At 58.6% G+C, this 56,169-nt stretch carries 53 protein-coding genes and 1 pseudogene; 34 read left to right on the forward strand and 20 right to left on the reverse strand.

What is annotated here, in order from left to right; translation table 11 throughout:
- On the forward strand, positions 1–177 hold a 177-nt coding region (locus tag AB5Y76_RS13890; RefSeq protein WP_368177745.1), incomplete at its 5' end, for an integrase core domain-containing protein.
- Positions 178–240: 63 nt separating this feature from the next.
- Here the strand turns inward: AB5Y76_RS13890 and AB5Y76_RS13895 are convergent.
- The 3 genes from AB5Y76_RS13895 to AB5Y76_RS13905 form a co-directional block, all read right to left on the reverse strand.
- The gene (locus AB5Y76_RS13895; RefSeq protein WP_019446223.1) at positions 241–741 is read right to left on the reverse strand and encodes a YfbU family protein; all 501 of its coding nucleotides are present in this window, start codon (positions 739–741) and stop codon (positions 241–243) included.
- A gap of 163 nt (positions 742–904) precedes the next feature.
- Positions 905–1,369 carry a thioredoxin-dependent thiol peroxidase gene (gene bcp, locus AB5Y76_RS13900; protein ID WP_005358255.1) on the reverse strand — a complete coding sequence of 155 codons (465 nt, stop codon included), beginning with the start codon at positions 1,367–1,369 and terminating at the stop codon, positions 905–907.
- Positions 1,370–1,393: 24 nt separating this feature from the next.
- On the reverse strand, positions 1,394–1,927 hold the full coding sequence (locus tag AB5Y76_RS13905) for a glycine cleavage system protein R (RefSeq protein ID WP_005349229.1): 534 nt from the start codon (positions 1,925–1,927) through the stop codon (positions 1,394–1,396).
- 205 nt (positions 1,928–2,132) lie between these two features.
- On the opposite strand from AB5Y76_RS13905, the gene dapA reads away from it, so the two are divergent.
- From dapA to AB5Y76_RS13920, 3 genes are all read left to right on the forward strand, one after another.
- Positions 2,133–3,020 (forward strand): 4-hydroxy-tetrahydrodipicolinate synthase, encoded by an 888-nt coding sequence (dapA, locus tag AB5Y76_RS13910; RefSeq protein ID WP_139410839.1) that lies wholly within the window; start codon positions 2,133–2,135, stop codon positions 3,018–3,020.
- Positions 3,013–4,140: an outer membrane protein assembly factor BamC gene (gene bamC, locus AB5Y76_RS13915; RefSeq protein ID WP_368177744.1), complete on the forward strand. Its 1,128-nt coding sequence runs from the start codon at positions 3,013–3,015 to the stop codon at positions 4,138–4,140. Before dapA ends, bamC begins: the two co-directional genes overlap by 8 nt.
- Before the next feature lie 165 nt (positions 4,141–4,305).
- Positions 4,306–5,409: a phosphoribosylaminoimidazolesuccinocarboxamide synthase gene (locus AB5Y76_RS13920; protein ID WP_263718359.1), complete on the forward strand. Its 1,104-nt coding sequence runs from the start codon at positions 4,306–4,308 to the stop codon at positions 5,407–5,409.
- 128 nt (positions 5,410–5,537) lie between these two features.
- Here AB5Y76_RS13920 and AB5Y76_RS13925 read toward each other — a convergent pair whose 3' ends face one another.
- Positions 5,538–6,140 (reverse strand): short chain dehydrogenase, encoded by a 603-nt coding sequence (locus AB5Y76_RS13925; protein ID WP_201945853.1) that lies wholly within the window; start codon positions 6,138–6,140, stop codon positions 5,538–5,540.
- Between the two features lie 97 nt (positions 6,141–6,237).
- Here AB5Y76_RS13925 and AB5Y76_RS13930 point away from each other — a divergent pair, with 97 nt between their 5' ends.
- From AB5Y76_RS13930 to AB5Y76_RS13945, 4 genes are all read left to right on the forward strand, one after another.
- On the forward strand, positions 6,238–7,137 hold the full coding sequence (locus AB5Y76_RS13930; protein WP_263718412.1) for a LysR family transcriptional regulator: 900 nt from the start codon (positions 6,238–6,240) through the stop codon (positions 7,135–7,137).
- A 71-nt stretch (positions 7,138–7,208) separates the two neighbouring features.
- The gene (locus AB5Y76_RS13935; RefSeq protein WP_263718360.1) at positions 7,209–7,850 is read left to right on the forward strand and encodes a DUF2057 domain-containing protein; all 642 of its coding nucleotides are present in this window, start codon (positions 7,209–7,211) and stop codon (positions 7,848–7,850) included.
- Positions 7,851–7,923: 73 nt separating this feature from the next.
- A complete protein-coding gene (locus tag AB5Y76_RS13940) occupies positions 7,924–8,370 on the forward strand; it encodes an HIT domain-containing protein (RefSeq protein WP_263718361.1) in 447 nt (148 codons plus the stop codon).
- Between the two features lie 89 nt (positions 8,371–8,459).
- The gene (locus AB5Y76_RS13945) at positions 8,460–9,158 is read left to right on the forward strand and encodes a DUF3334 family protein (RefSeq protein ID WP_005339098.1); all 699 of its coding nucleotides are present in this window, start codon (positions 8,460–8,462) and stop codon (positions 9,156–9,158) included.
- Between the two features lie 67 nt (positions 9,159–9,225).
- On the opposite strand, the gene AB5Y76_RS13950 is transcribed toward AB5Y76_RS13945, so the two are convergent.
- Positions 9,226–10,224: a DUF2860 family protein gene (locus tag AB5Y76_RS13950; RefSeq protein ID WP_058059483.1), complete on the reverse strand. Its 999-nt coding sequence runs from the start codon at positions 10,222–10,224 to the stop codon at positions 9,226–9,228.
- 206 nt (positions 10,225–10,430) lie between these two features.
- Here AB5Y76_RS13950 and arcB point away from each other — a divergent pair, with 206 nt between their 5' ends.
- The 6 genes from arcB to AB5Y76_RS13980 all read left to right on the forward strand — a co-directional run bounded on the left by arcB (position 10,431) and on the right by AB5Y76_RS13980 (position 22,351).
- A complete protein-coding gene (gene arcB / locus AB5Y76_RS13955) occupies positions 10,431–12,743 on the forward strand; it encodes an aerobic respiration two-component sensor histidine kinase ArcB (protein ID WP_193861318.1) in 2,313 nt (770 codons plus the stop codon).
- Between the two features lie 51 nt (positions 12,744–12,794).
- Positions 12,795–14,159, forward strand: a complete 1,365-nt coding sequence (gene dgt, locus AB5Y76_RS13960) for a dGTPase (RefSeq protein ID WP_263718364.1) — start codon at positions 12,795–12,797, stop codon at positions 14,157–14,159.
- Positions 14,160–14,474: 315 nt separating this feature from the next.
- On the forward strand, positions 14,475–14,678 hold the full coding sequence (locus AB5Y76_RS13965; protein ID WP_005349248.1) for a hypothetical protein: 204 nt from the start codon (positions 14,475–14,477) through the stop codon (positions 14,676–14,678).
- Between the two features lie 223 nt (positions 14,679–14,901).
- A complete protein-coding gene (locus AB5Y76_RS13970) occupies positions 14,902–19,143 on the forward strand; it encodes a transporter substrate-binding domain-containing protein (RefSeq protein ID WP_263718365.1) in 4,242 nt (1,413 codons plus the stop codon).
- Complete coding sequence (locus tag AB5Y76_RS13975; protein WP_160882480.1) at positions 19,124–20,335, forward strand: EAL domain-containing protein; 1,212 nt, start codon at positions 19,124–19,126, stop codon at positions 20,333–20,335. Before AB5Y76_RS13970 ends, AB5Y76_RS13975 begins: the two co-directional genes overlap by 20 nt.
- A gap of 39 nt (positions 20,336–20,374) precedes the next feature.
- Positions 20,375–22,351, forward strand: a complete 1,977-nt coding sequence (locus tag AB5Y76_RS13980) for a methyl-accepting chemotaxis protein (RefSeq protein WP_263718367.1) — start codon at positions 20,375–20,377, stop codon at positions 22,349–22,351.
- 59 nt (positions 22,352–22,410) lie between these two features.
- Here the strand turns inward: AB5Y76_RS13980 and rfaH are convergent, their stop codons facing one another.
- From rfaH to metN, 4 genes are all read right to left on the reverse strand, one after another.
- Positions 22,411–22,911 carry a transcription/translation regulatory transformer protein RfaH gene (rfaH, locus tag AB5Y76_RS13985; protein ID WP_005339074.1) on the reverse strand — a complete coding sequence of 167 codons (501 nt, stop codon included), beginning with the start codon at positions 22,909–22,911 and terminating at the stop codon, positions 22,411–22,413.
- A gap of 96 nt (positions 22,912–23,007) precedes the next feature.
- Complete coding sequence (gene metQ, locus AB5Y76_RS13990; protein ID WP_263718368.1) at positions 23,008–23,808, reverse strand: methionine ABC transporter substrate-binding lipoprotein MetQ; 801 nt, start codon at positions 23,806–23,808, stop codon at positions 23,008–23,010.
- A gap of 25 nt (positions 23,809–23,833) precedes the next feature.
- Entirely contained in the window at positions 23,834–24,487 is a 654-nt protein-coding gene (locus tag AB5Y76_RS13995) for a methionine ABC transporter permease (RefSeq protein ID WP_005339070.1), read from the reverse strand.
- Positions 24,468–25,511, reverse strand: coding sequence for a methionine ABC transporter ATP-binding protein MetN (gene metN, locus AB5Y76_RS14000; RefSeq protein ID WP_005339067.1), 1,044 nt, complete (start codon positions 25,509–25,511; stop codon positions 24,468–24,470). Before metN ends, AB5Y76_RS13995 begins: the two co-directional genes overlap by 20 nt.
- A gap of 505 nt (positions 25,512–26,016) precedes the next feature.
- Between metN and AB5Y76_RS14005 the strand changes: the two genes are divergently transcribed.
- Complete coding sequence (locus tag AB5Y76_RS14005) at positions 26,017–26,472, forward strand: hypothetical protein (RefSeq protein WP_043822996.1); 456 nt, start codon at positions 26,017–26,019, stop codon at positions 26,470–26,472.
- Between the two features lie 104 nt (positions 26,473–26,576).
- Here the strand turns inward: AB5Y76_RS14005 and ppgK are convergent, their stop codons facing one another.
- A complete protein-coding gene (gene ppgK, locus AB5Y76_RS14010) occupies positions 26,577–27,317 on the reverse strand; it encodes a polyphosphate--glucose phosphotransferase (protein ID WP_005349265.1) in 741 nt (246 codons plus the stop codon).
- A 111-nt stretch (positions 27,318–27,428) separates the two neighbouring features.
- Complete coding sequence (gene queG, locus AB5Y76_RS14015) at positions 27,429–28,583, reverse strand: tRNA epoxyqueuosine(34) reductase QueG (protein WP_263718370.1); 1,155 nt, start codon at positions 28,581–28,583, stop codon at positions 27,429–27,431.
- A gap of 60 nt (positions 28,584–28,643) precedes the next feature.
- Between queG and AB5Y76_RS14020 the strand changes: the two genes are divergently transcribed.
- The 11 genes from AB5Y76_RS14020 (at position 28,644) to AB5Y76_RS14070 (ending at position 39,446) form a co-directional block, all read left to right on the forward strand.
- Positions 28,644–30,155 carry an NAD(P)H-hydrate dehydratase gene (locus tag AB5Y76_RS14020; protein WP_263718371.1) on the forward strand — a complete coding sequence of 504 codons (1,512 nt, stop codon included), beginning with the start codon at positions 28,644–28,646 and terminating at the stop codon, positions 30,153–30,155.
- Positions 30,156–30,165: 10 nt separating this feature from the next.
- Complete coding sequence (tsaE, locus tag AB5Y76_RS14025) at positions 30,166–30,639, forward strand: tRNA (adenosine(37)-N6)-threonylcarbamoyltransferase complex ATPase subunit type 1 TsaE (RefSeq protein WP_005358296.1); 474 nt, start codon at positions 30,166–30,168, stop codon at positions 30,637–30,639.
- 23 nt (positions 30,640–30,662) lie between these two features.
- The gene (locus AB5Y76_RS14030; RefSeq protein ID WP_005339053.1) at positions 30,663–32,351 is read left to right on the forward strand and encodes an N-acetylmuramoyl-L-alanine amidase; all 1,689 of its coding nucleotides are present in this window, start codon (positions 30,663–30,665) and stop codon (positions 32,349–32,351) included.
- A gap of 16 nt (positions 32,352–32,367) precedes the next feature.
- Complete coding sequence (locus tag AB5Y76_RS14035) at positions 32,368–32,547, forward strand: hypothetical protein (protein ID WP_139434900.1); 180 nt, start codon at positions 32,368–32,370, stop codon at positions 32,545–32,547.
- Between the two features lie 3 nt (positions 32,548–32,550).
- The gene (mutL, locus tag AB5Y76_RS14040) at positions 32,551–34,416 is read left to right on the forward strand and encodes a DNA mismatch repair endonuclease MutL (RefSeq protein WP_263718415.1); all 1,866 of its coding nucleotides are present in this window, start codon (positions 32,551–32,553) and stop codon (positions 34,414–34,416) included.
- A complete protein-coding gene (gene miaA / locus AB5Y76_RS14045) occupies positions 34,406–35,335 on the forward strand; it encodes a tRNA (adenosine(37)-N6)-dimethylallyltransferase MiaA (protein ID WP_227273082.1) in 930 nt (309 codons plus the stop codon). Before mutL ends, miaA begins: the two co-directional genes overlap by 11 nt.
- A 72-nt stretch (positions 35,336–35,407) precedes the next feature.
- Complete coding sequence (hfq, locus tag AB5Y76_RS14050) at positions 35,408–35,671, forward strand: RNA chaperone Hfq (RefSeq protein ID WP_005339045.1); 264 nt, start codon at positions 35,408–35,410, stop codon at positions 35,669–35,671.
- A gap of 63 nt (positions 35,672–35,734) precedes the next feature.
- Complete coding sequence (hflX, locus tag AB5Y76_RS14055) at positions 35,735–37,021, forward strand: ribosome rescue GTPase HflX (RefSeq protein WP_005339043.1); 1,287 nt, start codon at positions 35,735–35,737, stop codon at positions 37,019–37,021.
- A gap of 91 nt (positions 37,022–37,112) precedes the next feature.
- Positions 37,113–38,264, forward strand: a complete 1,152-nt coding sequence (hflK, locus tag AB5Y76_RS14060) for an FtsH protease activity modulator HflK (protein ID WP_236324240.1) — start codon at positions 37,113–37,115, stop codon at positions 38,262–38,264.
- Positions 38,265–38,267: 3 nt separating this feature from the next.
- Complete coding sequence (gene hflC, locus AB5Y76_RS14065; protein WP_005339038.1) at positions 38,268–39,152, forward strand: protease modulator HflC; 885 nt, start codon at positions 38,268–38,270, stop codon at positions 39,150–39,152.
- A 105-nt stretch (positions 39,153–39,257) separates the two neighbouring features.
- Entirely contained in the window at positions 39,258–39,446 is a 189-nt protein-coding gene (locus AB5Y76_RS14070; protein ID WP_005339036.1) for a DUF2065 family protein, read from the forward strand.
- Positions 39,447–39,527: 81 nt separating this feature from the next.
- On the opposite strand, the gene ispB is transcribed toward AB5Y76_RS14070, so the two are convergent.
- Entirely contained in the window at positions 39,528–40,499 is a 972-nt protein-coding gene (gene ispB / locus AB5Y76_RS14075; protein ID WP_019444890.1) for an octaprenyl diphosphate synthase, read from the reverse strand.
- A gap of 242 nt (positions 40,500–40,741) precedes the next feature.
- Here ispB and rplU point away from each other — a divergent pair, with 242 nt between their 5' ends.
- The 4 genes from rplU (at position 40,742) to AB5Y76_RS14095 (ending at position 44,468) form a co-directional block, all read left to right on the forward strand.
- Positions 40,742–41,053 (forward strand): 50S ribosomal protein L21, encoded by a 312-nt coding sequence (rplU, locus tag AB5Y76_RS14080; RefSeq protein WP_005304210.1) that lies wholly within the window; start codon positions 40,742–40,744, stop codon positions 41,051–41,053.
- Between the two features lie 17 nt (positions 41,054–41,070).
- On the forward strand, positions 41,071–41,328 hold the full coding sequence (gene rpmA, locus AB5Y76_RS14085) for a 50S ribosomal protein L27 (protein ID WP_005339028.1): 258 nt from the start codon (positions 41,071–41,073) through the stop codon (positions 41,326–41,328).
- 200 nt (positions 41,329–41,528) lie between these two features.
- Positions 41,529–42,731, forward strand: coding sequence for an Obg family GTPase CgtA (gene cgtA / locus AB5Y76_RS14090; protein WP_005339026.1), 1,203 nt, complete (start codon positions 41,529–41,531; stop codon positions 42,729–42,731).
- A gap of 366 nt (positions 42,732–43,097) precedes the next feature.
- Positions 43,098–44,468 carry a YjiH family protein gene (locus tag AB5Y76_RS14095; RefSeq protein WP_201952664.1) on the forward strand — a complete coding sequence of 457 codons (1,371 nt, stop codon included), beginning with the start codon at positions 43,098–43,100 and terminating at the stop codon, positions 44,466–44,468.
- An 84-nt stretch (positions 44,469–44,552) separates the two neighbouring features.
- On the opposite strand, the gene AB5Y76_RS14100 is transcribed toward AB5Y76_RS14095, so the two are convergent.
- Entirely contained in the window at positions 44,553–44,891 is a 339-nt protein-coding gene (locus tag AB5Y76_RS14100; protein WP_139732844.1) for a hypothetical protein, read from the reverse strand.
- Positions 44,892–45,196: 305 nt separating this feature from the next.
- Here AB5Y76_RS14100 and AB5Y76_RS14105 point away from each other — a divergent pair, with 305 nt between their 5' ends.
- The 3 genes from AB5Y76_RS14105 (at position 45,197) to AB5Y76_RS14115 (ending at position 47,260) form a co-directional block, all read left to right on the forward strand.
- Positions 45,197–46,186: a luciferase-like monooxygenase gene (locus tag AB5Y76_RS14105; RefSeq protein ID WP_021231936.1), complete on the forward strand. Its 990-nt coding sequence runs from the start codon at positions 45,197–45,199 to the stop codon at positions 46,184–46,186.
- Positions 46,187–46,189: 3 nt separating this feature from the next.
- The gene (locus AB5Y76_RS14110; RefSeq protein ID WP_201952661.1) at positions 46,190–46,636 is read left to right on the forward strand and encodes a VOC family protein; all 447 of its coding nucleotides are present in this window, start codon (positions 46,190–46,192) and stop codon (positions 46,634–46,636) included.
- Between the two features lie 123 nt (positions 46,637–46,759).
- Positions 46,760–47,260 carry a 2TM domain-containing protein gene (locus AB5Y76_RS14115; RefSeq protein WP_179903210.1) on the forward strand — a complete coding sequence of 167 codons (501 nt, stop codon included), beginning with the start codon at positions 46,760–46,762 and terminating at the stop codon, positions 47,258–47,260.
- 125 nt (positions 47,261–47,385) lie between these two features.
- Here AB5Y76_RS14115 and AB5Y76_RS14120 read toward each other — a convergent pair whose 3' ends face one another.
- Genes AB5Y76_RS14120 through lptD form a run of 6 tightly spaced genes read right to left on the reverse strand, consistent with a single transcriptional unit; the run spans position 47,386 to position 54,168 of the window.
- Positions 47,386–48,207, reverse strand: a complete 822-nt coding sequence (locus AB5Y76_RS14120; protein ID WP_263718396.1) for a symmetrical bis(5'-nucleosyl)-tetraphosphatase — start codon at positions 48,205–48,207, stop codon at positions 47,386–47,388.
- Positions 48,208–48,213: 6 nt separating this feature from the next.
- Positions 48,214–48,576, reverse strand: a complete 363-nt coding sequence (gene apaG / locus AB5Y76_RS14125; RefSeq protein ID WP_100654475.1) for a Co2+/Mg2+ efflux protein ApaG — start codon at positions 48,574–48,576, stop codon at positions 48,214–48,216.
- A 4-nt stretch (positions 48,577–48,580) separates the two neighbouring features.
- Positions 48,581–49,393 carry a 16S rRNA (adenine(1518)-N(6)/adenine(1519)-N(6))-dimethyltransferase RsmA gene (gene rsmA / locus AB5Y76_RS14130; protein ID WP_005339016.1) on the reverse strand — a complete coding sequence of 271 codons (813 nt, stop codon included), beginning with the start codon at positions 49,391–49,393 and terminating at the stop codon, positions 48,581–48,583.
- The gene (gene pdxA, locus AB5Y76_RS14135; RefSeq protein ID WP_201952654.1) at positions 49,383–50,378 is read right to left on the reverse strand and encodes a 4-hydroxythreonine-4-phosphate dehydrogenase PdxA; all 996 of its coding nucleotides are present in this window, start codon (positions 50,376–50,378) and stop codon (positions 49,383–49,385) included. The genes rsmA and pdxA overlap by 11 nt, the downstream gene beginning before the upstream one ends.
- Entirely contained in the window at positions 50,378–51,676 is a 1,299-nt protein-coding gene (surA, locus tag AB5Y76_RS14140; RefSeq protein ID WP_005349338.1) for a peptidylprolyl isomerase SurA, read from the reverse strand. Before surA ends, pdxA begins: the two co-directional genes overlap by 1 nt.
- Before the next feature lie 26 nt (positions 51,677–51,702).
- A complete protein-coding gene (gene lptD / locus AB5Y76_RS14145; RefSeq protein ID WP_263718404.1) occupies positions 51,703–54,168 on the reverse strand; it encodes an LPS assembly protein LptD in 2,466 nt (821 codons plus the stop codon).
- 719 nt (positions 54,169–54,887) lie between these two features.
- On the opposite strand from lptD, the gene AB5Y76_RS14150 reads away from it, so the two are divergent.
- On the forward strand, positions 54,888–55,097 hold the full coding sequence (locus AB5Y76_RS14150; protein ID WP_263718406.1) for a hypothetical protein: 210 nt from the start codon (positions 54,888–54,890) through the stop codon (positions 55,095–55,097).
- Positions 55,098–55,254: 157 nt separating this feature from the next.
- Here AB5Y76_RS14150 and AB5Y76_RS14155 read toward each other — a convergent pair.
- A pseudogene (locus AB5Y76_RS14155) lies at positions 55,255–56,169 on the reverse strand (IS3 family transposase); the annotation flags it as partial.

Raw genomic sequence — 56,169 nt, forward strand, 5'->3', positions numbered from 1 at the left:
AATGCGTTGGCGGAGCGGGTGAACGGGATTTTGAAAGGAGAGTTATTGTTGCAAAGCCCGCAGGATTTGACGCAAGCGCGGGAAATGGTGCGTGAGGCGGTGGATATTTACAACGCGGAGCGGCCGCATCATGCGTTGAAATACAGAACCCCCGATGCGGTACATAGGGGGTTCTGAGTGGAGCAAAGCTAGCCGAAAATGTGTAAACCTATTTCAGGACTAGACAGGTCGGTGTGCGGATCACGCTGCCAGTACCTTGCGGATCTCCTGGATGGAGAGCTTGTACTGACGAGGACACTGGCGCCATACAGTCAGCATCCGCTGGTACTTGTCGCGCATGGCGATGTCGCTGGAGAGCTCGTCGCACGGGCACTTGAGCTCGGGGAAGCGCTTGTCCACTTCCAGCAAGAAGCAGACATAGTCGGCCAGCTCCCGCTCCTGGCTGCGGCTGTAGCCGTTGAACTCCAGACGGCTGGCGTTGATCTCGCCCTGATCGGCCGCATCCAGATTACCCCATGAGATGGCCAGTGCGTGGTGCAGCTCCAGGGTGTCGATCACCTCCTGGCAGGTCGCCAGATCCAGATGGCCGAAGCTCTTCTCCAGCTCGAGGATCTGCAGGCAGTAGCCGCGCTCGATGATGGTGCTGGCGCGCTGGTAGACGTCCGCTTTCTCCGGATTGAGTTTCGCCAGAATTTCGTACTGGTTGCTCAGGATCAAACGCTCAGTGTTGCTCATGTTCATGGGATATCTCGCTGGAAGATGATTCTGGGGCCACGTTAACCCATATATAAAATGAATTTTTTGATCTGGGCGGGGGAGTTGGTGAGAAAAATCCGCTGGCAAGGGGTGGCTGAGCAGACGAAAAAGGCCTGCATGGCAGGCCTTTCAATAACGCAGGGGAGGGTTACCCCTTGAGGAAATCCAGTACCACCTGATGGTGATCGCTGGTTTTGAACTTGTCGAAGTGGTGGGCAATCTTGCCCTCTTCGTCGATCAGGAAGCTCTGGCGGTGAATACCGTCATACTCTTTGCCCATGAACTTCTTCGGGCCCCAGACGCCAAAGGCATCGGCGACGGCGTGGTCCTCATCGGCCAGCAGAGTGAAGTTGAGCTGGTCCCGCTCTTCGAACTTTTTCAGCCGTTTGGCCGGGTCCGGGCTGATGCCAAGCACCACCACATTGAGGGCGGCCAGCTCGGCGTTCACATCGCGCAGGCTGCAGGCCTGGGTGGTGCAGCCGGGGGTCATCGCCTTGGGGTAGAAATAGACCAGCACCTTCTTGCCGCGCAGGCCAGCGAGGCTGACCTGATTGCCATTCTGGTCGGGCAGGGAGAAATCGGGGGCGGGGCTGCCAGCTTGTAGTGGTTGCATGGGGTCTCCTCGGGTAAAACGCCCTCAGGCGTGTTTGCGATTGACGATAAACTCGAACGATTCGGCACCCAGTTGACGACAGAATTCGGCGAAGGCGGTTTGCGAACCTTCCACTTCACCCTCTCTGGCCAGATTGAGCTGAAAACTGATCTTCAGCAGGTTGAACGGCTGCTGCTCCAGGGTCATGGATTGCATCGCCTGAATGTTCCAGCCATGTTCGCTGAAGAACTGGGTGCACTGGCTTACGATGCCGGGCTCGTCGCGGATCAACAGGTCGGCACTGGCGCGGACGTCATACTGCAGGGACTGGTGGCGCTCGGTGCGTTTCATCATGGTGATGAGATCCCACTCCTGGCTACGCAGGGGCAGGCTGATTTCGAGTTGCATCATGCTGTTCCAGTCGCCCGAGAGCAGCATGATAAAGGTAAATTCATTGCCGAAGATGCCAAGGCGGCTGTCTACAATGTTGCAACCACAGCCACTGACGTGGCGGGTCACTTCATTGACGATGCCAGGCCTGTCCGTGCCGATGGCCGTTACGACCAGGTAGTGAGTCATAAATCTTCTCTCGTCCGTTATTTCGTTGCGAAAGCCGCGCTGGCAAGCCAACCCTCCGGCCCTGATGACCACTCCCTGAGGGACGCTGCCGACTTTCGTCCATTGCTTTTTGTTCCGGATTGTATCACGGCTTGCCCCCTCTCTCCCTTGTTTTTCAAAGGGGTCAGCTTTACCATTACGCCCCTGAAAATCGGGAGAAAAGTCCATGTTACGCGGTAGTATTGTTGCGCTCGTTACCCCCATGCTGGCTTCAGGTGAAGTCGATTGGGCCAGTCTGGCCAAGCTGGTTGACTATCATGTCAGCGCCGGGACCTGCGCCATTGTTGCGGTGGGTACCACAGGGGAATCGGTGACCCTGAGCGAGCAGGAGCATATCGCCGTCGTTGAAAAGACCGTTGAGTATGCCGCCGGACGCATTCCCGTCATCGCCGGTTGCGGCTCCAACAATACTGCCCATGCCATTGAATTGGCAAAGCGACTGGCCAAAACCGGCGTGGTGGCGGGTCTCTCGGTGACTCCTTACTACAACAAGCCCACTCAGGAAGGTCTCTATCGCCACTATTGTGCGATCGCCGAGGCTAGTGGTCTGCCCCAAATTCTTTATAATGTGCCCGGTCGCACCTGTTGCGATCTCAAACCGGAGACCGTGGCCCGTCTGGCCAAGGTTCCCGGCATTATCGGTTTGAAAGAGGCAACCGGCGATTTGAGCCGCACCCCGCTGCTGCGCGAGCTGTGCGGGCCGGAGTTTGCTCTCTACAGTGGCGACGATGCCACTGGTTGTGATTTTATGCTGCAAGGTGGCGATGGCGTGATTTCGGTCACCACCAATATTGCAGCGGCCCAGATGGCCGACATGTGTCGTGCTGCGCTGGCCGGTGATGCCGGGCAGGCGCATGACATCAACAATCTCTTGATGCCGTTGCACAAGACTCTGTTCTGCGAACCGAGTCCCACCCCGGTGAAATGGGCCTGTGCCCAACTGGGGTTGATTGCAACAGCCACCTTGCGCCTGCCGCTGGTTGACCTCACCCCCGAGGGCGAACAGCTGATGGCGCGAGCACTGACCACTGCGGAGTTGATGGCGAGTGTTTAAATCTAATGGAAAGGGAAATAGAGCCCGTCTGGTGCTGAGCGTTGCGACTGTGGCCGTCTTGGCCGGTTGCAGCACCCCCCAGGATCGCAAAATGGCCAACCGCGACTTCGGTTATGAAGATGCCCGCCTCGAGGGCCGCGCGTTCTTGATCCCCGCAGGATTGAGTGCCCCCACCTTCAACAGCCAGTACGATATTCCGCCGCTTCCCGAGAGCAGCCGTGAAGGTGCCCTCGGCGCCCAAGTTGATGTGCGCCCACCCGCTCAACTGCTGACCGTGGTACCGGGCAGCCAGGTGGTGCAGAGCGCAACCGAACCGACCGTTGCCTTCTATGCCCTGAGCACCAGCCAGAGCGTGGAGCGCGATACCTGGTCGTTCCTGATGAACTTCCTGGCCAAATACAAGGTCACCACCGAGAAGCTGGATCAGCAGGATGGCGTATTGCAGACCGGCTGGTTTGACAACACAGTCGCTCTCGATGGCTGGGGTGAAGATGACGAAGACTTCAAAATCCGTCAGCGTTACCAGTTCACCGTGCGCAACGATGCCCAGCGCCACGCCGTCAACATGTCGGTCCGGGTACTGGATCACGAAGAGACCATCGATGGCGAGACCAGCAACAAGCTGACCCCAGTCGATGCCCAGCGCTACGCCGCGCGAGTGCTGAACCAGTTCTCGCTCTATTACGACAGCCAGCTGAAAGCCCGCGAGCAGCACAAGTCCAACGATGGCATGGGTCTGCAACTGGGTCTGGACAACAACGAGCTGAGCGCCTGGATTGCCGAAGGCTCCTTTGATCAGGTGTGGCGTCGCCTCAACCAGGTACTGCCCGCTTACGGTTTCACCATCAAGGATACCCAGCAGTCTCTGGGCTGGATCGACGTCGAATACGAAGAGCCGGGTGCCGAGTTCTGGAAGGCGAAAGGGAGCGAGCCGTTCAAACTGGAGGAGGAGAAATATCGCTTCCAGCTTGGCGAAATGGCGGGAGGCAAGACCTCCATCACCCTGTTCGACAAGGACAAGAAGCCGGTATCGTCCGGGGTTATCTCCCAGATGTATATCAGCCTGTCCGAGGCGTTCGCCAAGGGGCTGGCCGATCAGGCAGCAGCAAAAACAGAATAAATACAGGGGCCTTGTGCCCCTGTTTTGTTATCAAAATCCCCCTGAAAACGCGGGGATTCCGAGCGGTTTTCGATGATGCGAGCCCCCTTGCCAGCCCGTTGCAAACAGAGCGTGCAGGTGAGGGACTCGCGATGTTTACCCCACAAACAGGAAGTGTTATTAGCCATGAGTCTTGCAGATCAAGTATTGGCGGTGAATGACGATTTGCCGATCCGTACCGATAAACCTGTCCATTCCGGCAAAGTGCGCAGCGTCTACTGGTTGACCCCCGAAGACAGTGCCCGGCTCATAAAAGAGAAAGGCTATGATGTGCCGGCCGATGCGCCTCTCGCCCTCATGGTGATCAGCGATCGCATCTCGGCCTTCGATTGCATCTGGCAAGGTGTGGATGGCCTGAACGGCGTGCCGGGCAAAGGGGCGGCGCTCAACGCCATCTCCAGCCACTGGTTCAAGCTGTTCAAGGAGAAGGGACTGGCCGACAGCCACATTCTGGATATTCCGCACCCCTTCGTCTGGATCGTGCAAAAAGCCCGTCCGGTGATGATCGAGGCGATTGCTCGCCAATACATCACCGGCTCCATGTGGCGTGCCTACAAGGATGGCGAGCGCGAGTTCTGCGGCATCACCCTGCCGGAAGGGCTCAAAAAAGATCAGAAGCTGCCGGAAATTCTCATCACTCCGTCCACCAAGGGCGTGCTGACAGGGCTGGATGGCGTGCCGGAAGCCGATGACGTCAACGTCTCCCGTGCCGATATCGAGCGCCACTATAAAGGCTTCAACTTCAGCAAACCGGCCGACATCGACCGCTACGAAGTGCTGCTCAAAGAGGGCTTCAACGTCATCAGCGACGCGCTGGCCGCGCTGGATCAGATCTTCGTCGATACTAAGTTCGAGTTTGGTTACGTCCACGATGCCGCCGGCAACGAGAAGCTGATCTACATGGACGAAGTGGGCACCCCCGACAGCTCCCGTATCTGGGATGGCGCGGCCCTGCGCGACGGTCAGATTGTCGAGAAGTCCAAAGAGGGTTTCCGTCAGTGGCTGCTCAACCACTTCCCGGATCCGGACATCCTGCTCAACAAGAACCGTATGCCGGAACGTTTTGCCCTGGCCCGCGACAACAAGCTGCCTACCGAAGTGATGATGGATATCTCCAACACCTATGTCGGGATCGCCGAAAAGATCATCGGCCACAAGCTGGCGCGTTCTGCCAATCCCAAGCAGGAGATCATCGAGGTGCTGCGCGATCAGTACGGTCTGATCGACTAAGGGTTGCTCTCTTTTTTTGTCGTCAACAAACAAACGTTTGCTGATGGCGAAGGAGATAGGCAGAGAAACAGACGGGCCCCGCTATGGGGCCCGTTTTTATTGCTGGTCTGGCGGCAAGCGAGCGGCGATTAGCCGTTGACCCTGAACACCTGACCGGTCTGGATGCCCAACACCGACTTCTTGTAAGCCTGCGCCACCTTGGCGGCTGGCACCGGCACGAACCCCGGGAAGAAGTCGGCGTATTTGTCCATCGACTCCGCCAGCACGGTGGGGCTCACCACGTTGATGCGAAGGCCTCTGGGTAGCTCGCAGGCGGCCGCTTTCACAAAGTGATCGATGGCGCCGTTGACTGTGCTGGCGCTCACGCCCCAGTTGATCGGCTCCTCGCTCAGAATACCGCTGATCAAAGTGATGGAACCCTTGTCAGTCAGATAGGGAATGGCGGCTCGGGTCAGGTTGATCTGGCCCATCAGCTTGCTCTCCAGTCCCACCTGCCACTGCTCGTCGGTCATCTCGGTCAGGCCGTTGAAGGCCACGTTGCCGCTGGCTACCACCAGCGCATCGAACTGACCCACCTTGGCAAACAGCGCCTTGATGGAGGCGGGATCGCGCATATCGACCGTGGCATCACCACGGCTGTGGCCGACCCGGATCACCTGATGATCTTTGGCAAGCAGTTCACTGACAGCGGAGCCGACGGTGCCGGAGGCACCCACAATCACAATTTTCATCTGCATCACTCCTGGTTGGGATGTATCGATTCTAGCGCAACAGAAAATGCTAAAAAGCGCGTAAAATAAACCCATTGTTTCCATATTGGAGCTAATGATGGATATCGCCCATCTGGCCAGCTTTTACGAAGTGGTGCTGCGCGGCAGCTTCTCGGCCGCTGCCGATACGCTGGGAGTGAGTAAGGGGATGCTGAGCCGCCACGTCAGCGCGCTGGAGACCTCCCTCAATGCACAACTGTTGCAGCGCACCACCCGCCGCCTCAGTCTGACCGAGGCGGGCAAGACCCTCTATCAGCAGGCGGGGGAGATCTTCGCGTTGGCTCGGCAGGCGGAGCAGGATATTCAGGCGCTGACCGAAGAGGATTGCGGACGACTGCGCTTTACCTGCCCGGTCAGCACCGGCGACCGCATGGTGAGCGAACTGCTGACCAGCTTTGCCGAGCTCTGCCCGGGAGTGGAGGTGGAGCTCAACTTCACCAACCAGATGGTCGACATGAGTCAGGGAGAAAACGACATCGCCCTGCGCGCCATGAGCGAGGTGCCGGACAATCTGGTGGCCCTGCCGCTGGGGCGGCTCAAGGATGTGGTGGTGGCCAGCCCCGCGCTGGTGGCGCGCGAGGGGCGTCCCGCCACTCCCTATGAGCTGAGCGGGCGCAGCTGCCTGTTGCAGGGGCACAATCCTGCCTGGGAGCAGTGGCACTTTATCCGTGAGGGGGAGGAGGCCCACATTCTGGTGCAGGGCAAGGTGCGGACCAACCACTACAGCACAGTGCTGCAACTGGCGCGTGCCGGTATGGGCTATGCCAAGTGCCCGCTGATGCTGGTGGAGTCGCAGCTGACGGCGGGGGAGCTGGTGACCGTGCTCGACGAGTGGCAGAGCGGCCTGCATCAGCTGCATGTGCTGCATGCCCAGCAGCGGCGAGTGCCGCGCAAGCTCCGGCTGTTCAAGCAGGTGCTGGCCCAGTGGTTTGCCGAGCGACCACACTACCTGCTCTGAGCGGCGTTATTTTTCTGTCATCTTCGGCTGCTACCCTGCGCCCATCATCGGCATCAGGAAGATCAGCGGGAATGAAGAGCAATAGAGGGTTGACCGGTTTTGTACTGCTCTGTGCAGTCTTGGGGGCCGGCAGTGTACAGGCCATGGTGGAAGTGAAGGTGCCGGAGAATTTCCGCATCCTCGCGGTGAGCAACGGCACCTTGCAGGATGAGCAGCATGCCACCCTGGTGGATGGCGAGCAGCAACTGCTGGTGCGCTTCGAGGGGGTGATCCCCAGCCGCAGCAGCAGCGAGAATGATCGGCAGGTACGCTCCGAGCCGCAGGTGGTGCGCTATCAGGGCAGCAATCAGCATTTGCAGCTGACGGCCAGCGTACCGGGGGACGAGCGGGGGATGCAGGCCTATGCCAAGGCTCCTGTGGTGGCGTTGCAGGAGAATGGCCGCGCGCTTGCCATCCAGCAGGACGCGCTGGTGACAAGCGGCATGCTGCTTGGGGTGGATTGGAACGGCAAACTGGCTGAATACAACCGCAGCGGCGGCAAGGCGGCGCTGACGGCCGTCGCTGTGACTACACAACCAACAGCTACGCTATCCGGTGGGGGGCAACCCGTTGTGGCTGCCAGCGAGCTGGAAGGGCAGTTGCAGCAGTTGTTCCTCCAGGCAGACCCGGCTCTGCGCAAGCGCTTTATCGGTTGGGCCGTGCCACAGCTTTAAGTTTTCTGCCCGTTGCAGTAACGTGGACACTCCTTTTTCAGGCGCTCTGTTCATCATACTCAACGAGGTTTTCATGTTTGAATTGCATTCACGCCTGCAGGCAGATACCCGGTGGCTCGGGGATCTGCCCCTCTGCCGGGTCTTGCTGGCCAAAGACTGCCAGTATCCCTGGCTGATCCTGGTACCGCGAGTAGCCAACCTGCGGGAAATTCACCATCTGGCGCCGGAGCAGCAGCAACAGCTGATGCAGGAGTCCTGCGCCGTCGCCGCCCTGATGGAGAAGGCCCTCAGCCCGGACAAGATCAACATCGGAGCGCTGGGCAATCTGGTGCCGCAACTCCACCTTCACCATGTCGCCCGCTTTGCGACGGATCGCGCCTGGCCCGGCCCCATCTGGGGGGCTCATCCGGTCGTGCCTTATGAGCCACAAGTTTTGGTCCAGCAGGCCGATATATGGCGTGCCCGGCTCGCCAAGCTGAGCGGTTTCACCCCAGTGGCTGCTGATAACGGAGTCAACTGAGAGGCGTGTCGCTATTTCAGTCTCCGGGCCGCGCCATCTGTTAGAGTTATGGTATAGATAAGCCCATTTTCGATGTTCAGGAAGGTCCCATGATAGTGACAAGATCCGATGACGATGCCGTATTGACCACAGAGGATGTGCTGCTCAGCCTGTGCAACTCGGTGACGGACGTTTTGAGTGCCGCGACCATGAGTCAGGTGCGGTTTTCCGGCATGGTGCAGCGGATCAGCAAGACCTGCCTCAAGCCGGATATCGGTTGCTTCGTGCTGTTCGATGGCGGTTTTTCCGGTCTGGTGGTGATCAACTTCTCCGCCGCCGCCGCCATGGAGCTGTACGAGAGCTACATGCTCAGCATGGGGCTCTCCAAAGAGGATCTCGCCATCTCCCACACCTCTGACGAGGTGAGCAACGTGATGGGCGAGCTGATGAACCAGATCGTCGGTAGCTTTACCGTCAAGGTGGGCCGCGATCTGCAGACTCACATCACCCAGAACCAGCCGAAGATGCTGGCGCTAAACAAGCAGGTGATGCTGAGTGTCGATACCAATCTCGACAGCCCGGAGTCCCGCCGCGTTACCTTCTTCACCGCCCGCAACAACATCTTCTATCTGGAGCTGGCGATGGACAAAACCGAGTTCATCCGTATCCACAATGAGGGGATGGAGCACGAGGAGCTGGATCCCGATGCGCTGATCGCCCAGGCCAAGCAGGATGCCGCCAAGCCGGCTCAGGCGGCAGCTCCGGTTGCCAACGATCACGACGATCTGCTCGACTCTTTGGGTATCTGAGGCAAATGCCGGATAGCAACAAGGCCACCTTCGGGTGGCCTTGTTGTATCGGTGCGCACAACCGTTGTTAGAAGTTGTAGAGCAGGCCGGTGTTGAACATCACTGATTCAGAATCGTAGAAGTTGATGTCGGAATCGGACTTGGCATAGCCAGCGGTAAAGGTTGCGGAGAGCGGAGCAATACCGAACAGGCGGTGCCAGAAGAAGGTACCGGTCAGGGCAAACTCGTCGGAGTCGGCGTTTTGGCCAAAGATCGGGTTGGCCTCATCATATTTGGTCTGGCCCAGATAGGCGTTGCTGACGAAAGACCACTGGGAAGCGCGCATGCCGTAGGTCAACTGGAGGCCGTTGCTCTTGTAGCTTTGGGCGCTGCCATCCAGATCGGCTTGGCGGTAGATAAAGGCTGGCTCCAGCATCTGACCGGGCGCCAGCTGCCATTTGTAGGAGAGGTCGAGGGCGTGGATCTTGCCGTTGCGATCCAGCTTGGCTGCATAGTTTGTCTGGTTATCCTTATCGTATTGCTGGCCGCTGCGCTCCTCATCTACCTCGATGTTGCGGGTGGTCAGGCTGCCATTGAAGTTGCTACCCCAGATGCTGTCCCAGGCGAAGCGAACCCCTTTTGACTTGATATCGGTCGACTGGCGATCAACGCCTACGGCGAAGGGATCGCTCCACTGCTCGGTCGGCATGGCATTAAAGACCACGGAGCCAGCTACGATGCCCTTGTCGCTCATCTCCTGACGGATACCGAGCTGCTGGGTGAAGTCGAAACGGATGGCATCCTGGATCAGGTTACCGAGGAAGACCTGGGTTCGGGTATCGGCAAAGGTGTAGCGGATATCGGCGTTGAGCAGCGGGGCAACGGCGGAGCTGCTCTCGGCACTGCCCAGTCCGCTCAGGCGGCGGTTTTCATCATCACCACTATAAAAATTCGATTCGTAATTGATGACACTGACCCCGCCAAGCAGGAAACCGGACCAGCCAGACTCCTTGGGAATTTCACCCAAATCAGCATAAGCACTATTTGCGACCAGCAGGCCCAGGCCCAGCAAGGTGGTGTTGCGCATCGGATAACTCCTAAATTAAATGGCGGTGAATTTTTTCGGCCGGTGAGTATAAAGAAAAAACCTTAATGGCAACTGACTCAATATTGCCAATTATCCTAACCCACTCATTTCATTCGGTGAATCGTTAATTAATTGTGCGAGATTAAGAAGAGTTCACTCGGTTGTGCTGGTATTCTGTACCGCGAATATCGGGGGAAAACAATAAGATGAAACAGATTAAATCCTGGGCGCAATATTATGTCGATCTGATGACCAAGCTGGGACTGGTGCGCTTTAGCATGTTCCTGGCGGCGGGCATTATCGTGCTGGCGGTCGCCATCCAGATGGGGGTGACCCTGTTCCTGCGCGGCAATATCGATGTGATCGACTTCGTTCGCTCGGTCTTCTTTGGCCTGCTGGTGACTCCCTGGGCGGTCTATTTTCTCTCCATCGTGGTGGATCAGCTGGAGGATTCCCGTCAACGACTGAGCCGGATGGTGCGCAAGCTGCAAGATATGCGCGAGCGGGATCTGGAGCTCAATACCCAGCTGCAGGAGAACATCAGTCGCCTCAACGCCCAGATTGCCGAGACCAACCGGGCCGAGAGCCTGCGTCTGCAGGCCATTGAGGATCTCGAGAACGAGGTGTTCCAGCGAGAGAAAGCCCAGCTTCATCTGGGGGAGCGTACCGCCCTGCTGCGCTCCTTTATCGACTGCTCCCCCGATCTGGTCTACTACCGCAACGAGGATGAGCAGTTCTCCGGTTGCAACCGCGCCATGGAGGAGCTGACCGGCAAGGTGGAGGCCGAGCTGATCGGTCTGACCCCGTTCGATGTCTACAAGCAGGAGATTGCCAACAAGGTGGTGGAGACCGACAAGCAGGTTTTTGCCAGCAACGAGCCGCTCACCTACGAGCAGTGGCTGGAGTATCCCGATGGCCGCAAGGCTTACTTCGAGCTGCGCAAGGTGCCCTTCTTCGACCGCTTCGGCAAGCGACTCGGCTTGCTCGGTTTTGGCCGCGACATCACCGAGCGCAAGCAGTATCAGGACAAGCTGGAGAAGGCGAGCCGCGACAAGACTACCTTCATCTCCACCATCAGCCACGAGTTGCGCACCCCGCTCAACGGCATTGTGGGCTTAAGCCGGATGCTGATGGATACTCCCCTCGATCCCAAGCAGCACCAGCAGCTCAAGACTATTCACCTGAGTGCGGTGACCCTTGGCAATATCTTCAACGACATCATCGACTTGGACAAACTGGATCGCCGTCGCCTCGAAATTGCACCGACCCGTATCGATCTGCCCGCCTTCCTCGACGAGCTGGAGACCCTGTCGCGTATTCAGGCGGAGCAGAAGGGGCTCTATCTGCATTTCGATCGGGATGGCGACATGCCGCAATTTGTGATGGCTGACGGCACCCGCCTGCGTCAGGTGCTGTGGAATCTGGTGGGCAACGCGGTCAAGTTTACCGATGAGGGGGGCGTCACCGTGCGCTGTCTCTCCCATCCCGCCGATGAGCCGGGCAAGCTGGCCCTGCACTTCGAGGTGGAGGATACCGGTATCGGCATCCCGCGCGCCCAGCAGGAGAAGATCTTCGCCATGTACTATCAGGTGCAGGGCAAGAAGCACGCCACCGGCACCGGTATCGGCCTCGCGGTCTCCCGTCAGCTGGTGCAGGCGATGGGCGGGCAGCTTTATGTGGATAGCGATCCGGGCGAAGGCTCCTGCTTTACCGCCGAATTGGAAGTGGCTTGCGCCGAGCCTGTGTTGCCAGAGCAGGAGGAGGAGATGCCTTCCCTCGATATCCTGCTGGTGGAGGATGTGGAGCTTAACGTGACGGTGGCCTGCGCCCTGCTGGGCAAGCTGGGTCATCAGGTGCAGGTGGCACGGGACGGCACCCAGGCGTTGGCGATGGCCAACCCGGATGATTTCGACCTCATTTTGCTCGATATCCAGCTGCCGGACATGACCGGCTTCGATGTGGCGAAAACCCTGCTGGAGCGTTATGGCGACAGCCTGCCACCCATGGTGGCACTCACCGCCAACTCCACCGGTGATCGCCAGTACTACCGGGATCACGGCATGCAGGATGTGATTAACAAGCCGCTTGGCTCCAAAGCAGTGCGGGAGGTGATTGGCCACCTGTTTGCCGATCTGGCCGAGGATGAAGCGGACGAGCAGGCGGATGCGGGCAATCAGGATTCCCTGCTGGATATCCCCTTCCTCACCGATTACGCCGATACCGTGGGTAAACCGGTGCTGCTCTCCAGCGTTGATCTGTTCGAGAAGATGATGCCGGACTACATGGCGGTGCTCGACTCCAACATGATTGCCAAGGATCAGGCCGGCGTGGTGGAAGAAGCCCACAAGATCAAAGGGGCGGCAGGCTCCATTGGCCTGCGCCGACTGCAGCAGACTGCCCAGCTTATTCAGAGCCCGGATCACCCCGCCTGGTGGGAGAACGTAGAGGACTGGATTGAGACGCTGCGCCGCGAATATCCCGGCGATATCGCCCGTCTGCGGCGTTGGTTGCTGTCTTGAGGCTGGAGGTTGTCTTGAGTCTGATGGAAGTTGCTGGCAAGGAGCTGCGAGATGTATAGCCGTTTGATTACCCCTGCGCGCATCCACCCTTGGGGAGACGAGGATCTGCTGGAGGCGACCGAGCAGGATCGCGCCCGTATCGTGCAGGCCGCACCGGTGCGCCGGTTGCAGCAGAAGACCCAGGTCTTTCCGCTCGATGTGAAGGCCTCGGTGCGTAGCCGCCTCACCCACTCGCTGGAGGTGCAGGAGACCGGTCGCCAGATCAGCCGCCGCATTCTGGCCGCCTTGCCAGCAGGAACGGTCTGCGAAGGGGCCTTTATCAATCTGGTGGAGATGTCCTGCCTGCTTCATGACGTGGGCAACCCGCCGTTTGGCCACTTTGGCGAGCAGGTGATGAGCCAGTGGCTCGGCGAGATGCTCGATCCCCTTTATCAGCAGGCGCTGGCGCAGCCCCCCTCGGCCCAGTGGGCTGAATTGCGTCAGGACCTGCAACTGTTTGATGGCAACGCCCAGAGTCTGCGGCTGGTGCACAGCCTGCACGAGCTTAACCTGACGCTCGGGCAGCTGGCGGCACTCTGCAAATACCCGCAGCAGCCGCAACCCGGGGTGAGCTATGGTCAGCATCATGGCTGGAGCAGCAAGCGGGGCATCTTCTTTAGCGAGCAGCCGCTCTACCGTGCCCTCGGCCAGAGTCTGGGATTGGCCCCCGGCTGCCGTCATCCGCTGGTCTACATCATGGAGGCGGCCGATGACATCTCCTACTGCATCGCCGATCTGGAAGATGCGGTAGATCGGAGGATCCTGACACTGTCAGAGCTGCTGGTGGCGCTGCGGGTTGCTGACCAGAGCGACTATCTGGCTGCGTTGCTGGACGAGGCGCTGGCTTCTGGTCGGGGCTTTTTCCCCCATTTTCGCCAGCAGCTGACCCGGGATCTGGTGGCGTTGGCGGCGCAGAGCTATGTCAGCGAACATCAGGCCATTTTGCAGGGCTCCTATCAGCAAGCGCTGCTGCACGGTCAGGCGCCGGCGGCGCGGGTGCTCGATATCCTCAAGCAGGTGGCCCGCGAGCTGGTCTTTATGCGCCCCGAAGTCGAGGCTCTCGAACTGGAAGGGTATGCGGCGCTGCGCGGGGTGCTGACCAGTTATGCCTGTCTATTGGCGCTGCCTGCGCCACAGTTTGCTCGCCTGCTGGCCGGGGAGGGGAGTCAGGCGCTGTTCTTTGCGCGCCGCCTCTATCACCGCCTCTCGGCTCGTCACCTCAAGGCCTATCGATTGGCGATCGCCACCCCGGATCCACGTTTTGCCTGTAAGCATGAGCAAGAGTGGTATTACCGGGTGCGGTTGCTGCTCGATTATGTCAGCGGCATGACGGATACCTACGTGCTGGAGGAGTACCGGCTACTCTCGGGGATCTGATGTCCCAAGCTCCCCTTCGGGCAGCATAAAATGCCGTAAAAACGTTTAAAAAGGAGTCGCAAGAGGCTTGTTTTAAATTCGGATATTTTTTAGACTTCTGCAACCTGTTCAACTTTTATCCGGTAAGGAGACGAATATGCAACATCTGATGCTCAATATTGCATTCTCTCGCGGCACTGCGTGCGGCGTGAAATCTCGTGCTCTTTTACCGCGTGGCGTAAACAGGTAACCCCTGTCTTTTTATCACCCGCGGTTCGTCCCGCAGGGTGATATCCACTTTCTCCGGGAGAACCGCATGTTCAACTGGAGAATATCATGTCTATCGAACTGGTTTTACTGCGCAGTGTTGAATCCCTGGTCCAGAGAAGGATTGCCCGGGTCGAGCGTCGTCTCGTGCAGGTCAATCTGTCGCCCGCCCTGCTCAGGGATATCGGGCTGGAAGGATATCAGGGTCAAATCGCCCTCGTTCGCGAGCGGGAGTATCAAACCGGCTTCCGCCTCGGGAATCGAATAACCTGATCGCGAAGGGGAGAATAAGATCCCCCTCGCTAGTGAAATGGCAGGCTGCATGCCTGCCATTTTTCCATCTTATGGTTGATTCCAGGTTCACATGTTGGTGACTCAGTATTATCCTCTCCGCCCTCTTTGTAACAGCTGCGATTGTTTTCTCGCCTTGCGTCGTCAGGATCTGCAAGATTAGAGGTGGCAGCCCTATCTGTTTTACTCATCAGGACAAGACCTTATGCCACTCCTTCGTCAGCTTTTTCTTCCCATTTTGCTGTTGTTTTCAGGCATGTTGGCTGTTGCGGCTCCCCAGCCGCAAGATGAGAGCACAAGTAACGAAATCTCCGCACAAAAGGAGCTGCTGGTTGGGGTACCCCGTGGTGGTTATCCCCCTTTCATCTATCAACTCCCCAACCAGCGTTATGCCGGCCCGCTCAAAGAGTTGGCCTCGCGCATTGCAGCAGAAATGGGCGTGTCCCTGCGCTATATATCCTACAACTCCTACGTAGATGCCCAGATTGCTCTCCAAGGCGGCCAGATCGATGCATTAATCGGGGTCGAACGTAATGCTCTTGAATTGAAGGGGATAAACCCTATTGGCAGTATCGGTTCTTATGCTCGCTCCATTTTAATGCATACCCCGGATCAGCGATTGACCCTGGAGCAGGCGCGCAAGTTACGCTGGGTCTGTATTCGCGGGTTTGGCAGTTGTAATGAATTGGCTCGTTTGGGGATCTCTGATGTAACTGAGCTGGAGAGCCGCACTGAGGCGACCTATATGGTCAAGCTGGGCGCTGTTGATGCATATCTTGAGTTGGGTCCAATTGTTACCCTCAAGATGGAGAGAATGCCAGCGTCAATGGGGGTTGTCGCTCCTGGGTGGCTTTCTGGCAGCACGCTGACGATGGCGACCAGCTCCCGCCAGCCAGAGCTGAGCGAGAAGCTTTGGCAGGCATATCAACGGATACCCGTTGCAGACTCACGACTACGGTTGCATCAGGAAGATGAGCGCGCCAACGCTGGTCTGTTGCTGGAACCTGATGAGGCTAGTTGGCTGAAGCAGAGAAACAAGGTCATCAAGTTCGCCGTTGCCCCCGGATTTGCCGGCATCAGTGAAATCGATGACGAAGGTGAATTGCATGGCTATACGGCAGACCTGATGAAGTTACTGAGTCTGCGCTCCGGGATCCGCTTTGAGCTGGCGTCGACAAATACCTGGCAGGAGTCACTTAAACTGCTGAAAGAGCACAAAGTGGACCTTATTCCCTTGATGACACCGCTCAAGGATCGTCAGTCCTTTGCCTCTTTTACCTCCTCCTATCTGAAGTTCGACAGCTATGTTGTAGCCAGACACGGTGCTCGCCCGCTGAAGTCGTTGGTCGAGCTGAAAGGGCGTCTGATTGGTGGTGTGACGGGCTCTTACGAAGCCTCTCTCATTCACGCGCTGGGCGCCAATATTATCGAAGTAGGCAAAGATGCCGATTTACTGACCTTGCTTGACACTGGGCGAGCTGAATATGTGCTGTTGACCATGACCAATCTGGGACAGCAGGCAATGAAGGGTTTCAATGAGAAGTATCAGGTGGTGCTGAGTTCTCCCGAATTTTCCGTACCTATCAGTATGGCTGTCGACAATGCTCAGCCCGAGTTGCTCCGCATCATGGACAAGTTGCTGCTGACCATCACGGATGAGGAATGGCAACTGCTGGAGCGACGCTGGCTCAATGTGTCGGTCAATATCGAATCCGATTACACCCTGATTTACAAATGGTTGGCCATAGGGGGGGGCGCCTTGTTCGTCAGCGGTTTGCTGGTGATGTTCTGGGCTCGCAGTTTGCGTCGCCAGATTGCGCAGCGGAAAATCGCAGAGGACAAGCTGAACGAACAGTTGCTGTTTGTGCAGACCTTGCTCAACTCACTGCCAACCATGGTGGCGCTACGTGATAGCGAGCAGCGGATCACCTTGTGCAATCAGGCCTATCGCGATGCTTTCCTCGGTGCTGGCAGTAGCAGTGAGGAGCTGCAAAACATGCCAGAGACACTCAGAAACAGTGTGTTGGCAGAAGAGCGTTTGGTGTGGCAGACAGGACAGGATCTGGAGGGGGCAGGGAGCAACCTGCGAGCTGATGGTACACCCTGCCATGTTATCTATGCCAAACGCCCTTATCGCGATCCCGATGGCAATATGCTGGGGGTGTTGACAGTACTGACCGATGTCAGCCGGATCAAAGAGGCGGAGGAGCGCGCCCGTCAGGCTGAAAATCGCCTTACCCAGATTACCGACAGCATGCCTGGGGTGGTCTATCAGTATTTGTGGCAAGGACCCGGCAAGGGGCGGTTTTTGTATGCCTCTCAGGGTGCCAGCGAGATCCTCGGGGCTTCCCGGCAGGAGCTGTTCAATGCCGAATCGGGTGGTGAGGTGTTCGGCTTTACCGAAGAGGCGTTGCAGGATTTTGTCAGCAAGGTGGCCAATCATGCCGAGACTCTGGCGCCCCTCGACCTGGAGGTCAAGGTGGAGCGACCTGATGGAGATCGCTATCTGCAAGTGCGTGGCAACTTTGTCAGACAGGAGCAGCAGGCGCTGATCCTTAACGGGGTGATTCAGGACATCACGGCCCTCAAGCAACAGGAATACGAGCTGCGCGAAGCTCGCGCCTATGCCGAGCAGGCGATGCAGGCTCGCAGCCGCTTTTTGGCAACCATGAGCCATGAACTACGAACACCCATTTCAGGCATGCATGGCATGCTCGAATTGCTGCAAATGAGCGAGCTCAACGACGACCAGCGTTTTATGGTGCGCAATGTGGTCACCTCGACCAACAACCTGCTCTATCTGGTCAATGACATCCTCGATTTTTCCAAGATAGAAGCAGGTCAGTTGCAGTTGAATTACCAGAGCAGCCGGTTGCAAACGGTGATCTGCGATGCCATTCGTGGCCACGCGGCACTGGCTCATAACAAGGGGCTCAACGTGGTGCTGGAGTGGGAGCATCATGTGCCGGATTGGGCCGACATCGACGGGGTGCGTATCGGTCAGGTCATCTCCAACCTGCTCAACAATGCGGTGAAGTTTACCGAACAAGGGGGGATTACTATCCTGGTCAGCTACCTGAGCGAGCAACTGACCATCAGTGTCAGTGACACCGGTATCGGGATCGCCAAAGAGAAGCAGGCGCTGCTGTTCACGCCTTTTGAGCAGGTGGAGTCAGATATCAACCGTCGTTTTGGTGGCACCGGCTTGGGGTTGGCAATCTGTGAGCAGCTGGTATGCAAAATGGGGGGGGCACTGACACTGACCAGCAAGGCAGGGGAGGGCTCCAGCTTCCGCTTTACCGTGCCGCTAACCAATCCGCAGTGGGATCCCCCTGCTCTGGCAGACACAGAATGGTGGTTTTTCAGCGATGACACCAACCTCGAAGCGGCCATGGTGCGGCAGGGGGCCAAGCTCAGGTACTTGGGGGCCAATGAGCTCAGTCGCTCACTGGAAGGGTTGCTGTTGGCCGATCAACGGTGGCTTGAGCAAGCGCTTGGGGGGGAATGGCAAAGCTGGCTGCAACACTCTGCGCTGAAGGGGATCATAGCGTCACCCGATGAGGCGTTACGGGGGCGGATTGGTGAACAGAAATGGTGGCGTCTGGGTCTATCTCCTCTCTATCCGGATCTTCTGCTGGAGAGCTGCCACGAATTGCTACAGGAGCGGGTCACACCAATCCTCCCTGCGCTTGCAGAGAAGCTGGGTGGCAAAGTATTGGTGGCCGATGATCATCCGGTCAATCGTGCCTTGTTGGCACGGCAGTTGGCCATTCTTGGTATCGAGGCTCAGGTTGTGGAAGATGGCGAGAAGGCTCTGCGGGCCTGGCAGGGACAGCAATTCTCCCTGCTGTTGACTGATTGCCATATGCCGGTGATGGATGGTTATGCCCTGACCAAGGCGCTGCGGGCTGCGGGAGTGACGGCCCCCATCATAGGGGTAACGGCAGATACGTCGGAAGAGGCGAGTGCTCGTATGGTAGAGGCAGGCATGAGTGACATGTTACTGAAGCCCTACCCGCTGGATATCTTGCGCCAGATGCTGGCCCATTGGCTGGCAGAGAAGACGCCAACCAGAAGCGCGGTTGCGCCCGTTGATAGGGCTACAGGCATGCAGGCTGAGCGCTGGTTGGCGCTGTTTGGTGACGAGCTGACCGCGCGAGTCATGGCGGTGGAGTATCTCGATTCCAACCGGCAGGATGGCGAGGCAATGATGGCAGCACTGATTTGTCATGATGCCAGCGCCTTGGTAGAGACCGCCCACCGGGTCAAGGGGGCTGCCCGAATGGTCGGGTTGGAGGAGCTTGCCAGCCAGGCCGCCATACTGGAATCGGCAGCGCGATTGAAGCGGCTCGACGAGCTCGACGATCTGGTCAGCACTGTGCAGAGGTTGATGACGGCGATTGCCCACGACATTGGATTATGGCTCGATGAAAAAAGCACAACATGAGTTGGTCATCATGGTCGTGGAAGACCATGGATTTCAGCGCAAGGCGCTGCTGCACCAGATCCGCAGCCTGGGTTACCCGAATCTGCTGGAAGCGGTCGATGGTGTCGAGGCGTTGGCGCTTAGCCAGCAACACAACGTCGATATCCTGTTTTGCGATCTGCGAATGCCCGGAATGGATGGCATGGCGCTGTTGCGCCGCCTGTCGCTGGGTGGTTTTCAGGGCGGCATTATCCTCTCCAGCGCGCTTGAGGGGGATGTGGTCGAAGCCGTATTGCGTATGAGTACCGCTTATGGCTTGCAGGTGCTCGGTCGCATAGAGAAACCCTCAACGCCGCAGCAGCTCCAGCGGCTTATCCAGGCTTGGTCACCCCGGCAGGAACCAGTCAGAGAAGAAGAGGGGCACAGAATAGGACTCGATGAGTTGCGTCGGGCGATCGAGCAAGATCAACTGCTGCCCTGGTATCAGCCCAAGGTGAGTTTTGCATCTGGCGAGTGGGTCGGGATGGAGGCGTTGGCCCGCTGGCAACACCCCGAGTTTGGCCTGATCCCGCCAGGGCGTTTTATTTCACTGGCGGAGCACAACGGGCTTATCGATCCGTTGACCGAGGTGATCATCAGCAAATCTCTGAGTGATGGCCATTTATGGGAGGAAACCGGGTTGTCACTCAATCTGTCGATGAACCTCTCCACCACCTCACTCATTGAAGGGGACCTCTGCAACTTATTGATTGATCAGTGCAAGCGCTGGAGTATCAATCCGGAGCTTATCACTCTGGAGGTGACCGAGAGCGCATTCGTGCAGGATCTGGGCAAGTCTCTGGAGGTGCTGACCCGGCTAAGGATGCATGGCTTTGGCCTCTCCATCGATGATTTTGGTACCGGCTACTCCTCGATGCAGCAGCTGGCACTGTTGCCGTTCACCGAACTCAAGCTGGATCGCTCCTTTGTCGATCGCTGCCATGCCGATCCGTCACGTTTGGCTATCATCGAGTCCAGTATCGAGTTGGCCCGCAAGCTGGGGCTGAAGTCGGTGGCGGAAGGGGTAGAGGATGAGGCGACCTGGCGAGTGCTGGCCCAACTCGGTTGCGACCTCTGTCAGGGATTTTTCTCTGCCCGCCCGATGCCGCGCAGTGAATTGGCTAATTGGCACCGGACTTGGCAAGATAGATTGCCTACACTGATATCTATCTGATTCTGTTGGCTGGATCCCTCCGTTTGAACAAGGATGTTCATGAAAATCTCAAGCAAGTTGCTGCTCAGCTTCGGTTTTATCAACCTGCTGATCCTGCTCTCCTCCACGCTGGTCTATTACCGGCTGACCCAGATCAATCAGGCCCAGCACACCCTGCTGGAGCAGGCGCTGCCCACTCTGCAGCGGGATGAAACGAGCCAGAAGGCGCTGGTTGCCACCGTTTCTGCCTTGCGTGGCTATCTGATCCTCGGCAAGGATCCGGCTCAGGCTTCCCGTCTCAAGCAGGAGTGGGAGTCGGCCTGGCAGGCCATCGCCCATCAGGCCTTCAGTCCGGCGCTCGCCAAGTCTCTCGAGACCTTCAAAAGCCATCAGGAGAAGGTGTGGACCATAGCCCAGAGTGAAGAGAATCTGCCCGCTCACACCCTGATGCTGCAGGAGGTGGGGCCGCTGGCGGAGGCGGCGCTCGATCAGCTGCAATCCTTTGCCAATGAAGAAGTTGGCACTCCGCAGGATCAACTCTCCGGCGATCGCCGCATGCTGCTCAAGCAGGTGGGAGATGCCTACAACAGCCTCGCCAACGCCCTCTCTGCCCTGCGGGATTTTCTTATCTCAGGCGATCCCGAATACCGCAGCAAGTATCAGGATTACTACCAGTTTCACCAGCAGCGGGTGGCTGAGGTGAAGCAGCAAGCCGCGCTCTTTACCGACACGCAGCAGAGCCTCTGGCAGCTGTTTGAAGAGATGGCGACCCCCTTCTCCGAGCTGGTGGGGCAGGTGATCGAGAAGCGCCAGGCACCGGATTGGGATCAGGCAAACTACCTGATGGCCACCGACATCGAGCCGATGCAGTCCAGCCTCAGCGAGCAGTTGGTCCAGCAGGTGGAGAAAACCCGCGCCGAGGTGGAGCTGATTTCGGCGCAGATGACCGGAGCCGGGAGGGCCATCAACCAGACACTGCTGTTGGCTACCGGCAGCGCCATCGTGCTTGGCATGGTGGTCGCATGGCTCTTTAGTCGCCGTCTGACCCGTGACATTGCCTGTCTGGTGACCCGGGCGGGGCAGGTTGCGGATGGCCGGCTGGCGGCCGAGCCCTTGCCGATAACGGGGCAGGATGAGTTGGGAGAGTTGACCGGTTCCATCAACCGGATGTCTGCCCAGTTACATCATCTGGTCGGGGAGTTGCAGGGTGCAGTGGGGCAGGTCGAGGTGGCCTGTCTCGATGTGGGCAGCACCACCAGAGCCATAGTGGCGGATCTGACGGAGCAGGATCAGCGGGTTGATGCGGTGGCGGCGGCTATCGATCAGATGTCGGTGAGCGCTCGTGATGTGGCCAGTAACATTGCCGGTGTGGCGGATGGTGCCCATCAGGTGCGGCAGCAGACCCGTCAGGGAGAGGCCGCGCTGACGCGAATGAGCGATACCATGCAGCAGATTGCCGCCATGATTGGACAGGCCAACGAAGCCATGGGGCTGCTGGAGCATCAGAGTGAACAGGTGGGGCAGATCACCGAGGTGATCGCCACTATAGCCGAGCAGACCAATCTGCTGGCACTCAATGCGGCGATCGAGGCTGCACGGGCAGGCGAGCAGGGGCGTGGTTTTGCGGTGGTGGCCGATGAGGTACGCCAGCTGGCGACCCGCACCCATCAATCCACTGCCGAGATCAGCCAGACCATTGCGGCCATTTCCCAGCAGACTCGCCAGACGGTGAGTACCGTCAGCAGCGGTACCCGGTTGGTAGAGCAAGGGCGGGATGCAGTCGGATTGGTGACAGATACCCTGAGTGCCATGAACCAGCTGGTACAGTCGCTGTCGGGCCAGCTGGAGGCCATTTCGGTGGCAACCGAGCAGCAGTCGCGGGTGGCCGCCGAGGTATCCGGGACGGTCGACGACATTGCCACGCTCAGTCGGCAATCCTGTCAGCGTAGTCAGCAGGGGGAGGAGATCGTAGCCAGACTGGCTGGCGATACCGGCAAGCTGAAGGCGGTCATCGCCCGTTTTGATCTTGATGCGTGAGATGGCGGGATCATCCCGCCATTGCTAATGCCATTCACCGGGCCGTCTGGCCCGTGGGTTTAGTCCAGACGTCTGAAGGTGTGGTTGTCGAAGCTGCTGGTTGTCTCCCGGTTGAGCAGGCTGACCAGCAAAATCGCCCGTTTCTCTCCATCCGGCTCCATATAGATGGCTTCGAATCCAGCCAACGGCCCCTCTTCAATCAGCACCTTGTCGCCCGAGCAGGGCAGGCTGGCGTAGCTGGCTCTCGCCTCGTCGCTATCATCGCGGCTCATCAGCTGATAGACCAGCTTGCTGCTGATGGGGGTCCATTCACTGCCAAAGTGGATGATCCGGCTGATGCCGCGGGTCGATTTCAGGGTGACCGGTGTCACCTCTTCCAAATCAACGAAGATAAACAGATAGTTGGGGAACATGGGTTCCCGTACCGGAACTCGTTTGCCCCGGCGCAGCTTCTCGATCTCCACCATGGGGTAATAGGATTCGATACCCTGGGCATCGAGGTGGGCGCGGGCGCGGGCCTCTTCTTTTGGCTTGCAGTAGGCCAGATACCATTTTTTCATGTTATGAGTATGTTCGTGTTGCCGTGCTCGCGGATATGATAGCGGCGCCAATAAAAAAGGCCACGCATAGCGTGGCCTTTTTTGCCGAGTGAGCAATTACCAACCTTTTACCAGGCCGCCTTTGAACAGCTCCAATCCTTTCTTGTAGACATCGTCGGTTTGGAAAGCTTGTACGAACAGTTTGACCTTCTCGTCATCCTTGTTGTTGTCGCGGGCGACGATCAGGTTGACGTAGGGGGACTCTTTGTCTTCAACAAACAGGCCGTTTTCGGTCGGGGTCAGACCAATCTGACCGGCGAAGGTGTTGTTGATGATAGCCAGATCCACATCTTCCAGCGAGCGCGGCAGCTGGGCTGCTTCCAGCTCGACAATCTTGAAGTTGCGCGGGTTGCTGGCGATATCCAGCACGGTCGCTTCCAGACCGGCACCATCCTTCAGGGTGATCAGACCCTGTTTGGCCAGCAGGATCAGGGAGCGGCCCAGGTTGGTCGGATCGTTCGGTACCGCGATCTGGGCGCCATCTTGCAGCTCGCTCAGCGCCTTGATCTTCTTGGAGTAACCGGCAATCGGGTAGACGAAGGTGTTGCCAACCGGAACCAGCTTGAAGCCGCGATCACGCACCTGTGCATCCAGATAGGGTTTGTGCTGGAAGGCGTTGACGTCGATGCTGCCATCGTTCAGCGCCACGTTCGGGGTGACGTAGTCGGAGAAGTTGACCACCTCGACTGTCAGACCGTATTTCTCTTTGGCGACCTTGGCAGCCACTTCAACCAGTTCGGTCTCGGGGCCGGCAATAGCGCCCACTTTCAGAATCTTGCTCTCTTGTTTTTGACCGCAACCGGCCAGAACCAGACCAGCCAGCAGGGCAGCCGCAACGGATTTGATGCCAAATTTCATAAAACCTCCTGTCAGAAATCGACGATTAACGATGATCACATTTGTTGACCAGGCGCTCACCCGCGCTCTGGATAAGTTGAACCAGTACTACCAGGATAACCACGGTTACCAGCATGACGGTCGGGTCAAAGCGCTGATAACCATAACGAATACCCACATCCCCCAGACCACCGCCACCGATGGCCCCGGCCATGGCCGAGTAGTTCACCAGCGTGACGAGGGTAATGGTGACACTGTTGAGGATGCCGGGCAGAGCCTCGGGCAGCAGCACCTTGGTGATAATTTGCAGCGGCTTGGCGCCCATCGCCTTGGCTGCTTCCAGCAGGCCGTCCGGTACTTCCATCAGGGCCCCTTCCACCAGACGGGCGATGAAGGGGATGCAACCGACAGTCAGCGGCACGATGGCAGCGATGGTGCCGATACTGGTGCCGACAATCAGCCGGGTCAGCGGAATGATGGCGACCAGCAGGATGATAAAGGGCACCGAGCGACCCACGTTGACCACCATGCCCAGAGTACGGTTGAGCAAGGGGTTGGCCAGGATCTGGCCCGCCTTGGTCACATGCAGTGCCACGCCGAGCGGCAGGCCCAACAGGCAGCCGAACAGGGCGGAGGCAAACACCATGATCAGGGTGTCGCCCAGGGCCGTGATGAGCAGATTAATCATGGCTTCGGACATAACCCATTACCTCCAGCTGAATGTGGTTGTCGATGAGAAACTGCTGGGTCGCCTCGCACTGGGCTTCATCCCCGAACAGCTCGGCCAGCAGGAAACCGAATTTGACGCCTCCGGCGTATTCGATGTCTGCGCTCAGAATGCTGATGTCGATGTTGAAACGGCGGCTCGCCTCGGAGATCAGCGGCGTATCGACCGTGCTGCCGGTAAAGCCGAGCTTCACCAGCGGGTAGCTGCCCGGCACCCGCTCACTGCTCATCCGATCCTGATACTCCTGCGGTACCTCCAGATGGATGGTTGAGTGGATGAAGTCACGTGCCAGCTGGGTTTTGGCGTTGCTGAAGAACCAGGCCACTTCGCCCTGCTCGATCAGACGGCCGTCGCTGATGATGGCCACTTCGTCACAGATCCCCTTCACCACATCCATCTCGTGGGTGATGAGCAGGATGGTGAGCCCCAGCTTGACGTTAATCTCCTTGAGCAGGGTCAGGATCGAGCGGGTGGTCTGCGGGTCGAGGGCCGAGGTGGCCTCGTCGCAGAGCAGCACCTTGGGGGCCGGTGCCAGTGCGCGGGCAATGGCGACGCGCTGTTTCTGACCGCCGGAAAGCTCGGACGGATAGGCCTGGGCACGGGCTTCCAGCCCGACCAGCGCCAGCAGCTCGGCAACCCGTTGCTGGATCTTCTCTTTGCTCCAGCCTGCCAGCTCCAGCGGAAAGGCGATGTTGGCAAACACGGTGCGGGAGGCAAGCAGGTTGAAGTGCTGGAAAATCATCCCGATCTGGCGGCGAGCCTGGGTCAGATCCCGTTCGCTCAGGGCGACCAGATCCTGGCCATCAACGATGACTTGACCCTCTGTCGGGCGCTCCAGCAGGTTGACACAACGAATGAGGGTACTCTTGCCGGCACCGGAGGCACCGATCACCCCGAAAATTTTGCCTTGGGGTACATGCAGACTCACATCACGCAGGGCGTGCACGGCGTCACTGCCTGTACCGTAGACTTTGTTGAGACCGATCAACTTAATCATGGATTCTTCCGTGCTAACAGCCTTAAAGCACAGGGCGCTACAGGCGGGGAAATTGGGCAGAGGTTCCACTGGGTTACTCTGTCATCATGGAGGATGATGCTAAGATGTCTGGATGGCTATGTCAATGCATGTTTTTACGTCTAGACGTCTAAAAAAGTGATAAGGATTTCTGTCAGGCGGATAACGATCAGGATGGTATTGTCGCTCTTCCAGATCCTGTTTCGTCCCTGCGGCAGATAACCGAATTAAAGATGGTTTATGCTGGGTAAAGGCTGGTTTTATTAGTGTGTCAGCCCGTTTCTGTTCACATCTGCTGTCGAGCTTAATGCTCCACCATCGTTACACAAATTGCTGCACAAATCGTTCCCTATTCGCGACCGGATCACCTGACCGTCACTTTGTCGGCGTCAACCTTGATGCAGCGCAAGGGGGGCTCGGATAGGGATTGGGTCGGTGGCGCCGGTTTTTTATACTAATGACGTCGACAAGCATGGAGGGCAGTGCGATGAGATTCCAACAGATCAAAGAGTTGCTGCACTATCTTGAGCAGGTTCATCACCAGCTCGGACTCTGTTACGGGCGTTTGACCAGTCAGGTGGACAGCGAACGCAGCCGGATGTTGCTGGTCTATCTGCAAGGGCGTGAGGATGCGGCCAGTGCCCATCTACACGAATATGCTGCTCAGCTGGGAGAGGCGGTCAGGGAGACCTGGCTGAACCAGAGTTTCAGCGAGGATATGCTGCCTGCCATTACCCGCTTCGAGCTGCCGGCATCAGTCCAGACCCAGGATATTGTCACTCAGGTATGCCGTTGGGAAGAGCAGCTGGTGGGCGAGCTGAGCCATCTGGCACGGGAGTGCCCGACACCGGCCACCACCGCTTTGCTCGAGAATCTGGCCGGGCTGGAGCAGACCCGCCTGACCCGACTGGTGCACGGAGTGCACCGACTCGACGACATGTAGCGGGTGATAAGCGCCAAACTCGCAAGATGACGACCAAACAAAAGGGCCCGGCAGCAGTGCCGGGCCCTTTCCATTGGTCTCTGCTGACTTGCAGTGAGCGTCGGTCAGCCCTGCTGCTCGGCCGCGTAGAGGGCGGCCCCGATAATGCCCGCCTGATTGAGGCTGGCCGCCGGAATCAGCGGCGCCCGGGTCTCGATGCGATCGACAAACTTATCCAGCTTGGCTGCGCTGCCGCCCCCCAGAATGAAGAGGTCGGGGGAGAAGAGAAACTCGAGGCGCGCCAGATACTTGTTGAAACGCTTGCCCCAGCGGTTCCAGGAGAGATCTTCCCGTTTGCGCGCCGCATCGGAGCAGTAGTGCTCGGCGACCATTCCTTCCAGCATCAGATGGCCCAGCTCGGTGTTGGGCAGCAGATGGCCGTTGACGAAGATGGCGGTGCCGATACCGGTACCGACCGTGATGAGGATGATGACCCCCTTGCGATCCTTGCCGGCCCCAAAGCGCATCTCGGCCAGACCGGCGGCATCGGCATCATTCAGCACATAGCAGGGCTTGCCGGTGACATCGGCAAACAGATGCTCGGCATCGGTTTCGATCCAGCTCTTGTCGATGTTGGCGGCACTCTTGGCAATCCCGTTGTGGATGGTGGCAGGAAAACCGCAGCCCACCGGCCCTTTCCAGTCAAAATGTTCGACCAGCGCCTTGAGGGTATGGGCGATGGCGGCCGGGGTGGCCGGTTGCGGTGTGGCAATGCGATGGCGCTCGCCAATCAATTCGCCGGTTTTGGTATCGACCAGACAGCCCTTGATCCCTGAGCCTCCAATATCCACTCCCAACATATGCATCTGTGTTGTCCTTGTTGTGTGTCGACCAGTTTGCAGTGACCACGCTGTTATGGGCACTGCAGGTCGGCAGAGCATGAAAAAAGTGCTGCAATCCGGCAAGGGGCAGATCACTTATGCGTGATCCGACAGACCTTTTTCGATGCAGCGGATCAGCAAACGGGTCTTCTTGTTCTCTTCATCCTGACGCCTGGCAAGGGTGGCCAGCGCCCATTCGATATGTTCGGCCACCATGGGATCGGCGGTGGTCAGCCCCAGTTGCAGAGCCGCGATCACCTCGGGGGTTGCCGGGCCATTGCCAAGGGCGACTGCCAGATTGCGGCGCCAGCGCTGGTAACCGATGCGGCGGATCGGGCTCCCTTCGGTCTGCTTGAGAAAGTCGCTCTCGCTCCAGCACCACAGCGCCAGCAGGGGGGGGCGGTGCAGGCTGGGGCGCGGGCTGAAGTCGGGTTCCGGGCTGGCATCGGCGTAGCGGTTCCAGGGGCAGATAAGCTGGCAGTCGTCGCAGCCGTAGATGCGGTTGCCCATCAGGGGCCGGAAATCTTCCGGAATAGGGCCGTCGTTCTCGATGGTGAGATAGGAGATGCAGCGGCGGCCATCTACCACATAGGGGGCGACAATGGCGCCGGTCGGGCAGATGTTGATGCAGGCGACACACTTGCCGCACTGCTCCTTCTCCACTGGCTGGTCGAGCGGCAGCGGCAGGTTGAGCAACAGCTCACCGAGAAAGAAGAAGGAGCCGGCCGATTCGTTGAGCAGCAGTGAGTGTTTGCCAACCCAGCCGAGGCCCGCCTTGGCTGCCAGTGGCCGCTCGAGGATGGGGGCGGAGTCGACGAAGGGGCGCCACTCACCCAAGGTCTCTTCAGTGCCTTGAAACAGCTCGGTGCAGCGCGCTTCGATGCGATCACCCAGTTGTTTGAGACGGTTGCGCAGCACCTTGTGGTAGTCACGACCGAGAGCATAGCGGCTGATATAGCCGAGGGTCGGATCGCGCAGGGTAGCGGCGAAGCCCGCCTCGAACGGCAGGTAGTTCATCCGCACCGACAACACCCGCACCGTGCCCGGCAGCAGCTCGTGGGCGCGCGCCCGCATCATGCCGTGGCGCGCCATGTAATCCATGCTGCCGTGATAGCCCGCATCCAGCCAGGCCTGCAATCTCGGCTCTTCGATACGCAGGTCGGTGTCGGTGATGCCCGCCTGGTCAAAACCTAGCTCCCGTGCCCAGAGCTTGATATCGTGGGCCAGCTGGTGGAAGTCAGGTGCGCTCATGCGGCTTGGCCTGGCCGGCGTTTGCTGGCGTGGGTCGATTGATAAGAGGCGGGAGCCGTCATGGTAGAGATCATCAGGGGCGCGTTGGGCACAAAAGAGGGGGGCAGTTTACCACAGGGGCTGTGGCAGACTGAACAGATCCGCGCACTGGAGCTCAACTGGGCCGCGCGTGAGGGGCAACCTCTCTATGCCCTGATGGAGCGAGCCGGTGCCGCGCTGCGCACCTATGCCACTCTGCATTGGCCCGACAGTCGCTGCTGGTGGATTATCGTCGGTCCCGGTAATAACGGCGGTGATGGCTATGTGCTGGCCCGCCTTGCCCGTGAACGTGGCCTTGAGCCGGTGGTGATTGCCGCCAGAGCACCCGACCAGCTGAAGGGGGATGCCAGACGGGCCGCCGATGAGTGGCTGGCGGCCGGTGGCCGGGTCTGGCTGGCCGAGCAGTTTGATGGGGACCAGCACTTCGCCCCGGATCTGGTGGTCGATGCCCTGCTTGGCACCGGCGTCAACACACCCCTCTCGCCACTACTGACAAAGATCGTCGCAACAATCAATGGCTTGGCTGTGCCCGTGCTGGCGGTGGATCTCCCCTCCGGCCTCAACGGCGATACCGGCCGTGCCATGGGGGCCGTGGTGCAAGCCACTCGCACCCTCACCTTTATCGGTATCAAGCAGGGGATGCTCACAGGCGACGGGGTGGATTGCGTCGGCCAGCTCGACTGTGATCCCCTTGGCGTCACGCCTGATGACACTATGCTGCCCGCAGCCTGGCGTATCGATTATCCACTGCTCCGCGCGCAGTTGACCCCGCGCCCGCGCGCTTCCCACAAGGGCTCTTATGGCAAGGTACTGCTGGTGGGGGGCAATCGCGGCATGCTGGGGGCCATTGTGCTGGCTGCCCGCGCCTGCCTGCGGGCGGGGGCTGGGCTGGTGAGGGTGTGTCAGCATCCGGAGCATCCGCCGGTCAGCCTTTATCAACCCGAACTGATGAGTCTCACTACCGCAGATGACGAGGGGTGGGCGTCGGTGCGGGTCATTGGCCCCGGGCTCGGTCAGGATGAGTGGGGAAGAGCGCAAATCGCTCGTAATCTCACCGAACGGCAGCCACTGGTTTTGGACGCCGATGGATTGAATTGGCTGGCGCAATCTCCCCGCCATCAGGATAATTGGGTGCTCACGCCCCATCCCGGTGAAGCTGCGCGCCTGCTGGGATGCACCATTGCCGAGATTGAAACCGATCGGTTTACCGCCGTGCAGGCGCTGCAGCGGCGCTATGGCGGTGTGGTGTTGTTAAAAGGGGCGGGAACACTTATTTATGACGGCGAGCGGGTCGCTCTCTGTTGTGAAGGTAATCCCGGCATGGCAAGTGGCGGCATGGGCGATCTGTTATCTGGTATAATCGCCGCCCTTTTGGCCCAGGGCTGGTCTGCCACCATGGCAAGCTGGCTGGGCGCCGTGATCCACGGCGAGGCTGCAGATCAGGCCGCCGCTGACGGCGAGCGGGGCATGCTGGCGTCAGATCTGCTGCCGCTGATCCGCAAACTGGTTAATCCCGACACCATTACAAGTTAAAAAGAAGAACATGGCAAAACAGTTGATGATGACACTGCCGGACGAGGCAGCAACCGTGGCACTGGGTGGCCGTCTGGCACAGGCCTGCCAGCAGGCGACCACAGTGTTTTTGCATGGCACGCTTGGCGCCGGTAAAACCACCCTGACCCGCGGCTGGGTGCAGGGCCTTGGCCATCAGGGCAAGGTAAAAAGCCCGACTTACACCCTGGTAGAACCCTATGAGCTCGATGGCTGGCAGGTCTACCATTTCGATCTCTATCGCCTGGCTGATCCGGAAGAGCTGGAATTCATGGGCATTCGGGACTATTTTGCCGCCAACACACTCTGTCTGGTGGAGTGGTCCGAGAAGGGCGAGGGCTGGTTACCGGCTCCCGACCTAGAAATTACCCTCACTTATGTAGGCGAGCAGCGCGAGGTTCTGATAGAGGCTCGCTCTGCTATTGGCGAAGCCATTCTGGAACGGTTGTCATCTACGTGCGCTTGATCCTTGTTATTGCTCTCTCCTTGATGGCGTTACCCTCCTGGGCGAATCAGCTCAAGAGCGTACGAATCTGGCCATCACCGGATAACACCCGGGTGGTGCTCGATATGAGCAGCGCCCCCAATTACAACTACTTCACCCTCACCGGTCCGGATCGGCTGGTGATCGATCTGAAAGGGGCGAGCAACGCCGCCAATCTGGCCCGGATCGAGAACAACAGCGAACTGGTGCGCAAGATCCGCCAGAGCACACCGCTGGAGAAGGGCGGTCTGCGGCTGGTGATGGATCTCAGCTCCGCCATCAAGCCGGTGGTCTTTCCGCTGGCGCCAGCCGGGCCCTATGGCCACCGTCTGGTCATCGACCTCCCTTATGAAGAGAAGCGCTCGGCGGCTGCGGTGCAGTCCACGCCTGTCGGTGGCAAGGGCAAGGGAGTGGTGATTGCCATCGACCCGGGCCACGGCGGGGAAGACCCGGGCTCCATCGGCCCGCGCCGTACCTACGAGAAGCGGGTCACGCTGGCGGTCTCCCAGAAGCTGGCGGCACTGATCGACCGCGAGCCGGGGATGCGTGCCGTGATGACCCGTCGTGGCGACTATTTCGTCGACCTCAACAAGCGCTCCGAGATTGCCCGCAAGGCCAAGGCGGATCTGCTGGTGTCGGTCCATGCGGACAGCTTCCATAACTCCACTCCGCGTGGCGCCTCTGTCTGGGTCCTCTCGACCAACCGTGCCAACCGCGAGATGGGCAGCTGGCTGGAGAAGCAGGAGAAGCAGGGCGAGCTGCTGGGCGGTGTCGGCAAGGTGTTGGCGGAATCTGATCCCAACCCCTATCTGGCGCAGACCTTCCTCGACCTCTCCATGGACAAGTCCCGTGCCGAAGGGTATGACGTCAGCCGCCAGATCCTGCGCTCCATGGGCAAGGTTGCCCGACTGCACAAGAAGGCGCCGGAGCATGCCAGTCTGGCGGTGCTGAAGGCGCCGGATATTCCCTCGGTGCTGGTTGAAACCGGCTTTATCTCCAACCATGCAGAGGAGAAGCTGCTGGCTACCGCCAGCTATCAGGACCAGCTGGCCCGCGCCATCTTCGAGGGGATCCGCAACTACTACCGCGCCCACCCGACCAAGGGGGCCATGCTGACCGGCAAGGGGCAAGTGAGCCAACCTGCTGCTACTCGCCCTGCACCGGTAGCCCGGCAGCCGGTGAGCCAGCCCAGGCAGACACAGTCGCAGCCGGTAGTGACCAACAAGATGCCCGCCACCGCCCGCGACGGCGGTGCAGGGAGCGGCTCTGGCGCCGGGGTGATCAAGCCTTACTCGGCGGCAGCGCAGGAGAGCGGTGCACCGGTCAGCAGTGTGGGGGACTATGACAAATCGCGGATGCTCCGCCATGTGGTCAAACGGGGTGAGAGCCTCTCCCGCCTTGCCGAGAAGCATGGAGTGAGTCAGTCCACTCTGGTGGAGATCAACCAGCTGCGCAGCCGGGATATTCAGATTGGTCAGACCATCTATATTCCCCAGCAAGGGCAGAGCCGCGCTGCCGCCCCCGTTCGCAGTGACGACAAGTCGCAGATGATCCGCCATGTGGTCAAGCGGGGCGAGAGTCTCTCCCGCCTTGCCGAGAAACATGGGGTGAGTCAGGCTCGGCTGGTAGAGATCAACAAGCTCAAGTCGCGGAATATTCAGGTAGGGCAGGTGCTCTACATTCCGCAAAACTGACGCGCGGGAGCGGGCGATGCCGCTCCCGCTGTTAGCGAATACCATCAGCAAGATTGAAATTCAGGAGCAAGCGATGCCGATCCGTATATTACCGCCGATTCTGGCCAACCAGATTCTGGTTGGTGGAGAGGTGGTGGAGCGGCCCTCCTGGAGCCTTAAGAGACTGACCATCCGCAAGATAGAAATTCAGGAGTAAATGATGCCGATCCGTATTTTGCCACCCATTCTGGCTAACCAGATTGCAGCCGGAGAGGTGGTGGAGCGGCCCTCTTCTGTGGTGAAAGAGCTGGTGGAAAACAGCCTGGATGCGGGGGCCGACCGGGTCGAGATCGACATCGACAAGGGGGGCGCCAAGCTGATCCGCATCCGTGACAACGGCTGTGGCGTCGCCAAAGATGAGCTGGTGCTGGCGCTGTCGCGTCATGCGACCTCCAAGGTGGCCACACTGGACGATCTGGAAGGGATCAACAGCCTCGGCTTTCGTGGCGAGGCGCTCGCCTCTATCAGCTCGGTTTCCCGTCTCACCTTCACCTCCCGCACCGCCGAGCAGTCCGAAGCCTGGCAAGCCCAGGCGGAAGGGCGCGAGATGAGCGTCACCATCAAACCGGCGGCCCATCCGGTGGGCACCACGGTGGAGGTGGTGGATCTCTTCTTCAATACCCCCGCGCGGCGCAAGTTCATGCGCAGCGAAAAGACCGAGTTTGCCCATATCGACGAGCTGGTGCGCCGCATCGCGCTCTCCCGCTTCGATGCCACCCTGATCCTGCGCCACAATGGCAAGGTGGTGCGCCAGTACAAGGCCGCCAATACCGTGCCGGAGCAGGAGCGTCGCCTCGCCGCCGTTTGCGGCACCCCCTTCATGCACCATGCGCTGGCGGTGGAGAGCGAGCACAGCGATGTGCGGCTGTGGGGCTGGTTGGCGACTCCGGAGGGGGCAAGACCGCAAAACGACCTGCAATACACCTATGTCAACGGCCGGATGATGCGCGACAAGCTCATCAACCACGCCATTCGTCAGGCCTATGACGAGCTGCTGCCTCCCGATCGCTTCGCCGCTTATGTGCTCTATATCGAGCTGGATCCCCGTCAGGTAGATGTCAACGTCCATCCGGCCAAGCATGAGGTGCGCTTCCATCAGGCGCGGCTGATCCACGACTTTATCTTTCAGGCGCTGTTTACTGCGCTGCGCCGCGAAGGGGTGAGCACCGCTCATCAGGACACTCCGCTGGCCGAAACTCTGGTCGAGTTGCCGGTCAGTCCGCAGATTGAATATCCCGGTCAGGCGCCACGCCCGGAGTGGTACGGTGCCGAGCACAGCTACCGGGCACCTGCACAGGTGCGGGAGGGGGGAGGTGGGGCTGGCCGAGCCAGCAATTATCAACCGCCCGAGCCCCCAAGCCGGGAGGCGATGCGCGGCATGGGCGCTCTGCTCACTACGCTGCCTATCGCAACTGAGGCTGCTCCTGCGCAGCCCACTGAGCCAGTGCCGTCACCCAAACAGGGGGGATGTCGTGCCCTGACACTGGTGGAGCAGGCCTACCTGTTGATCGAGCGGGATAATCAGCTGGCGCTGCTCTCGCTGGTGCGCGCCGAGCGGGTGCTGCTACGCCATTGGCTGCTGGAGACCTGGGGTCAGGGACTGGCGGCCCAGCCGCTGTTGCTGCCGGTCTCCTTTAAGCTGCCGAAGAATTTGATCGCGCTGGTGACCGAGCAGGAACGTTTGCTGAAACGGATGGGGCTGGAGTTGAAAAGCGGGGGGCGCGACACCATGATCCTGACTCGGGTGCCGGCTCTGCTGCGCCAGACCGATCTGGTGCGTCTGTTACCCGAATTGCTGCAAATTATCGAGGGCGGATCTGACAGTGATGCTGGTCAGCAGGCTGAAGTATTATGCCAATGGCTGGTGGAGCAGGGGATAAGCCGCGAGAAGATATACGATTTTTCAACTGCCAGTCGTCTGCTGACGGAACTTGTGACTGATTTCAGTGACCAACTGGCAGACATTCGCATGGTGCGTCCCCTTTCGTTGGCGACCGTGCTGGAGGAGTTTGAACATGGCGAGTGACTTGCCGACCGCAATTTTTCTGATGGGGCCGACGGCCTCCGGCAAGACGGATCTCGCCATTGAACTGTGCCAGGCATTGCCTTGCGACATCATCAGCGTCGATTCGGCGCTGATCTATCGCGGCATGGATATAGGTACGGCCAAGCCGACCGCCGATGAACTGGCACGTGCCCCGCACCGGCTGATCGACATTCTTGACCCCGCCATGAGCTATTCGGCTGCCGATTTTTGCAAGGATGCCCTGCGGGAGATGAAAGAGATCGCCGACCGTGGCCGCATTCCGCTGCTGGTGGGCGGCACCATGCTCTATTTCAAGGCGCTGCTGGAGGGATTGTCCCCATTGCCCTCCGCCGATCCCGCCATTCGAGCCGGGATTGAGGAAGAGGCTGCCCGCCTCGGTTGGCAGGCGCTGCACGATGAGCTGGTGCGCATTGACCCGGTGGCCGGGGCGCGAATTCACCCCAATGACCCGCAGCGGCTCAGCCGGGCGCTTGAGGTCTACCGCATCAGCGGCAAGACCCTTACCGAGCTGACGCAGGTGCAGGGGGAGGGCTTGCCCTATCGGGTGCAGCAGTTTGCCATCGCCCCGAGCGATCGCGCCGTGCTGCATCAGCGGATCGAACTGCGCTTTGACAAGATGCTGCAAGGTGGCTTTGAACAGGAGGTTCGTGCGCTGATGGCGCGCGGCGATCTGCACCCGGATCTCCCCTCCATTCGCTGTGTGGGTTATCGCCAAATGTGGGACTACCTGTGCGGTGAAGTGGGGTATGATGAGATGCGTTATCGTGGCATTGTTGCCACACGCCAATTGGCAAAACGACAGATGACCTGGTTGCGCGGCTGGCCCGACGTGACCTGGTTGGAATCTGGTGAGTCTGGCAATCTCGACCGCGTGCTTGCTCGCGCTGGTGCGGCTTGACACTCCCTGTATAATCAGGTTGTTATATTGATATTCGGTGTTTAAAAACAACAAACTATAAGGAAAAGAAAAATGGCTAAGGGGCAATCTCTCCAAGACCCGTTTTTGAATGCGCTGCGCCGTGAGCGGATTCCTGTTTCTATCTATTTGGTGAACGGCATCAAACTGCAAGGTCAGATCGAGTCTTTTGACCAGTTTGTTATCCTGCTGAAAAACACCGTGAGCCAGATGGTTTACAAGCACGCCATCTCGACTGTCGTACCGGCCCGTGCCGTCAATCATCACCAGCCTACTCCGGGTGGCGCGGCTGATGAACAGGGTGATGCCGAGGCGTGATATCCCTGGGCGAGTCGACTCGCCAACTCAGATTCATCATGATTCCTGTTAAGGAGCAAGCGCTTGTTTGACCGTTATGAAGCTGGCGAACAGGCCGTTCTGGTGCATGTCAACTTCAGTGATGAGGGTGAGCGGGAGGATCTGGAAGAGCTCAAGATGTTGGTGAGCTCGGCCGGAGTCAATGCGCTGGGGGTAATTACCACCAGTCGCAGTGCGCCCAGTGCCAAATTTTTTGTCGGCAGTGGCAAGGCTGAAGAGATCGCGTCCCAAGTCCAGATGCTGGATGCCGACGTCGTCATCTTCAACCATGCCCTGACCCCTGCCCAGGAGCGCAACCTGGAGCGTCTGTTCCAGTGCCGGGTGGTGGATCGAACCGGCCTGATCCTCGATATCTTTGCCCAGCGCGCCCGTACCCACGAAGGTAAACTGCAGGTCGAACTGGCCCAGTTGCGCCATCTTTCCACTCGTCTGGTGCGAGGCTGGACCCACCTTGAGCGTCAAAAGGGCGGGATCGGTCTGCGTGGCCCGGGTGAAACCCAGCTTGAAACTGACCGACGTCTGCTGCGGGAACGCATCAAGGCGATTTTGCGTCGGCTCGACAAGGTGGCCAAGCAGCGGGAGCAGGGACGCCGTGCCCGCAACCGCAACGAAGTGCCGACGGTGTCACTGGTTGGTTATACCAACGCCGGAAAGTCCACTTTGTTCAACCAACTTACAGCTGCCAGCGTGTATGCTGCCGACCAATTGTTCGCAACTCTGGATCCCACCCTGCGTAAACTGGTGATCCGGGATGTGGGTGATGTGATTTTGGCGGATACAGTTGGATTTATTCGACACTTGCCCCATGATCTGGTCGCGGCCTTCAAGGCGACCCTGCAGGAGACCCGTGAAGCGGATCTGCTGCTGCATGTGGTGGACTGTGCCGATGAGCAGATGCAGGAGAATATCGACTCCGTGCAGCAGGTATTGGCCGAGATCGAAGCCGATGACAGGCCCCAGCTGATGATCTGCAACAAGATCGACAAGCTGGCGGATCGTCCGGCAGGTCTGGAGCGAGATGACGAGGGGCGCCCGTTGCGCGTCTGGTTGTCGGCCCAGACTGGTGAAGGTTGTGAGCATCTGTTTACGGCGCTGACCGAATTGCTGGCTGGCTCCATGGTGCATCACACCCTGCAGTTGCCTCCTTCTGCCGCGAGATTGCGCAGTGCGCTCTATCAACTGAAAGGGATTGAGCAGGAAGGTTTTAGCGAGGAGGGTGATTTCGTGCTGGAAGTCCGCTTGCAAGTGGCCGACTGGAACCGCCTCGTGAAACAGGAAGGTGAGAGTTTACAACGCTTTATCAGGCATTGATTCGTCGATGAAGATGAACCCTTAGGGGCTTCTCAACGTATGATGGCCCGATAGAGATGATATCCATCCGCATGTATTAATGGAGACGCTGATGGCTTGGAATGAGCCTGGTAACAACGGCAAAGACCGTGACCCTTGGGGGAATAACGGCAAGAATCAGGGACCCCCTGATCTGGATGAAATGCTGCGCAAAGTGAGTCGCCGTTTCGGTGGCTTGTTTGGTGGCGGCAAATCTGGCGGCGATGTAGGTCGCTTTGGTATCTCCATCGCGCTGGTTGTGGCTGTGGTGGTGTGGGTCGTCAGCGGCTTCTACACCATTCGCGAAGCGGAGCGTGGTGCCGTGCTGCGGTTTGGCAAGTTTTCCCATATTGTCGAGCCGGGCCTGCGCTGGAAGCCGACCTTTATCGATCAGGTGATCCCGGTGGACGTCGAGTCCGTGCGCTCCCTGCCTGCCTCCGGTTTCATGCTGACTCAGGATGAGAACGTGGTACGGGTCGAGATGGACGTGCAGTACCGTGTGGTCAATCCCGAGCAGTATCTGTTCAGCGTGACCAATGCCGACGAGAGTCTGGGTCAGGCCACCGATAGCGCCCTGCGCTACGTGGTGGGTCATACCCGGATGGATGACGTGCTGACTACCGGTCGTGAGAAGGTGCGTCAGGAGACCTGGCAGGTGATCGATGGCATCATCGAGCCTTACCAGATGGGTCTGCAGATCGTCGACGTCAACTTCCTGCCGGCGCGTCCGCCGGAAGAGGTGAAAGACGCGTTTGATGACGCCATCTCCGCTCAGGAAGATGAACAGCGCTTCATTCGTGAAGCAGAAGCCTATGCCCGTGAAGTGGAGCCCAAGGCCCGTGGTCAGGTGAAGCGTCTGGAGCAGGAAGCGGAAGCTTACAAATCCCAGATCGTGTTGAAAGCCCAGGGTGAAGTCGCTCGCTTCAACGAGCTGCTGCCCCAGTATCAGGCTGCCCCCGAGCTGACCCGTGAGCGTATCTATCTGGAAACCATGGAAGAGCTCTATCAGCAGGCCAACAAGGTGGTGGTCGACATGCCGGCTGGCAACAACAGCATGATCTACCTGCCGCTCGACAAGCTGTCTGGCAAGCCGAAGGCTGCCCAGTCTGATCGTGCCACTGCCGCCCCGGTCACAGAGCAGGTCCCCGTTTCCAACGAGGGTGCCAACTCTACCCCGACAATGCCGCTGCGTAGCGGTGACCGCTTCAGCTCAGGGAGAAACTGATAGATGAAAAAGCTAGCTATTGGTGCAATCGCTGTCGCGGCCATGGTCTGCTTCTCCTCTGTCTTTATCGTTGATGAAGGTCAGAAGGGGATTGTGGTGCAGTTTGGCAAGGTGAAGCGGGTTGACTCCGGTGAGCCCCGCCTCTATGAGCCGGGCCTGCACTTCAAGGTGCCGCTCATCGACCAGGTTCGCAAGATGGATGCCCGCATCCAGACCATTGACAGCCAGGCCGACCGTTTTGTTACCTCCGAGAAGAAAGACCTGATCATCGACTCCTACGTGAAGTGGAAGATCGAGGACTTCTCCAAGTACTACCTGGCAACTGGTGGTGGCAACAAGCTGCAGGCTGAAGATCTGCTCAAGCGCAAGATCAACAACGGTCTGCGTTCCGAGATCGGTAACCGCACCATCAAGGACATCGTCTCCGGTGAGCGTAGTACCGTGATGGAAGATGCCCTGAAGAAGATGGCGCGCTCCTCCGAGCTCGGTATCAAGGTGGTGGATGTGCGGATCAAGCAGATCAACCTGCCGGTGGAAGTCTCCAACTCCATCTACCAGCGGATGCGCGCCGAGCGTACCGCAGTTGCCCGTGAGCACCGCTCTCAGGGTCGCGAGAAGGCTGAAATCCTGCGTGCCGATATCGACCGCAAGGTGACCGTCATGATCGCCGACGCCGAGAGTAACGCTCGCCAACTGCGTGGTGAAGGGGATGCGGAAGCCGCCAAGATCTATGCCGACAGCTACAAGAAAGACCCCGAGTTTTTCAGCTTCGTGCGTAGCATGGAGGCCTATCGCAAGAGCTTTGCCGGTGGCAACGACCTGATGGTGTTGAAGCCGGACAGCGAGTTCTTCCGTTACCTCAAGTCTCCTCACGGCACCAAGCAGTAATCGCCACGAGGTCACATTCAAAGGGTCTGCATTGTCAGACCCTTTTGTTTTTGGTGCCAATGCCAGCCGTCGACCCGGGTGGCTGGTTGCATTGAAGGAGGTCGGATGCTGACATCCATGCTGATGGGGTTGGGATTGCTGCTGTTGTTCGAGGGGCTAGGCCCGTTGTTGATGCCCAGGGCATGGCAGCAGATGTTGCGGCTGCTGAGCGATCAGCCACCGGAGCAGTTGCGCCGTATCGGCGGCTCGTTAGTGGTTGCGGGTAGCGTGATCCTCTGGATGCTGAGTCGCTGAGTCGGGTGCAATGCACTGTCCAGCAGATAGCAGACAATAAAAAAGAGGCCGAAGGCCTCTTTTTTCATCCATGTCGTTTACTCAGGCACTGCGCTGCACGGCCATGTGGGCCAGTGTTTCCAGCGCCTGTTTGTGCGGGGAGTCCGGCAGGATGGCGAGGGCGGCAATGGCCTTGTCGGCCTCTTCCCTGGCACGCATGCGGGAGTACTCCAGCGCGCCAGTGCGGTCGAGAATGCCGAGGATCTGCTCAAGATGCTCCATGCCGTTGCGGTGCTCGATGGCATCGCGCACCAGCTGGCGCTCTTCCGGCGTGCCCACTTCCATGGCGCGCAGCAGCGGCAGGGTCGGTTTGCCTTCGGCCAGATCGTCTCCGACGTTCTTGCCCATCTCTTCGCTCTGGGAGCAGTAGTCCATCACGTCATCGATGATCTGGAACGCGGTGCCCAGATACTTGCCGTAATCGGTCATGGCCTGTTCGACGGGCTCGGGCTGATGAGTCAGCACGGCTGCAAGGCGAGTGGCGGCCTCGAACAGCTTGGCGGTCTTGCAGTAGATGACCGTCATGTAGCTCTCTTCGGTGGTGTCCGGATCGTTGCAGTTCATCAGCTGCAACACTTCCCCTTCGGCGATGGTGTTGGTGGCATCCGAGAGGATCTCCATCACCCGCAGGTTGGAGAGTTCGGCCATCATCTGGAAGGAGCGGCTATAGAGGTAGTCACCGACCAGCACGCTGGCGGCATTGCCAAACATGGCGTTGGCGGTCTCCCTGCCACGGCGCAGGTCGGATTCGTCGACTACGTCGTCATGCAGCAGGGTAGAGGTGTGAATGAATTCGATGATAGCGGCCAGTTTCAGGTGATCCTCACCCTCATAGCCCAGCGCACGCGCAGCCATCACGGTCAGCATGGGGCGCATCCGTTTCCCGCCGGCGCTGACAATGTAGAAACCCAGCTGATTAATCAGACTAACGTCGGACTGGAGTCGGGCCAGGATCAGTTCATTGACCGCCGTCATGTCGGCGGCACAGAGCGCACGGATAGTCTGTTGGTCCATAAGTCTCGTAACGTGACAGCAGCAATAACTGCGATTTTAGTAATGGCAGGGATTCTACACGATTTCACAATGGGTTACAGTTAGGCGTTTATCCACGGCGGCAGATATGCGCACAAAATAAACTTTTTGCTAAATTGGCCTTGCCTGAGCAGATCGATTTGCGTAGAATGCCCGCCCATTGTTATAGGTTTTTGCGCATGTCTAGCCTTGAGCAAAAGACATGCCTTTACGGAGTTAATCAAATGTACGCGGTATTCCAAAGCGGCGGAAAACAACACCGTGTGGCCGAAGGTCAAATCGTTCGTCTGGAAAAGCTGAACGTTGAGACTGGCGCTACCATCGACTTCAACGAAGTTCTGATGGTTGCTGCAGGCGACACTTTTAAAGTAGGTGCTCCTTTCGTTGAAGGTGGCAAGGTTGTAGCTGAAGTTGTGGCTCACGGCCGTGGCGAGAAAGTGACTATCGTCAAGTTCCGTCGTCGTAAGCACCATCGTAAGCAAGCGGGCCACCGTCAGTGGTTCACTGAAGTCAAAATCACTGGCATCAGCGCTTAATTAGAGGAGTCCGATAAATGGCACACAAAAAAGCTGGCGGTTCATCCCGCAACGGTCGCGATTCTGAAGCTAAACGCCTGGGCGTGAAGCGTTTCGGCGGCGAAACAGTTCTGGCTGGCAGCATCATCGTTCGTCAACGTGGTACCAAGTTCCACGCTGGCACCAACGTTGGTCTGGGCAAGGATCACACCCTGTTCGCAACCGCGACTGGTAAAATCCTGTTCGAAGTTAAAGGTCCGCTGAATCGTAAGTACGTTAGCATCGTTGCTGAGTAATTACGGACCGCAAGGATCCGAAGCCCCGCCAACAGGCGGGGCTTTTGTTTTTCTGACGTCTTTCTGATGTCGTTGACGAAAAAACGGAACGCAGCTGACTTTGGCTCTGACGGGCATGATTGGCAAGATGCGTATCGCCCGCAGGGGTCTGTACCACTATAATTGCGTATCGGTTTTTCGAATTAAGGTGACGGTTACCTATGAAGTTTGTTGATGAAGTCCAGATTCGAGTCGATGCCGGTGACGGTGGTAACGGTTGTGTAAGCTTTCGCCGTGAAAAATATATTCCCAACGGTGGTCCGGACGGCGGTGACGGCGGTGACGGTGGCGACGTATATCTGATCGCCGACGAGAACCTCAATACCCTGATCGACTACCGTTTCGAGCGTTTCCATGCTGCCGAGCGCGGTGAGAATGGCCAGAGCGCCAACTGTACCGGTCGCCGCGGCAAGGACAAGATCCTGCGTGTGCCGGTCGGTACCCGGGCGACCGATGAGGATACCGGTGAACTGCTGGGGGATCTGACCCACCACGAGCAGAAGCTGCTGGTTGCCAAAGGTGGTTTCCACGGTCTGGGCAACACCCGCTTCAAGAGCTCCGTCAACCGTGCTCCCCGCCAGAAGAGTAATGGTACTCCGGGTGAAGTGCGTACTCTGAAGCTGGAGCTGCTGCTGCTGGCCGATGTCGGCATGCTGGGTCTGCCCAACGCAGGCAAGTCTACCTTTATTCGCGCCGTTTCTGCGGCTCGCCCGAAAGTAGCTGATTACCCCTTCACTACCTTGGTACCGAACCTGGGTGTGGTGCGTGGTGAGAACTCCCGCTCCTTCGTGATCGCCGATATCCCGGGTCTGATCGAAGGCGCTGCCGAAGGTGCAGGTCTGGGTATCCGCTTCCTGAAACACCTCGAGCGTTGCCGCGTGCTGATCCACCTGGTGGATATCTGCCCGGTTGATGGCTCCGATCCTGCTGAAAATGCCGTGACCATCGTCAAGGAGCTGGAGAAGTACAGCCCGGAACTGGCTGGCAAGCCACGCTGGTTGGTGTTCAACAAGATGGACCTGATCCTGGAGGAAGAAGCCCAGGAGGTGATGGATCGCGTCAAGGCGGCCCTGAACCACGAAGGTCCGGTCTATGCCATCACTGCCATCAGCAAGGAAGGCACCAAGAAAGTCTGCTACGACATTCTGGATCTGCTGGATACCATGCCCCGTCAGCTGGCGGAAGATGCCAAAGACGCCATCGAGAAGGTGGAGTTCAAGTGGGACGACTACCACAAGAACCAGCTGGCCAAGGCTGAAGCGGAAGCACTGGCTGCCTCTCTTGCCTTCGATGAAGGGCTTGATGATGACGATTGGGATGACGACGAAGATGATGGCGTTGAAGTCATCTACGTCCGTGACTGATCCCCGTCACTCTCATTGAAAACCGGAGCCTGAACAGGCTCCGGTTTTTTTATGTCTATCGAGCAGCAACTCATTAGGTATATTTGTGATGTCACTTATTGCCTGCTACTGATAACCGATTATACTGCCCACCAAAATTAACAATAACGAAACAATCATCTGGCGATGTCGATTGAATCGATATGCGCCGCTGTATCTTGTTGTTTTGATGGAAGGTTTGCCTGTGGAAATATTTATGCGCAGATTTCTGCCTTAAGGGCTTGTTTGTGCATTTTTTTAGAGTATTCTTGCGCCCGTTTTGCCGGTTAATGCATGAATACGCAGGTTGGCCGGGCTAGGGAAAAGTAACATTAGGGCAGTCATATCATGTTGGAAAAGAGTCTCGAAGCACCTGCGGTCAATACTCGCCGTAATTTGTTGATGTTTCTGGTTCCGTCACTTATCGGGATCCTGCTGTTCATGACACCGGTCGTCTATGACGGTAACGTCACCATCCCGGTGGCCGTGCTGGCCAAGCTGGTACAGCGCGTTTTTGCCGATTATCTGGTCGCCATGGTCAGTGCGGTGATCACCACCACCATGCTTATGACGCTGATTGCCTGGCTGTTCAAGCCAGCGATTCTGGTGCGTCGTCCTTTCCTCAACAGCTTGTTCAATGTCTCCCCTTTCTGGGCCTGCGTGCGGGTATTGGGCGGTATTTTCGTGCTGCTGACCTTCTTCCAGGTGGGGCCTGAGGTGCTTTACTCAGGTGCAACCGGTGGACTGGTGCTCAACGATCTGCTGCCGGTGCTGTTTTCGGTCTTCATTTTTGCCGGCCTGCTGCTGCCGTTGCTGCTCGATTTCGGGCTGCTGGAATTTGTCGGCACCATGATGACCCGCATCATGCGTCCGGTCTTCCGGTTGCCGGGTCGCTCCGCAGTGGACTGCTTTGCCTCCTGGCTTGGCGATGGCAGCGTCGGCATCCTGCTGACCAGCAAGCAGTACGAAGGGAAGTTCTATACCCAGCGTGAAGCCGCGGTGATTGGCACCACCTTCTCTGCCGTCTCCATCACCTTCTGTCTGGTGGTGATCTCCCAGGTCAAGCTGGAGCACATGTTCGTCCCCTTCTACCTGACCGTCTGTCTGGCGGGGGTGGTTGCCGCCATCGTGGTGCCGCGTTTGCCGCCACTTTGCTGGAAGAAGGACATCTATGCCGATGGCACGCCCTTGTGCCGCAAGCAGGAGGCAGTGCCACACCAGCACAGCGTGATGAGCTATGGCTTCGAGCGGGCATTGACCAAGGCTGATAATGTGAGTGACTTGGGCGCGGTAGCGCGGGAAGGGGTGAAGAATGCGCTGGATATGATATTTGGCGTATTGCCGGTAGTGATGGCGATCGGTACCTGCGCCCTGATGCTGGCCGAACATACCCCTATCTTCAACTGGCTTGGCGCCCCGTTTGTCCCCTTGCTGGAGCTGCTGCAACTGCCGGAGGCGGAAGCGGCTTCCAAGACCATCATGGTCGGTTTTGCCGACATGTTCATTCCGGCAGTGTTGGCCTCGACCATCGAGAGTGACATGACCCGCTTCGTGATTGCCGCCATGTCGGTGACCCAGCTGATCTATATGTCGGAAGTGGGCGCCCTGCTGCTGGGCAGCAAGATCCCGGTCAAGCTGTGGGAGCTGTTCGTTATCTTCCTGCTGCGCACTCTGGTTACCTTGCCGGTTATCGCCGGGGTGGCACACCTGCTGTTCTAAGGACGCAGCGCAGTGAAAAACGGTCAACCTCGGTTGACCGTTTTCTTTTTCGCAGTAACGGGAGAGAGTCCCCCTTCGGTTGGCTCAGCCTGTAGTGACGGGACACTGGATGGTCAGCGAGTGGATTGTGTTGGCGATGCGATAGGGCTTGGCTGCTTTGTAGACCTTCTTCTCGTCGTCATAGCTTCCCCCCAGATACTGGGTGCTGTAGAGCGTCTGCTGGCGGCGGTCGGTCTCCTTGTAACCTTGTGGGCAGGTCTGGTTGGCCTGCTGGAAGCAGGCTTTCATGCTGCTGCACTCGATGTAAAAGCCGTGCTGGCTGGTATCGGCAAGGTGCACCGGGGTGACGGTGGGGGCGGGGGGAGACAACAGGGCGCAACCGGAAAGCGTCAGCGCGCCCAGCAGAACGAGATGTTTTGACATAGATAACCTGAACAGTGTGGTGTGACAAAGAGTGAGGGGGAGTCTGTTGCTCCCCCTTCGCTATAGGGGCACCGTTATAACCAGCCGGGGGCGCTGAGGCCAGCCCGCAAATGTAAGAAAATATGATCCACCCCCGGGCATGCGCGGCCAGCAGGATGAGCGTTCAAACAATACTTGCCTGAGATTTGTTCCGTTCGATTGCTGCCGCTTGGCAGGCAGAGTGTGGCAGGAGATAGTGATTCATTCAGGTATCCCGTGCTACATTGCCCCACTTGTTACTGGCCTGTAAATCAATGGAGTGACCCATGTCTGCCATCCCCTATTCCGTGCTCGATCTGGTGCCTGTTGCCGAAGGTTCCGTGCCTGCCGAGTCATTTCGCCGTTCGCGGGATCTTGCCCGCCATGCCGAGGGTTGGGGTTACCAGCGCTACTGGCTGGCCGAACATCACAACATGCCGGGCATTGCCAGTGCCGCCACCTCGGTGCTGATCGGCCATCTGGCCGAAGCCACCACCACCCTGCGGATCGGCGCGGGTGGCATCATGTTGCCGAACCACTCGCCGCTGGTGATTGCCGAACAGTTTGGCACTTTGGCTTCGCTCTATCCGGATCGCATCGATCTCGGCCTTGGTCGCGCCCCCGGGACCGATCAACGCACCATGCGGGCGCTGCGGCGAATGCGCAGCGGCGAGGTGGATGATTTTCCGGCCGATGTGCGCGAGTTGATGAGCTACTTTGGCGACGAGATTGGCGCGGTGCAGGCGGTACCCGGGCAGGGGCTGCATCTGCCCATCTGGCTGCTGGGCTCCAGCCTCTACAGTGCCCAATTGGCTGCGGCGATGGGCTTGCCGTTCGGTTTTGCCTCCCATTTCGCGCCCGCCATGCTGCTGCAGGCGCTGGAGATCTATCGCAGCCAGTATCGCCCCTCTGCTCGCTGGCCCAAGCCCCATGCGGTGGTCTGTATCAATATGATCGCCGCCGACAGCGAGCGCGAAGCCCGCTTTCAGTTCACTACCGTGCAGCAGCAGTTCTTGCGCCTCCATCGCGGTGATGCGGGCAAGCTGCCCGCGCCGGTCGTCCAGCTTGGCGACGAGTGGGCGCCCCGTGAGCTGATGGCGATGGAGCAGACCCTGGCCCGCTCTCTGGTGGGCGACCCTGAGCTGGTTCGTCATGGCCTCAAGGCGCTGCTGGCGGAAACCCGTGCCGATGAGCTGATGTTCAATGGCCCCATCGTCGATCATCAGGCCCGACTGCGCTCCTTTGAAATTGCCGCCGAGCTGATGCAGAGCCTGTAAGCCATGACGAACCCTACTGTCGCGGTGGATGAGGTGTATTGGAATCCCATGGTACCGGAGCTGTCGGTTACCGATCTGGCTCGAGCTCTGGTTTTCTATACCGGTTTGTTGGGCTTCTCGGTCCGCTATCGGCGCGATGACCCTCCTTTTGCTTATCTTGAGCAGCAACAGGTACAACTGATGCTGGAGCAGGTACATCCGGCGGGTTGGCAGGTCGGGGTGCTGGAGCCACCGTTCGGTCGGGGGATCAATCTGCAGATGGAGCTGACCGAGATCCAGCCACTACTCGACCGCTTGCAGGCCGCCGGGATTGCACTTTTCCGGCAGCCAACTGAGGTCTGGTATCCAGTGGGCGAGATGCTGGCCGGGCAGCGCGAATTTTTGCTGCAGGATCCCGATGGTTATCTGTTACGGTTTGTGCAATATCTGGGGGAACGAGCGGCTGACTGACAAGATAAAAATCTTAACCATCTGATTTTAAAGGATTGTCAGATGTATGTCGGCCATCTGTCGTGTCACCTTTCGCGGCGCAAGCCCTATGCTGGCCCTGTCAATTACCACAAGGAGTTCGAGATGATCGTCAGGAAGTTGAGATTGCAACGGGGTTGGTCTCAGGATCAGTTGGCAACGTTGACTGGTTTGAGTGTCCGCACTATCCAGCGGATCGAGCAGGGGCAGCAACCCGGACTGGAATCTCTCAAGGCCCTGGCCGCCGTCTTTGAACTCGATGTGGCTCAACTGGATGGATCAGAGCAACAGGAGCGCGAGATGAGAGGAAATGACACTATGGGTCAGGATGCGGTGCAGGTATCGGCAGAGGAGCGGGCGGCAATGCGCTATGTGGAGGAGCTCAAGGGCTTCTATCACCATGTCGCCAGCTACGTGGTGGTGATCTGCGGGCTGTTTGTCATCAACTACCTGAGCAATCCGGAGTATATCTGGGCATGGTGGCCAACCCTGGGATGGGGGCTGGGGCTTGCCTCCCATGCTGTTCGGGTGTTTCAGCCCTTCAAGCTGTTTGGCCCCGAGTGGGAGCGGCGCCAGATCGAGAAGCGGCTGGGGCGCAAGTTGTAACTTCATTCGCCGGAAAACAGGGAGCCTAAAACAGCAAGCCCGGCAGATTGCCGGGCTTTGTTATTGGAACGGGTTGTGGCAATCCGTGCGGCAGCGATCGCGACCGCCTGATTGCAGTGCTCCCCCTAGCTGGCGTGAACCAGGCAGGGGGTGGCGATCAGGGCATCATCCTCGTAGCGCCACAGGGTGAGGCTATTGCCCCAGACGCAGCCGGTATCGAGCGCCTTGATATCGCTTTTGCCGGTGTTGCCCATCAGGGCGGCCCAGTGGCCGAACACCAGAATGGGGTCATCCACGTGATGCTCGCGCTGCTCGAACCAGGGGCGCAGGCCCGGGGTCGACTCCTTGGGACCCTTCTTGCATTTGAAGTCGAGACGACCGTCGAAATAGCAGAAGCGCATCCGGGTGAAGGTGTTGATGATGTAGCGGTAGCGGTCGATCCCGACCAGATCATCTTTCCAGCCATCGGGCTGGTCGCCGTACATGTTGTGCAGCAGCCAGCTGTACTGGTCACCGCGCAGCAGGCTCTCTACCTCGCGGGCGCAGTTGCGCGCGGTGCGGACATCCCATGCGGGGGAGATCCCGGCATGCACCATCATGATGGGCAGATCCGGATGTTCGGCCAGTAGCGGGCGGTGGCGCAGCCACTCCAGCAGTGCATCCCGATCCGGGGCATCCATCAGGCTTTGCAGCTTGTCTTTCTTCTTGAGCGGTGCAACGCCATCGGCGACCGCCAGCAGGTGCAGGTCGTGGTTGCCGAGCACGGTGACGGCACGGTTGCCCAGCCCTTTGACAAAACGCAGGGTATTGAGGGAGTCCGGGCCGCGGGCGACCAGATCGCCGCAGAGCCAGAGCACGTCATTTTCGGGATCGAACGCGGCAAGATCCAGCAGACGGCGCAAGTCGTCGTAACAGCCCTGGATGTCACCGACAAAACAGTTCGCCATGAAACCTCAGTTGATAATATTGGGGATAGCCAGCGTGAAGGGAGCGATGTGCGCCTCAAACTGCTGACCAGAGCCATCTTGCAGGGTATAGCTCCCTTCCATCACCCCAAGCGGGGTCGCCAGCGGCACGCCGCTCTGGTAGCGGTAGGTCTCACCTTCGGCAATGACGGGTTGTTCCCCGACCACGCCCGGGCCTGCCACTTCCAGCATCTTGCCATTGGCATCGGTGATGAGCCAGCGCCGATGCAGCAGTTGCACCGGGCCGGGCCCCAGATTCTCAATCTCGATCAGATAGTGAAACTGGTAAGGGTCTTTGGAGCCCGCCACATACACGGGGTATGGGCGGATCTCGATGTGCGGGAGTGCCACCGGATCAGGCCTGTTGCTGATCCGCCAGCCAGTTGGCGATCATGACAAACTGCTCGAGGGAGAGATTCTCCGGGCGCAGGTTGCCATCGATACCAAGCTCGGTCAGCTGGGCGTCGGTGATGAAGTTGGAGAAGCTGTTGCGGATGGTCTTGCGACGCTGGCCAAAGCCTTCGGTACAGACGCGATTCAGACAACGAATGTCTTTTGCGACTATGGTCGGATTCTTGTGCGGGATCAGGCGAACTACGGCAGAGTCCACTTTCGGCGCCGGTTTGAAGGCACCCGGGCCCACTTCCAGCACCGGCACCACCTGGCAGTAGTACTGGGTCATTACGCTCAGACGGCCATAAGCCTTGCTGCCCGGGCCGGCGGCCAGACGCAACACCACTTCCTTCTGCAGCATGAAGTGCATGTCCTCTACCCGGTCGGCAAACTCGCACAGGTGGAAGATGAGCGGGGTGGAGATGTTGTAGGGCAGGTTGCCGAAGATACGCAGCGGCCCCTTGCCTTCACCCATCAGGGTGCCGAAGTCAAAACGCATGGCGTCCGCTTCGATGACGGTCAGCTTGTCTTTGAGTGTCGGGTGCTCGCGCAGGCGAGCTGCCAGGTCCCGGTCAAGCTCGACCACGGTCATTTTGTCCATCTGGGCGGCGACCGGCTCGGTCAGCGCGGCCAGACCCGGACCGATCTCCACCAGATTCTGACCCGGCTGTGGGTTGATGGCGGCGACGATCTGATCGATCACATACCGGTCGTGCAAGAAGTTCTGACCGAAACGCTTACGGGCCGTGTGGCCCATGTGCACCTTACTGCTCATATCTTTTTTTCTCTACCATCTTGATGGCGTGGTTAATCGCGGTGACAAGGCTGCCCGGATCGGCCAGGCCCTTGCCTGCCAGATCCAGCGCGGTGCCGTGATCCACCGAAGTGCGGATGAAGGGAAGCCCCAGAGTGATATTGACCGAACTGCCGAAGCCCTTGTATTTGAGCACGGGCAGCCCCTGGTCGTGGTACATGGCGAGTACCGCATCCGCATCCTTGAGGTATTTCTCCTGGAACAGGGTGTCGGCCGGCAACGGGCCGACCAGATCGATCCCTTCCTGGCGCAAAGTAGCCAGGGCGGGTTCGATCACGTCAATCTCTTCACGTCCTAGATGGCCACCTTCCCCGGCATGAGGGTTGAGGCCGCAGACGTAAATACGGGGTTTGGCGATGCCAAACTTGGTGGCGAGATCCTCATTGAGGATCCGGATCACCTTGCCGAGGCGATCCTCGGTGATGGCCATCGCCACATAGGCCAGCGGAATATGGGTGGTCGCCAGTGCGACCCGCAGCCCCTCGGTTGCCAGCATCATTACCACATCTGCGGTGTTGGATTGCTGGGCAAAGAACTCGGTGTGGCCGCTGAACGAGACCCCGGCCTGGTTGATGATCCCCTTGTGCACCGGCCCGGTCACCACGGCGGCAAATTCGCCGCTCATGTTGCCATCACAGGCGCGCTGCAGGGTTGCCAGCACATAGGCGCCATTGCCTTCGTTCAGCTCGCCCGGCACCACGGGGGCGCCGATGGTGACCGGACAGACGGTCAGGGTGCCCGCCCGCTGCGGATGAGCAGGGGCGGTTGCGTCATAGGGCTCAAGCTCGATGGGCAGCCCAAGCAGGGTCGCCCGCTCGCGCAGCAGCGCCGGATCGGCGATCACCACCAACTGGTGGGGCCAATCCTGCTGGGCAATCTGCAGCACCAGATCCGGGCCGATCCCGGCCGGTTCGCCCGGGGTAACGGCAAGGCGACGGCAGCTCATCAGCTACCGGCTCCTTCGATCTGGATGTAGGCCTCGTCACGCAGCTCATCCAGCCACGCCTGGGACTCTTCCACGAAGCGGCGATTGTAGATCAGCTGGTAGGCGCGCTGCTCCTGAGCCTTGTCGGTCGCATCCTGGCTGCGGCGATCTTCCACCTGCACGATGTGCCAGCCGTGGCTGGTACGGAACGGGGCACTGATCTGGCCCGGTTGCAGACGGTTGACCATGTCGCGGAACTCGGGGACATAGACGTTGGGATCAGACCAGCCCAGTTCGCCACCCTGTACCGCAGAGCCCGGATCTTCGGAGTACTTCTCCGCCATGCTGGCGAAGCTTGCCTTGCCGCTCTTGATGTCGTGCAGAATGCCATCCAGCATCCCCTTGGCTTTCTCTTCGCTCAGGATAATGGACGGCTTGATCAGGATGTGGCGGGCCTTCACCTCGGTCTGCATCACTTGCTGCTGACCCTTGGTGTCGAACACCTTGACGATGTGCAGGCCGGCGCCGGAGCGCAGCGGGCCGACGATATCGCCCTTCTTGGCACCCTGTACCGCTTCCGCCATCAGGGTCGGCATCTCTTGCGGGCTCATCCAGCCCCAGTCGCCCCCTTCCAGCGCCTTGGGACCGTTACTCTCGGCAATGGCCAGTTTGCGGAAGTCGGCACCCTGCTTGAGGGCGGCCAGAATGCGCTCGATCTTGCTCTTGGCGGCATCCAGCTGGGCGGCAGTGGGGTTGTCCGGCAGGGCAATCTGGATATGGCCTACGTGGTATTCGTTCTGCTGTTGACCCTGTTTCTTCAGGATCTCCACCACCTGCTTCACCTCCTGCTCGGAGATGTTGATACGGCGGCGCACCTGATTGCGGCGCACCTCGTTCATCAGGATCTCGCGGCGAACCTCTTCCCGATACTGGGCATAGGTCATCCCTTCACGGGCGAGCTGGGCGCGCAGCTGATCCAGGGTCATCTTGTTGTCGGCAGCGATGCCCTGAATAGCCTGTTCCAGCTGGGTGTCGCTGATCTTCAGCCCCTGGCGCTCCGCCAGTTGCAGCTGCAGGCTCTCCTGGATCAGGCGATCCAGCGCCTGTTTGCGCAGGGTGGCATCGTCAGGCAGGGACTGGCCGCTCTCCTGAGCGGAGAGTTTTACCTTGTTGACCAGTGCGTCCTGTTGGCTGGACAGCACCACGTCCTTGTTGACCACGGCCAGCACCTTGTCCATCAGCTCGGGCGCAGCCAGTGCGGCCTGGCTCATGGCACCGAACATTCCCGCGGTCAGCAGGGCAATCAGGGTCTTTTTCATATCCATCTCTCAAGGCTGGGCCAGCATCATTGCTGGCCTTTCAGATTAAACGGGCGAACATAGGGCAACAGCTCGGTATCCAGGGTGACGCTGCGGCCACCTGTACCCACGCTGCCAAGTCCCTTCATTTCAAACTGCAGACCAATGACTTTTTCCGAGCGTGACGTGAGAACATTGTTTTCCCACTGTGGCTGGTTGTGCCACTCCAGGCTCATATTGATGCTCCAGCAGCAGGAGTCGTATTTGACACCGACCTTGCGGTCAATGTTCACATCCTGCTTGATATCACGGTAGTAACCGCCATACATCTGCCACTGATCGGCGATCGGAGCCATCATCACCAGACCCGCCTGGCTCAGATCTTCTGCCAGCGCTGTGTTGGTCGGATAGCGATAGTCCAGGTTGCCATCCTTGATGTAGCGGTAGTTGGCCTGGGTGGTCAGCTTGCCGGTCCGGTATTCGACCGCACCGTTGCCAGCCGTAAATTCCCCCTCGGAGGTGTCGTACTGGGTCCCCGCATGGGCAAACCACTCATCGGTGATCCGGGCATCCCCCTCGAATGAGAGCAGGGAGCGAGCGTTGGTACTTTCCGGGTCGGACGGGTAGAGGCGCACTTTGGGTGCTGTCATCTCAAAGGCCTGGGCCACCGCCAGACGCAACCGTTCATCACCTACGTTGTCGTAGATCCGGCTGGTGAGGCCTGCGGTTACCCGGTTGGCATCGCTGATGCGGTCGAGACCGGCAAAGCGGCGATCGCTGAACAGGCTGTAGTAATCCTGACGGGTGGTGGTGGAGTCGTAGATCCCGATCTCGTCCTGATTTTCGTAGGGGACGTAGAGATACTGGAACTCCGGCTCCAGGGTCTGGGTACCCTTGCCATCATACCAGTCAACCGGGCGATCGAAGTTGAGTCCTCCCTTGAGGCGGAAGGAGGGGAGGGTGCGAGTAATGGTGCCGTCTTTTAGTGCTGATTCGTTTCCTTTCATATACCGCAGGGCATCGCTATCTAACGCTGTGTTACCACTTCGGTTGGGATGTTTATAAGTATCAGGAACCTCCTGGTTGTAGGAGGTAAACATCAGCTTGTACTGGCTGGTGAGGTAGTAGCCAGGGGCATCGATGAGAGGCACGGTCAGGGTCGGAGCCAGGTGCAGACGGGTGGCAGTATAGCGCTCACCTACCTGCTGGGTGCTGGCACTGCCGCTGTCGTAGCCAAACTTGGTCAGTTCGCTGTTCCAGGCCAGATCGAACCACTTGCCCTGCTGGAAGTAGTTGTAGTCGATACGCGGCAGCATCTCGTGGGGCAATAGAGCTGTTGGGCTAAGGACCTGGTAGCGGCGCACCTCGGAGGTGAGGTTCCAGTTGTGCTGGTAGTAGCCGGCGGTAAAGGATTGCTGTAACTGGCTGTCGACCTGGGTGCCCACTTGCGGGCTGAAGTCGTTGAAGTAGTTGTAATCCTTGTCCCGCACCTGGGTGTAGTCGAGGCCAAAACGCAGGGATCCATCCATCAGGGCGGAGCCGTGACGCACGTTCATCAGATAACGATGGCCATCTGAAAGATTGGAGTTGCTCGGGCTGTACTGCTTGTCATCCGCCAGATTCTCAAAATAGAGGGTGCCGGTATGGGCAGGGTCCGGCATATAGCGGAACTCCGCCTGTTCCATCAGGCCGCGTTTATCCATAAAACGGGAGGTGATGGTGGCATCATAGTTGGGGGCAATGTTCCAGTAGAAGGGCTGGGTGATATCCATGCCGTTGCTGGAGCTTTGCTTGTAACCCGGGTAGAGCAGACCAGTCTTCCGCTCATCCTTGATGGGGAAGTTGATATAGGGGAAGTAGAACACCGGGTAGTCATAGAGCCAGAGGCTGGCATTCCAGGCTTCGCCGAACACCTCTTTCTGGTCGATGTCGATGCTGCCCGCCTTGAGGGTCCACACTTCCTGACCGGGGGGGCAGGTGGTGTACTGGGCCCCCTCCATGGTGATGTTCTGGTTGTTGTTGGTCATCACCACGCGCTTGGCAAAGCCGCGCACCGGTGAGCCATGCACCTGATACTTGCCCTCTTCCAGTTCGGAGTTCTTGGTATCCAGGTTGGATTTGAGGGTCTTGTCGCTGGTGACGGTCACCTGACCGTCGTTGTAATAGATGTTGCCGATAGCGATGACATCCCGGCTCTTCTGATCGAGCTGGGCATAGTCGGAGTCAAACTTGCGAACACCCTGACGAACCTTGACGTCGCCTTCATAGACGGCGGTGCCGCCCTGTTTGGCCTCGAGACGGTCAGCATCAACCTCGACCGGCTGTGCGTTGGCATCCTGATCCGATGCAGGCTTCTCTATCTTGGGAACATAGTCATAGCAGAGACTATCGAGAATGCCGGTGGCTGGCGGCGCTTCGAACGGGGCCGCCTGCACCATCATAGGGGTGAGTGCTGGGGCCAGGCTGATAGTCAGGGCGATGGGATAGCGGTACCCCAGTGTCCATTTTGTCATGTGAAAGACTCGTGCAATCCGTGATAGATACGGTTGATCCAAGGCATGCATTTTACGACAGGTTTCATCGAGTTGACATTGCATGTTAGGAGAGGAAAGGTTTTTCCCTTTAAAATCAACTGTTTGTTGGCTGTGAGTGTCATGGTTCCATAGCACGGAAAGTACACCATGCAGCCGACAAGCCTATCACACAGCGACCAGATTGTCGCTACCCTCGCCAAGCTCCCCGTGACTACATTTGGCACAGCCTATACCAAGGAGGTCGCGCTAGTCCTCGCTCGCCACATGAACAAGATTAAGGGCTGGTCAGCCTGTCTCTATCAACGGTACATCGCTAATGCTGTCGGTTGCACGACCAGAACAGTCCGCAGTGCCATACGCCGCCTAGAGGCAATTAACTTCATCGACACTGAGCACCGGAAGCACGACAAGATCGACAACTGGAATCTTGCCTCTGTGTACCGCTTGGGGTCTGCAATCCGAGCCCTTTTCCGCACCCCCAGCAAGCCATTTCCGGCAAAGTCTTCGACTTCTTTTAAACAGAAACAAAGTAACAAGGATCGCGCTCCCGTTTCTTCATCTGTGGATAAGTTCGCCATGTTTGACCACAAGAGGGCTGCTATGACGCAAGAGGACTGGGAGACAAGCCAGAAGGCTAGCCAAGCCAACAACAGGAATGCACTTCAGAAGTTGAAGGCGCTATTCGGGAGGGGGGAATCATGAACATCAATTTTGACGCCGAGCGTGTGCGAGCAGCCTTAGCGAATCCAGAGCAATCAGGGCTGGATGAAGTTGAGCTGTCCATCCTGTCGCTCTTTCTTGAAACGGCTGGTGATACGGGTCAAATCAACATTATTGACGATACCCAGACACCGAAGAAGAAACGAAAGCCAAGGCCGCGCCGTATCAAGCGGAGTAAGGTGAAGTGATGGGCGTTCGTAAAACACTGGTCTGTGTGGAGGCGGGCGTTTGCGTTCAAGCTGGCGAGCTGTTCCCTGTGCTGGGAGAGAACGGGTCTGTCTGGGAGATTCTGTTAGGTGGCAGCTACAGTGGATTTGACCCCATAGATCCAGACACTTTTCCCGCTTAGGGTTGTGATACCCGACTGCGCAGAAATTCCCGGGGTGAACGGTATCCCAAGGCGCTGTGCGGGTGGTGCTCGTTATAATGCTCAAACGCGATGGCCAAATTGCCTACCGCTGTTCGGCTATCTGGTTTCGGCATCATCTCGATATAGTCTCGCTTCATCGTCTTGACGAAGCTCTCCGCTATACCGTTGCTCTGTGGGCTTCTCACCGCAGTCGTTCTGGGCTCCAACCCGATTTCTCGTGCAAACGCGCGGGTCTCATGGGCTCGATACGCCGAGCCATTATCAGTCAGCCACTCTACCGGTGATGCCGGCAACGAATCCCCAAAGCGACGTTCGACAGACCTCAGCATGACATCTTGCACCGTGTCACTGTCGTAACCCCCGGTACTGGCAGCCCAGTCCAGGGTTTCCCTGTCACAGCAGTCCATGGCGAACGTGACTCGTAGTTTTTCACCGTTATCGCAGCGAAACTCGAAGCCATCCGAGCACCATCGCCGATTGCTCTCTTTGACTGCGACACGCCCCTTATGTGCCCGCTGGGTCAAGGGTGCAGCCGGTTTTCTTTCCAGCAGCAGGCCATGCTCTCTCATGACGCGATATACCCGTTTGGCGTTTACTACAGGCTGTCTTGTTGCCTCTGACTGACGCCGTAACAGCGCCCAGACCCGGCGATAGCCATAGGAGGGACGTTCTGCCATCGCCTCCATGATACGGCCAAGTAAGGCTGCATCATCACGCTGGCGATGATGACGACCATCTTGCCAACCTGGTTTGCGATGAACACGAACGGATAGCTGCGCACGCGATACATTAAGGGCCTGGCTCACAGCACTTAATCGTCGTCCCCCGGCAACAAGGGCGCATGCGCAATCCATTTTTTTGCTCGACCATACTCCACGGCTTCTTTGAGG

Source organism: Aeromonas sp. R1-2 (genome assembly GCF_040908505.1).
GTDB classification, from domain to species: domain Bacteria; phylum Pseudomonadota; class Gammaproteobacteria; order Enterobacterales; family Aeromonadaceae; genus Aeromonas; species Aeromonas veronii.

What these genes read in the sequence shown, in the direction of transcription:
- AB5Y76_RS13895 (WP_019446223.1), bottom strand. Translation starts at nt 741, where the DNA reads ATGAACATGAGCAACACTGAGCGTTTGATCCTGAGCAACCAGTACGAA.
- bcp (WP_005358255.1), bottom strand. Translation starts at nt 1,369, where the DNA reads ATGCAACCACTACAAGCTGGCAGCCCCGCCCCCGATTTCTCCCTGCCC.
- AB5Y76_RS13905 (WP_005349229.1), bottom strand. Translation starts at nt 1,927, where the DNA reads ATGACTCACTACCTGGTCGTAACGGCCATCGGCACGGACAGGCCTGGC.
- dapA (WP_139410839.1), top strand. Translation starts at nt 2,133, where the DNA reads ATGTTACGCGGTAGTATTGTTGCGCTCGTTACCCCCATGCTGGCTTCA.
- AB5Y76_RS13920 (WP_263718359.1), top strand. Translation starts at nt 4,306, where the DNA reads ATGAGTCTTGCAGATCAAGTATTGGCGGTGAATGACGATTTGCCGATC.
- AB5Y76_RS13925 (WP_201945853.1), bottom strand. Translation starts at nt 6,140, where the DNA reads ATGAAAATTGTGATTGTGGGTGCCTCCGGCACCGTCGGCTCCGCTGTC.
- AB5Y76_RS13930 (WP_263718412.1), top strand. Translation starts at nt 6,238, where the DNA reads ATGGATATCGCCCATCTGGCCAGCTTTTACGAAGTGGTGCTGCGCGGC.
- AB5Y76_RS13935 (WP_263718360.1), top strand. Translation starts at nt 7,209, where the DNA reads ATGAAGAGCAATAGAGGGTTGACCGGTTTTGTACTGCTCTGTGCAGTC.
- AB5Y76_RS13940 (WP_263718361.1), top strand. Translation starts at nt 7,924, where the DNA reads ATGTTTGAATTGCATTCACGCCTGCAGGCAGATACCCGGTGGCTCGGG.
- AB5Y76_RS13945 (WP_005339098.1), top strand. Translation starts at nt 8,460, where the DNA reads ATGATAGTGACAAGATCCGATGACGATGCCGTATTGACCACAGAGGAT.
- AB5Y76_RS13950 (WP_058059483.1), bottom strand. Translation starts at nt 10,224, where the DNA reads ATGCGCAACACCACCTTGCTGGGCCTGGGCCTGCTGGTCGCAAATAGT.
- arcB (WP_193861318.1), top strand. Translation starts at nt 10,431, where the DNA reads ATGAAACAGATTAAATCCTGGGCGCAATATTATGTCGATCTGATGACC.
- dgt (WP_263718364.1), top strand. Translation starts at nt 12,795, where the DNA reads ATGTATAGCCGTTTGATTACCCCTGCGCGCATCCACCCTTGGGGAGAC.
- AB5Y76_RS13965 (WP_005349248.1), top strand. Translation starts at nt 14,475, where the DNA reads ATGTCTATCGAACTGGTTTTACTGCGCAGTGTTGAATCCCTGGTCCAG.
- AB5Y76_RS13970 (WP_263718365.1), top strand. Translation starts at nt 14,902, where the DNA reads ATGCCACTCCTTCGTCAGCTTTTTCTTCCCATTTTGCTGTTGTTTTCA.
- AB5Y76_RS13975 (WP_160882480.1), top strand. Translation starts at nt 19,124, where the DNA reads ATGAAAAAAGCACAACATGAGTTGGTCATCATGGTCGTGGAAGACCAT.
- AB5Y76_RS13980 (WP_263718367.1), top strand. Translation starts at nt 20,375, where the DNA reads ATGAAAATCTCAAGCAAGTTGCTGCTCAGCTTCGGTTTTATCAACCTG.
- rfaH (WP_005339074.1), bottom strand. Translation starts at nt 22,911, where the DNA reads ATGAAAAAATGGTATCTGGCCTACTGCAAGCCAAAAGAAGAGGCCCGC.
- metQ (WP_263718368.1), bottom strand. Translation starts at nt 23,808, where the DNA reads ATGAAATTTGGCATCAAATCCGTTGCGGCTGCCCTGCTGGCTGGTCTG.
- AB5Y76_RS13995 (WP_005339070.1), bottom strand. Translation starts at nt 24,487, where the DNA reads ATGTCCGAAGCCATGATTAATCTGCTCATCACGGCCCTGGGCGACACC.
- metN (WP_005339067.1), bottom strand. Translation starts at nt 25,511, where the DNA reads ATGATTAAGTTGATCGGTCTCAACAAAGTCTACGGTACAGGCAGTGAC.
- AB5Y76_RS14005 (WP_043822996.1), top strand. Translation starts at nt 26,017, where the DNA reads ATGAGATTCCAACAGATCAAAGAGTTGCTGCACTATCTTGAGCAGGTT.
- ppgK (WP_005349265.1), bottom strand. Translation starts at nt 27,317, where the DNA reads ATGCATATGTTGGGAGTGGATATTGGAGGCTCAGGGATCAAGGGCTGT.
- queG (WP_263718370.1), bottom strand. Translation starts at nt 28,583, where the DNA reads ATGAGCGCACCTGACTTCCACCAGCTGGCCCACGATATCAAGCTCTGG.
- AB5Y76_RS14020 (WP_263718371.1), top strand. Translation starts at nt 28,644, where the DNA reads ATGGTAGAGATCATCAGGGGCGCGTTGGGCACAAAAGAGGGGGGCAGT.
- tsaE (WP_005358296.1), top strand. Translation starts at nt 30,166, where the DNA reads ATGGCAAAACAGTTGATGATGACACTGCCGGACGAGGCAGCAACCGTG.
- AB5Y76_RS14030 (WP_005339053.1), top strand. Translation starts at nt 30,663, where the DNA reads ATGGCGTTACCCTCCTGGGCGAATCAGCTCAAGAGCGTACGAATCTGG.
- AB5Y76_RS14035 (WP_139434900.1), top strand. Translation starts at nt 32,368, where the DNA reads ATGCCGCTCCCGCTGTTAGCGAATACCATCAGCAAGATTGAAATTCAG.
- mutL (WP_263718415.1), top strand. Translation starts at nt 32,551, where the DNA reads ATGCCGATCCGTATTTTGCCACCCATTCTGGCTAACCAGATTGCAGCC.
- miaA (WP_227273082.1), top strand. Translation starts at nt 34,406, where the DNA reads ATGGCGAGTGACTTGCCGACCGCAATTTTTCTGATGGGGCCGACGGCC.
- hfq (WP_005339045.1), top strand. Translation starts at nt 35,408, where the DNA reads ATGGCTAAGGGGCAATCTCTCCAAGACCCGTTTTTGAATGCGCTGCGC.
- hflK (WP_236324240.1), top strand. Translation starts at nt 37,113, where the DNA reads ATGGCTTGGAATGAGCCTGGTAACAACGGCAAAGACCGTGACCCTTGG.
- hflC (WP_005339038.1), top strand. Translation starts at nt 38,268, where the DNA reads ATGAAAAAGCTAGCTATTGGTGCAATCGCTGTCGCGGCCATGGTCTGC.
- AB5Y76_RS14070 (WP_005339036.1), top strand. Translation starts at nt 39,258, where the DNA reads ATGCTGACATCCATGCTGATGGGGTTGGGATTGCTGCTGTTGTTCGAG.
- ispB (WP_019444890.1), bottom strand. Translation starts at nt 40,499, where the DNA reads ATGGACCAACAGACTATCCGTGCGCTCTGTGCCGCCGACATGACGGCG.
- rplU (WP_005304210.1), top strand. Translation starts at nt 40,742, where the DNA reads ATGTACGCGGTATTCCAAAGCGGCGGAAAACAACACCGTGTGGCCGAA.
- rpmA (WP_005339028.1), top strand. Translation starts at nt 41,071, where the DNA reads ATGGCACACAAAAAAGCTGGCGGTTCATCCCGCAACGGTCGCGATTCT.
- cgtA (WP_005339026.1), top strand. Translation starts at nt 41,529, where the DNA reads ATGAAGTTTGTTGATGAAGTCCAGATTCGAGTCGATGCCGGTGACGGT.
- AB5Y76_RS14095 (WP_201952664.1), top strand. Translation starts at nt 43,098, where the DNA reads ATGTTGGAAAAGAGTCTCGAAGCACCTGCGGTCAATACTCGCCGTAAT.
- AB5Y76_RS14100 (WP_139732844.1), bottom strand. Translation starts at nt 44,891, where the DNA reads ATGTCAAAACATCTCGTTCTGCTGGGCGCGCTGACGCTTTCCGGTTGC.
- AB5Y76_RS14105 (WP_021231936.1), top strand. Translation starts at nt 45,197, where the DNA reads ATGTCTGCCATCCCCTATTCCGTGCTCGATCTGGTGCCTGTTGCCGAA.
- AB5Y76_RS14110 (WP_201952661.1), top strand. Translation starts at nt 46,190, where the DNA reads ATGACGAACCCTACTGTCGCGGTGGATGAGGTGTATTGGAATCCCATG.
- AB5Y76_RS14115 (WP_179903210.1), top strand. Translation starts at nt 46,760, where the DNA reads ATGATCGTCAGGAAGTTGAGATTGCAACGGGGTTGGTCTCAGGATCAG.
- AB5Y76_RS14120 (WP_263718396.1), bottom strand. Translation starts at nt 48,207, where the DNA reads ATGGCGAACTGTTTTGTCGGTGACATCCAGGGCTGTTACGACGACTTG.
- rsmA (WP_005339016.1), bottom strand. Translation starts at nt 49,393, where the DNA reads ATGAGCAGTAAGGTGCACATGGGCCACACGGCCCGTAAGCGTTTCGGT.
- pdxA (WP_201952654.1), bottom strand. Translation starts at nt 50,378, where the DNA reads ATGAGCTGCCGTCGCCTTGCCGTTACCCCGGGCGAACCGGCCGGGATC.
- surA (WP_005349338.1), bottom strand. Translation starts at nt 51,676, where the DNA reads ATGAAAAAGACCCTGATTGCCCTGCTGACCGCGGGAATGTTCGGTGCC.
- lptD (WP_263718404.1), bottom strand. Translation starts at nt 54,168, where the DNA reads ATGACAAAATGGACACTGGGGTACCGCTATCCCATCGCCCTGACTATC.
- AB5Y76_RS14150 (WP_263718406.1), top strand. Translation starts at nt 54,888, where the DNA reads ATGAACATCAATTTTGACGCCGAGCGTGTGCGAGCAGCCTTAGCGAAT.